44 protein-coding genes and 3 pseudogenes are annotated in these 48,660 nt (G+C 74.5%); 23 read left to right on the top strand and 24 right to left on the bottom strand.

The window, feature by feature from the left end:
• The coding region (locus ABD946_RS07905) for a MarR family winged helix-turn-helix transcriptional regulator (protein WP_345281410.1) at positions 1 to 422 on the bottom strand (422 nt) is incomplete at its 3' end.
• Between the two features lie 109 nt (positions 423 to 531).
• On the opposite strand from ABD946_RS07905, the pseudogene ABD946_RS07910 reads away from it, so the two are divergent.
• Positions 532 to 1,475: pseudogene (locus tag ABD946_RS07910) on the top strand (quinone oxidoreductase family protein).
• A gap of 31 nt (positions 1,476 to 1,506) precedes the next feature.
• On the opposite strand, the gene ABD946_RS07915 reads toward ABD946_RS07910, so the two are convergent.
• Entirely contained in the window at positions 1,507 to 1,920 is a 414-nt protein-coding gene (locus ABD946_RS07915) for a VOC family protein (protein WP_345281412.1), read from the bottom strand.
• 165 nt (positions 1,921 to 2,085) lie between these two features.
• Between ABD946_RS07915 and ABD946_RS07920 the strand changes: the two genes are divergently transcribed.
• On the top strand, positions 2,086 to 5,001 hold the full coding sequence (locus ABD946_RS07920) for an FAD-binding and (Fe-S)-binding domain-containing protein (RefSeq protein ID WP_345281414.1): 2,916 nt from the start codon (positions 2,086 to 2,088) through the stop codon (positions 4,999 to 5,001).
• Here ABD946_RS07920 and ABD946_RS07925 read toward each other — a convergent pair.
• Both ABD946_RS07925 and ABD946_RS07930 read right to left on the bottom strand, forming a co-directional pair.
• Entirely contained in the window at positions 4,956 to 5,879 is a 924-nt protein-coding gene (locus ABD946_RS07925; protein ID WP_345281416.1) for a hypothetical protein, read from the bottom strand. The genes ABD946_RS07920 and ABD946_RS07925 overlap by 46 nt on opposite strands.
• Positions 5,876 to 6,691 (bottom strand): ATP-binding cassette domain-containing protein, encoded by an 816-nt coding sequence (locus ABD946_RS07930; RefSeq protein WP_345281418.1) that lies wholly within the window; start codon positions 6,689 to 6,691, stop codon positions 5,876 to 5,878. Before ABD946_RS07930 ends, ABD946_RS07925 begins: the two co-directional genes overlap by 4 nt.
• A 452-nt stretch (positions 6,692 to 7,143) precedes the next feature.
• On the opposite strand from ABD946_RS07930, the gene ABD946_RS07935 reads away from it, so the two are divergent.
• From ABD946_RS07935 to ABD946_RS07950, 4 genes are all read left to right on the top strand, one after another.
• Entirely contained in the window at positions 7,144 to 7,773 is a 630-nt protein-coding gene (locus ABD946_RS07935; RefSeq protein WP_345281420.1) for a transglutaminase domain-containing protein, read from the top strand.
• A gap of 5 nt (positions 7,774 to 7,778) precedes the next feature.
• Complete coding sequence (locus tag ABD946_RS07940) at positions 7,779 to 8,237, top strand: GNAT family N-acetyltransferase (protein ID WP_345281422.1); 459 nt, start codon at positions 7,779 to 7,781, stop codon at positions 8,235 to 8,237.
• Between the two features lie 62 nt (positions 8,238 to 8,299).
• Positions 8,300 to 8,965, top strand: a complete 666-nt coding sequence (locus ABD946_RS07945; protein ID WP_345281424.1) for a class I SAM-dependent DNA methyltransferase — start codon at positions 8,300 to 8,302, stop codon at positions 8,963 to 8,965.
• Positions 8,966 to 9,021: 56 nt separating this feature from the next.
• Entirely contained in the window at positions 9,022 to 9,570 is a 549-nt protein-coding gene (locus ABD946_RS07950; protein WP_345281426.1) for a GNAT family N-acetyltransferase, read from the top strand.
• A gap of 7 nt (positions 9,571 to 9,577) precedes the next feature.
• Here the strand turns inward: ABD946_RS07950 and ABD946_RS07955 are convergent, their stop codons facing one another.
• From ABD946_RS07955 to ABD946_RS07975, 5 genes are all read right to left on the bottom strand, one after another.
• Positions 9,578 to 10,090 (bottom strand): DinB family protein, encoded by a 513-nt coding sequence (locus tag ABD946_RS07955; protein WP_345281427.1) that lies wholly within the window; start codon positions 10,088 to 10,090, stop codon positions 9,578 to 9,580.
• An 87-nt stretch (positions 10,091 to 10,177) separates the two neighbouring features.
• On the bottom strand, positions 10,178 to 10,564 hold the full coding sequence (locus ABD946_RS07960; protein WP_345281429.1) for a VOC family protein: 387 nt from the start codon (positions 10,562 to 10,564) through the stop codon (positions 10,178 to 10,180).
• 26 nt (positions 10,565 to 10,590) lie between these two features.
• Positions 10,591 to 11,328 carry a hypothetical protein gene (locus ABD946_RS07965; protein WP_345281431.1) on the bottom strand — a complete coding sequence of 246 codons (738 nt, stop codon included), beginning with the start codon at positions 11,326 to 11,328 and terminating at the stop codon, positions 10,591 to 10,593.
• Positions 11,329 to 11,582: 254 nt separating this feature from the next.
• Complete coding sequence (locus ABD946_RS07970) at positions 11,583 to 12,263, bottom strand: hypothetical protein (protein WP_345281433.1); 681 nt, start codon at positions 12,261 to 12,263, stop codon at positions 11,583 to 11,585.
• A 113-nt stretch (positions 12,264 to 12,376) separates the two neighbouring features.
• Positions 12,377 to 12,706 (bottom strand): hypothetical protein, encoded by a 330-nt coding sequence (locus ABD946_RS07975; protein WP_345281435.1) that lies wholly within the window; start codon positions 12,704 to 12,706, stop codon positions 12,377 to 12,379.
• A 244-nt stretch (positions 12,707 to 12,950) separates the two neighbouring features.
• On the opposite strand from ABD946_RS07975, the gene ABD946_RS07980 reads away from it, so the two are divergent.
• Positions 12,951 to 16,505, top strand: a complete 3,555-nt coding sequence (locus ABD946_RS07980; RefSeq protein WP_345281437.1) for a S8 family serine peptidase — start codon at positions 12,951 to 12,953, stop codon at positions 16,503 to 16,505.
• A gap of 81 nt (positions 16,506 to 16,586) precedes the next feature.
• Here ABD946_RS07980 and ABD946_RS07985 read toward each other — a convergent pair whose 3' ends face one another.
• Positions 16,587 to 16,916, bottom strand: a complete 330-nt coding sequence (locus ABD946_RS07985; protein WP_345281439.1) for a hypothetical protein — start codon at positions 16,914 to 16,916, stop codon at positions 16,587 to 16,589.
• A gap of 144 nt (positions 16,917 to 17,060) precedes the next feature.
• Between ABD946_RS07985 and ABD946_RS07990 the strand changes: the two genes are divergently transcribed.
• Entirely contained in the window at positions 17,061 to 19,517 is a 2,457-nt protein-coding gene (locus ABD946_RS07990) for a M60 family metallopeptidase (RefSeq protein WP_345281441.1), read from the top strand.
• A 45-nt stretch (positions 19,518 to 19,562) separates the two neighbouring features.
• On the opposite strand, the gene ABD946_RS07995 is transcribed toward ABD946_RS07990, so the two are convergent.
• Positions 19,563 to 21,452 (bottom strand): discoidin domain-containing protein, encoded by a 1,890-nt coding sequence (locus tag ABD946_RS07995; protein WP_345281443.1) that lies wholly within the window; start codon positions 21,450 to 21,452, stop codon positions 19,563 to 19,565.
• Between the two features lie 202 nt (positions 21,453 to 21,654).
• Between ABD946_RS07995 and ABD946_RS08000 the strand changes: the two genes are divergently transcribed.
• Positions 21,655 to 22,698, top strand: a complete 1,044-nt coding sequence (locus tag ABD946_RS08000; protein ID WP_345281445.1) for a S66 family peptidase — start codon at positions 21,655 to 21,657, stop codon at positions 22,696 to 22,698.
• Between the two features lie 74 nt (positions 22,699 to 22,772).
• Here ABD946_RS08000 and ABD946_RS08005 read toward each other — a convergent pair whose 3' ends face one another.
• The gene (locus ABD946_RS08005) at positions 22,773 to 23,615 is read right to left on the bottom strand and encodes a GntR family transcriptional regulator (protein ID WP_345281447.1); all 843 of its coding nucleotides are present in this window, start codon (positions 23,613 to 23,615) and stop codon (positions 22,773 to 22,775) included.
• Positions 23,616 to 23,945: 330 nt separating this feature from the next.
• Here ABD946_RS08005 and ABD946_RS08010 point away from each other — a divergent pair, with 330 nt between their 5' ends.
• On the top strand, positions 23,946 to 24,353 hold the full coding sequence (locus ABD946_RS08010; protein WP_345281449.1) for a hypothetical protein: 408 nt from the start codon (positions 23,946 to 23,948) through the stop codon (positions 24,351 to 24,353).
• A 37-nt stretch (positions 24,354 to 24,390) separates the two neighbouring features.
• On the opposite strand, the gene ABD946_RS08015 is transcribed toward ABD946_RS08010, so the two are convergent.
• The 3 genes from ABD946_RS08015 to ABD946_RS08025 are packed head-to-tail and all read right to left on the bottom strand — an operon-like array spanning position 24,391 to position 26,599.
• The gene (locus ABD946_RS08015; protein WP_345281451.1) at positions 24,391 to 25,035 is read right to left on the bottom strand and encodes an NAD(P)-dependent oxidoreductase; all 645 of its coding nucleotides are present in this window, start codon (positions 25,033 to 25,035) and stop codon (positions 24,391 to 24,393) included.
• Complete coding sequence (locus ABD946_RS08020; protein ID WP_345281452.1) at positions 25,032 to 25,856, bottom strand: SGNH/GDSL hydrolase family protein; 825 nt, start codon at positions 25,854 to 25,856, stop codon at positions 25,032 to 25,034. Before ABD946_RS08020 ends, ABD946_RS08015 begins: the two co-directional genes overlap by 4 nt.
• Before the next feature lie 5 nt (positions 25,857 to 25,861).
• On the bottom strand, positions 25,862 to 26,599 hold the full coding sequence (locus tag ABD946_RS08025) for a hypothetical protein (RefSeq protein WP_345281453.1): 738 nt from the start codon (positions 26,597 to 26,599) through the stop codon (positions 25,862 to 25,864).
• A gap of 61 nt (positions 26,600 to 26,660) precedes the next feature.
• On the opposite strand from ABD946_RS08025, the gene ABD946_RS08030 reads away from it, so the two are divergent.
• The 4 genes from ABD946_RS08030 (at position 26,661) to ABD946_RS08045 (ending at position 30,940) form a co-directional block, all read left to right on the top strand.
• Positions 26,661 to 27,164 carry a MarR family winged helix-turn-helix transcriptional regulator gene (locus ABD946_RS08030; protein WP_345281454.1) on the top strand — a complete coding sequence of 168 codons (504 nt, stop codon included), beginning with the start codon at positions 26,661 to 26,663 and terminating at the stop codon, positions 27,162 to 27,164.
• Positions 27,165 to 27,347: 183 nt separating this feature from the next.
• On the top strand, positions 27,348 to 28,283 hold the full coding sequence (locus tag ABD946_RS08035) for an AurF N-oxygenase family protein (RefSeq protein WP_345281455.1): 936 nt from the start codon (positions 27,348 to 27,350) through the stop codon (positions 28,281 to 28,283).
• 68 nt (positions 28,284 to 28,351) lie between these two features.
• Complete coding sequence (locus ABD946_RS08040) at positions 28,352 to 29,860, top strand: 4Fe-4S binding protein (RefSeq protein ID WP_345281456.1); 1,509 nt, start codon at positions 28,352 to 28,354, stop codon at positions 29,858 to 29,860.
• Between the two features lie 165 nt (positions 29,861 to 30,025).
• Positions 30,026 to 30,940: a DNA/RNA non-specific endonuclease gene (locus ABD946_RS08045; protein WP_345281458.1), complete on the top strand. Its 915-nt coding sequence runs from the start codon at positions 30,026 to 30,028 to the stop codon at positions 30,938 to 30,940.
• Between the two features lie 59 nt (positions 30,941 to 30,999).
• Here ABD946_RS08045 and trxA read toward each other — a convergent pair whose 3' ends face one another.
• A complete protein-coding gene (gene trxA, locus ABD946_RS08050) occupies positions 31,000 to 31,326 on the bottom strand; it encodes a thioredoxin (RefSeq protein WP_345281460.1) in 327 nt (108 codons plus the stop codon).
• 34 nt (positions 31,327 to 31,360) lie between these two features.
• Positions 31,361 to 31,783: a MerR family transcriptional regulator gene (locus ABD946_RS08055; RefSeq protein ID WP_345281462.1), complete on the bottom strand. Its 423-nt coding sequence runs from the start codon at positions 31,781 to 31,783 to the stop codon at positions 31,361 to 31,363.
• A 114-nt stretch (positions 31,784 to 31,897) separates the two neighbouring features.
• Between ABD946_RS08055 and ABD946_RS08060 the strand changes: the two genes are divergently transcribed.
• The 3 genes from ABD946_RS08060 (at position 31,898) to ABD946_RS08070 (ending at position 33,911) form a co-directional block, all read left to right on the top strand.
• Positions 31,898 to 32,272, top strand: a complete 375-nt coding sequence (locus ABD946_RS08060; protein WP_345281464.1) for an RNA-binding S4 domain-containing protein — start codon at positions 31,898 to 31,900, stop codon at positions 32,270 to 32,272.
• A gap of 55 nt (positions 32,273 to 32,327) precedes the next feature.
• Entirely contained in the window at positions 32,328 to 32,774 is a 447-nt protein-coding gene (locus ABD946_RS08065; RefSeq protein WP_345281466.1) for a YchJ family protein, read from the top strand.
• 231 nt (positions 32,775 to 33,005) lie between these two features.
• Positions 33,006 to 33,911, top strand: a complete 906-nt coding sequence (locus ABD946_RS08070) for an ABC transporter substrate-binding protein (RefSeq protein ID WP_345281468.1) — start codon at positions 33,006 to 33,008, stop codon at positions 33,909 to 33,911.
• A gap of 9 nt (positions 33,912 to 33,920) precedes the next feature.
• On the opposite strand, the gene ABD946_RS08075 is transcribed toward ABD946_RS08070, so the two are convergent.
• On the bottom strand, positions 33,921 to 35,051 hold the full coding sequence (locus tag ABD946_RS08075) for a CapA family protein (protein ID WP_345281470.1): 1,131 nt from the start codon (positions 35,049 to 35,051) through the stop codon (positions 33,921 to 33,923).
• Between the two features lie 438 nt (positions 35,052 to 35,489).
• On the opposite strand from ABD946_RS08075, the pseudogene ABD946_RS08080 reads away from it, so the two are divergent.
• The 3 genes and pseudogenes from ABD946_RS08080 to ABD946_RS08090 all read left to right on the top strand — a co-directional run.
• Positions 35,490 to 36,569, top strand: a pseudogene (locus ABD946_RS08080) (RNA polymerase sigma factor); the annotation flags it as partial.
• Positions 36,570 to 36,736: 167 nt separating this feature from the next.
• Positions 36,737 to 37,891, top strand: a complete 1,155-nt coding sequence (locus ABD946_RS08085; protein ID WP_345281472.1) for an alpha/beta hydrolase — start codon at positions 36,737 to 36,739, stop codon at positions 37,889 to 37,891.
• A gap of 275 nt (positions 37,892 to 38,166) precedes the next feature.
• A complete protein-coding gene (locus ABD946_RS08090) occupies positions 38,167 to 39,825 on the top strand; it encodes a translation initiation factor 2 (RefSeq protein ID WP_345281474.1) in 1,659 nt (552 codons plus the stop codon).
• Here the strand turns inward: ABD946_RS08090 and ABD946_RS08095 are convergent.
• Both ABD946_RS08095 and ABD946_RS08100 read right to left on the bottom strand, forming a co-directional pair.
• Positions 39,808 to 40,734 carry a hypothetical protein gene (locus ABD946_RS08095; protein WP_345281494.1) on the bottom strand — a complete coding sequence of 309 codons (927 nt, stop codon included), beginning with the start codon at positions 40,732 to 40,734 and terminating at the stop codon, positions 39,808 to 39,810. The two genes, ABD946_RS08090 and ABD946_RS08095, sit on opposite strands and share 18 nt — an antisense overlap.
• Positions 40,721 to 41,671 (bottom strand): helix-turn-helix transcriptional regulator, encoded by a 951-nt coding sequence (locus ABD946_RS08100; protein ID WP_345281477.1) that lies wholly within the window; start codon positions 41,669 to 41,671, stop codon positions 40,721 to 40,723. The genes ABD946_RS08095 and ABD946_RS08100 overlap by 14 nt, the downstream gene beginning before the upstream one ends.
• A gap of 146 nt (positions 41,672 to 41,817) precedes the next feature.
• Here ABD946_RS08100 and ABD946_RS08105 point away from each other — a divergent pair, with 146 nt between their 5' ends.
• Complete coding sequence (locus ABD946_RS08105) at positions 41,818 to 42,660, top strand: NAD(P)H-binding protein (protein WP_345281479.1); 843 nt, start codon at positions 41,818 to 41,820, stop codon at positions 42,658 to 42,660.
• A 35-nt stretch (positions 42,661 to 42,695) separates the two neighbouring features.
• Here the strand turns inward: ABD946_RS08105 and ABD946_RS08110 are convergent, their stop codons facing one another.
• Entirely contained in the window at positions 42,696 to 44,882 is a 2,187-nt protein-coding gene (locus ABD946_RS08110; RefSeq protein WP_345281481.1) for a tetratricopeptide repeat protein, read from the bottom strand.
• 82 nt (positions 44,883 to 44,964) lie between these two features.
• A complete protein-coding gene (locus ABD946_RS08115; protein ID WP_345281483.1) occupies positions 44,965 to 45,417 on the bottom strand; it encodes a VOC family protein in 453 nt (150 codons plus the stop codon).
• Positions 45,418 to 45,438: 21 nt separating this feature from the next.
• Between ABD946_RS08115 and ABD946_RS08120 the strand changes: the two genes are divergently transcribed.
• The gene (locus ABD946_RS08120; RefSeq protein WP_345281485.1) at positions 45,439 to 46,041 is read left to right on the top strand and encodes a CGNR zinc finger domain-containing protein; all 603 of its coding nucleotides are present in this window, start codon (positions 45,439 to 45,441) and stop codon (positions 46,039 to 46,041) included.
• Positions 46,042 to 46,046: 5 nt separating this feature from the next.
• Positions 46,047 to 46,445, top strand: a complete 399-nt coding sequence (locus ABD946_RS08125; RefSeq protein WP_345281487.1) for an SRPBCC domain-containing protein — start codon at positions 46,047 to 46,049, stop codon at positions 46,443 to 46,445.
• Positions 46,446 to 46,452: 7 nt separating this feature from the next.
• Here the strand turns inward: ABD946_RS08125 and ABD946_RS42550 are convergent.
• Together ABD946_RS42550 and ABD946_RS08140 are read right to left on the bottom strand one after the other, a co-directional pair.
• Positions 46,453 to 47,656 (bottom strand): annotated as a pseudogene (locus ABD946_RS42550) (MFS transporter).
• Between the two features lie 74 nt (positions 47,657 to 47,730).
• On the bottom strand, positions 47,731 to 48,660 hold a 930-nt coding region (locus tag ABD946_RS08140; protein WP_345281492.1), incomplete at its 5' end, for an FUSC family protein.

Here is a 48,660-nt window from a genome sequence, read left to right on the forward strand (position 1 = left end):
CGGGCCAGCAGCTCCGCCAGCTGCTCCCGCTCGGACGAGCTGAGGGCGACGGTGAGTTCGTCGTTGGCCTCGCGGCAGAGCTGGTCGCCGCGGCGCAGCCGCCGGACCCCGGCCGGGGCGAGGGTGATGACGTTCTTGCGCCGGTCCCGGGTGTCGGGTGCCCGCTCGACCAGTCCGTCCTCCTGGAGCTCGCCGACCAGGGCGACCATGTCCTTCGGGTCGATCCCGGTGCTGCGGCTGAGCTCGGCCTGGGAGACGGGCGCCAGTTCGGCGACGGCGGCCAGCACCGCGTACTGCGGCATCCGCAGGCCCGCCAGGGCCAGCGCTTCGCCGACCAGCCGGTGGCCCCGGGCCGACGCCCGGCCGAGCAGCCAGCTCGGGAGGGTCCGGATCGCGTCGGGGGCCTGCGGTGGTTGGTTCACGTGACAAGCCTAGCCCGATGATCGTTGGACCTCCCCATGATCTGGGTATACCGTGGGGTCGCCGACGAATCCGTTGGGTACACCAACGAACAGCACCCGGGAGGTCCTGATGCGACGGGTCCGCTTCCACGCGTACGGGGCCCCGGAGGTGCTCAGGGTCGAGCGCGGCGAGGTGCCCGAGCCCGGCCCCGGCGAGCTGCTGGTGCGCACCGAGGTGATCGGCGTCAGCCTCCCCGGCGTCCGCAAGGTGCGCGGCGCCGGCGCGGCGGACCGCTGCCGGAGGGCGCCGGGGTGATCGGCGGCGAGGTGGCCGGCCGGGTGGTCGCGGGCGGCCCCGGGGTCGAGGGCTTCGCGATCGGCGAGCGGGTGGTCTCGCTCGCCTTCGGCGAGGCGTACGCCGAACTGGCCGTCGTCCCGGTCGCCATGACGGAGCGGATCCCGCCGAAGCTGGAGACCGAGCAGGCGCTGGCGCTGCGCCGCAACGGCCAGGTGGCGCTGGCCGTGCTGGCCACCGCCGCACCGCTGCCCGAGGAGTCGGTCCTGGTGACCGCCGCGGCCGGCGGCGTCGGGCACCTGCTGGTGCAGCTGGCCAAGCTGCGCGGGGTGCGCCGGGTGGTGGCCGCGGTGAGCTCGGAGGCCAAGGCCGACTTCGTCCGCGGCCTGGGCGCCGACGAGGTGGTGTCGTACGCCGACGAGAAGTGGGGCGATCCGGCCGACGTGGTGCTGGACGGGGTCGGCGGCGAGCTGCTCCCCCGGGCGCTGGACGCGGTGGTGCCCGGCGGCCGGATGGTCTACTTCTCCTCCGGCGGCGGCTCCCTGCCCGCCTACGACCTGCTGGCCGGCGGCAAGACCGTCACCGGCCTCTCGATGTCCCGCTTCGTGCGCACCCGGCCGGAGCTGTACCGCGAGCACGGCGAGCAGCTCTGGGAGCTGGCGCTGGCCGGCCGGCTGCGGGCCGCCGTGCACGCGCGCCTGCCGCTGGCCCAGGCGGCCCGGGCGCACGCGCTGATCGAGGCCCGGGCCAACCTGGGCAAGGTCGTGCTCGCCCCCTGACGGTCCGTCGGGTCAGCCCTCGTCCGTCGGGTCAGCCTTCGTGCGGGGGCTCCGCGTTCTCGTCCATCCAGACGTACTCCCACTGGTGGCCGTCCAGGTCATGGAAGCTGCGGCTGTACATGAAGCCGAGGTCCATCGGGTCGTTGGCCGGACCGGCCCCGGCCGCGATGGCCTTGGTCACCACCTCGTCCACCTGCTCCCGGCTCTCCGCGCTGAGGGCGAGGATCACCTCGGTGGTGGTGTTCGTGTCCGCCAGTTGCTTCTTCGTGAACTCCTTGAACTTCGTCTCGGTCAGCAGCATCACGAAGATGCTGTCGCTGATGACCAGACAGGCGGCCGTCTCGTCGGTGAACTGCGGGTTGTGCGAGTACCCCATCGCCTTGAAGAAGGCGAGCGAGCGGTCGAGGTCACGCACGGGGAGATTGACGAAGATCATCGTAGGCATGGTGCTGCCCGTTTCTGTCGCGGCTCGGTGGGACAGAACCGAGCTTGGCACCACCGTGCGCGCGCCACACCTCGAACGGGGCGGTCGGCCGGGCGCGTTGGTGCCCGGCCCGCCCTCGTGTAGAGATGGACGGAGCCGTTCGGGACGAGGAGAGGGTGTCGCGTCATGCCGCTGCTGGAGCCGGACCCGCGGGCGCTGAGGCCCGCCGCACCGACCACCCCGGCGGGTGACCGGGTGGCCGACGCGCGGGCGGAGGGCACCCCGGCCGGACTCCGGGAGGACCTGGTCGCGCTGCTCGGGCCCGGCAAGGTGCTGAGCAAGGTCTCCGACCTGGTCCGGTACGCCTCGGACGCCAGCCCGTACCGCTTCGTGCCGCAGGTGGTGGTGATCGCCGAGACGGTCGCGGACGTCTCGGCCGTCTTCGCCTACGCCCACCGGAAGGGCCGTCAGGTGGTGCTCCGGGCGGGCGGCACCAGCCTCAACGGGCAGGCACAGGGCGAGGACGTGCTGGTGGACGTGCGCCGGCACTGGGCCGGGATCACCGTCGAGGGCGAACGGGCCCGGATCCGTCCCGGCACCACGGTGGCCCGCGCCAACGCCGCGCTGGCCCGGCACGGCCGGGTGCTCGGCCCCGACCCGGCCAGTGCCATCGCCGCCACCATCGGCGGCGTGGTGGCCAACAACGCCTCCGGCATGACCGCCGGCACCACCCGCAACTCCTACCGCACCCTGGCGTCGCTCACCGTCGTGCTGCCGTCCGGCACCGTGGTCGACACCGCCGACCCGGAGGCCGACAGGCGGCTGGCGGAGCGCGAACCGGCGCTCTGCGCGGGCCTGTTGGCCCTCAAGGCGGAGATCGAGGCCGACCCGGCGCTGGTGGCGCGGATCCGCGCCAAGTACGAGATCAAGAACACCAACGGCTACCGGCTGGACGCCTTCCTCGACGGCGACACCCCGGTGCGGATCCTGCGCGGCCTGATGGTCGGCTCCGAGGGCACCTTCGGCTTCGTCGCCGAGACGGTCTTCGACACCCTGCCGCTGCACCGCCTCGCCTCCGCCGCGCTGCTCTTCTTCCCCTCGCTGCGGGACGCCGCGGCGGCCGTCCCGCTGTTCGCCGAGGCCGGCGCGCTGGCGGTCGAGCTGATGGACGGCAACACGCTGCGCGCCTCCACTGCCGTGCCAGGGGTCCCCGCCGACTGGGCAGGCCTGCCGAAGGAGACCGCCGCCCTGCTGGTGGAGTTCCGCGCCCCCGACGAGGCCTCGCTGGCCACCGCCGAGGCCCGGGCCGCCGAGCTGCTCGGCAAGCTCCAACTGGCCACCCCCGCCGCCTCGGTGACCAACACGTTCACCCGGGACGCCGCCACCGTGGCCGGGTACTGGAAGGCACGCAAGGCCTTCGTCACCGCGATCGGCTCGGCCCGGCCGCCCGGCACCACCCTGCTCACCGAGGACTTCGCGGTGCCGCCGTCCCGGCTGGCCGAGGCCTGCGAGGCCCTGCTGGAGCTCCAGGCCGAGCACGGCTTCGACGCCGCCGTGGCCGGCCACGCGGCCCACGGCAACCTGCACTTCCTGCTCTCCTTCGACCCGGCCGACCAGGGCGACCTGGACCGCTACGCCGCCTTCATGGCCGCGTTCTGCGAGCTCACCGTGGAGCGCTTCGACGGCTCACTGAAGGCCGAGCACGCCACCGGGCGCAACATCGCGCCGTTCCTGGAGCTCGAATGGGGGCCGCAGGCCACCGAGTTGATGTGGCGCACCAAGCAACTCCTCGACCCGCAGGGCATCCTGGCGCCCAGGGTGGTGCTGGACCGCGACCCGCTGGGCCACCTGCGCGGCCTCAAGACCATCCCCCGGATCGAGCCGGTGGCCGACCCCTGCATCGAGTGCGGCTTCTGCGAGCCCACCTGCCCGAGCGCCGACCTCACCACCACACCCCGCCAACGGATCGTTCTGCGCAGGGAGTTGATGCGCCAACCGGACTCCTCCCCGGTCGCCGTGGAGCTGCTCGACGCCTACGGCTACGACGCCGTGGACACCTGCGCCGGCGACTCCACCTGCAAGCTGGCCTGCCCCGTCGGCATCGACACCGGCGCCATGATGAAGGACTTCCGGCACCGGCGCCACACCCCGCGCGAGGAGCGCACCGCCGCCCTGCTGGCCGCCCGCTACAAGCAGGTCGAGGCCTCCGCCCGGCTCGCGGTCGGCGCCGCGGAACGGATCTCCGACCGGCTGCTGGCCACCGTCACCGAGGCCGCCCGCAAGGCCGTCCGGCCCGATCTGGTGCCCGAGTGGCTGCCCGAGATCCCCGGCGCCGCCACCCGCCGGATGCCGCCGACCTCCCGGGTCGGCGCCGCAGCCGTCTACTACCCTGCCTGCGTCAACCGCATCTTCGGCGAGCCGGCCGGCCACAAGGGCCCCACCCTGCCCGAGGCCATGGTCGCCGTCTCCGAGCGGGCCGGGCGTCCGGTCTGGATCCCGGACGACGTGGCCGGCACCTGCTGCGCCACCATCTGGCACTCCAAGGGCTACGAGGAGGGCAACGTCCTGATGGCCAACCGGATCGTCGAGGCCGCCTGGGGCTGGACCGGCGGCGGCAAGCGGCCGCTGATCGTGGACGCCTCCTCCTGCACCCTCGGCATCGCCCACGAGGTGGTCCCCTACCTCACCGACCTCAACCGCGAACTCCACGCCGAACTCACGGTGGTGGACTCGATCGTGTGGGCCGCCGAGCTGCTCCCCTCGCTGACCGTGCTGCGCACCGTGGACTCCGCCGTGCTCCACCCCACCTGCTCGATGCGGCACCTCGGCGACGAGGCCGAGCTCCGGGCGGTGGCCGAGGCCTGCGCGGACGAGGTGGTCGTCCCCGACGACGCCGGCTGCTGCGCCTTCGCGGGCGACCGGGGCATGCTGCACCGCGAACTGACCGAGTCCGCCACCGCCCGCGAGGCCGCCGAGGTGACGGCCCGCCAGTTCTCCACCCACGTCTCGGCCAACCGGATGTGCGAGGTCGGCATGGAGCACGCCACCGGCCGGCCCTACCACTCCGTCCTGCTCGACCTGGAGCGCGCCACCCGGCCATGAGACCGGCCGGCGACCGGGGAGTGCGCCGCAGGGGCGCGAGGCTCTGCTGATCTGCGGCTCCGCCGTGTGGGCGCGAGTACGGAAGGCGGACCAGCGCTGGATCGGGGCATCCGAGCCGGTTGCCCGTGTTGCCGTTCCCTCGCGCGCCCCGCGGCGGAGCCGCAGATCAGCAGAGCCCCGCGCCCCCGGGCGCACCACCGCGCGCCCCATTGCCGATCGGTTCGAGTCAGTGGGCGGCGAGCGGCAAGCCGGCTGGTGGCGGCGGTGAGTACGGCCAGCAGGGCGGCGGCCCAGGCGGTCAGGGCCAGCAGGGTTGCGGTGGCCGGGGCGGGCGGGGCGGCGCTCAGGAGACGGACGGTGCTGTTCACCGGGCTCGCGGTACGGCTGACCAGGGCGGTGAGGCTGAGCACCGCTGCGGTCGCGAAGGCGTGGCCGGGGCGGCGGATCACCGGGCGGGCGCAGAGGCCGCCGAGGGCGGTGCCGGTCAGGACGGCGGTGGTGTGGGCGAGCAGACCGTCCGTCAGCTCCGTCGCGGTGTGCAGCGTCCCGCTCGCCGCCATCGGCCAGACCAGTGCGACGGCGGCCAGGGCCAGGCCACCGAGCACGGCGGCGGCGGTACGGCCGAGCAGGGCGCGGGTGCGGCCGCCCGCGTTGACGGCGGTGACGGCGGCCTGGAGCGGATCCTCGGTGTTGTGCAGCGCCAGCGCCAGCCAGACCGTGACGGGCAGCAGCGCACCGGCCGAGGCCCCGTACCCCTGGAGGACCGGCCCGGGCACGGCGTGCAGCACCGCCAGCAGGCCGAGGTAGAGCACCAGTTGGGGCAGGTAGCGCTGCGAGCGGAGGAAGTCGGCGAGCGCGTAGCGGGCGACGGCGGTCATGCGGGCCGCCCTCCGCTCCGGCTGACCTCGTGGATCGAGTGCCCGCGCCGCAGCAGCTCGGCGAGCACCGCGTCCGCGTGCTCGGGGTCGACCTCCAGGCGGTCGCCGTCGTGGGCCCGCACACCGGCCAGTGAGCCCAGCCGCTCCTCGGCCGGCCGCGCGAGCCGCACCGCCACCACGGCCGGCGTCTCCTCCCCCGCCAGCCGCCCGCCCCGCAGGTGGTGCACGGCGTCGGCGGTGGCGGCCACCGTCCCCTGCTGGTGCTCCGTCAGCAGCACCACCGCCCCGGCCTCCCGCCGCTCGGCCAGGCACTCCCCCAGTGCCCGGTGCGCCTCGCTGTCCAGCCCCGACCACGGCTCGTCCAGCACCAGCAACTCCGGCTCCGCCAGCAGCGCCTGGGCCAGCGCCACCTTCTGCGCGTTCCCCTTCGACAGGGTGGCCACCGGCGCCTCCGGGTCCCCGGCGAGCGCGAACCGCTCCAGCAGCTCGTCGCCGCGCCGGGCCGCGGCGGCGGTCCCGAGCCCCTGGATCCGCCCCATGTGCCGCAGGTACGAACGCGCCGACAGCCGCAGCCCGGCCGGCAGCCGCTCCGGCACGTACCCCACCCTTCCGGGCCGCCCGCGCACCACCCCGCCGTCCGCCCGCACCAACCCCGCCGCCACCCTCAGCAGCGTCGACTTCCCCGACCCGTTCCCACCGACCACCGCCGTCACCACCCCGCCCGGCAGCTCCAGCGTCACCCCGTCCAGCACGAACCCGCCCCGGCGCCCGTACCGCACCCGCACCGACTCCAGCCGCACCCGTTCCTCCACCCACGATCACCCGACCGCCCCTCAACGCCCGGCCCGCCCCGGTGGTTCCGGCCCCCGCGTCGTCGGCACGGCCGGCCGCGCGGCACGCGGCCCACGTGACGACGGCGAACTGGAGCGGATCCAAGCCCTCCTCCTGCGTGAACGCCCCGTCCACTACGCCCTGTTGGAGCACCCGGAACCACGCGTGCGGAGCGGAGCGGCCGAGCTGGTCTCCGTGATCGACTCGGGAGCGCAGCGGCGTACCGACGCCTTGGAGCGGATGTGGCGCTCCGAGACCGACGCGCACGTCCGTGGCGTGGTGGCGCGCGAGCTGAACGTGTCCCTCATCCACCCCGACCGCGGGTTCCGCGCGGACGTGCCGTTGTGCGGCCCGGCGACACCCGCGTCCCGGGGTCTGTCCGCAGACTGGAATCCTGCGTGCGGCGGACGCCGACGACGACAGAGTGGGCGGCATGATGCTGCAAGCGGAGACCGAGGACCTGGCCGCCTACCTGGTGGCGGACGACGTGATCGACCATCAGCGCCCGGAGCTGGCCGCGCTGGCCGCCGGGTTGGACGGGCCCGAGGCGGCGTTCCGCTTCGTCCGTGACGAGGTGTCGCACTCCGCCGACGCGGGGGTGTGGAGCGGGGCGTTCCGGGCGTCGGAGGTGCTGGCGGCGGGGAACGCGGTCTGCCACGGCAAGGCCCACCTGCTGGCCGCGCTGCTGCGGGCCCAGGGCGTGCCGACGGGCCTGTGCTACCAGCGGCTGGAGGACGACGAGGGCGGGTTCGTGCTGCACGCGCTCAACGCCGTGCACCTCAACGGCCGTTGGTCGCGGCTGGACGCGCGGGGCAATCGGGAGGGGGTGGACGCGCAGTACGACCTCGAGCGGGAGCGCCTGGCGTGGCCGGTCCGGCCGGAGCTGGGTGAGCGGGACTACGCGATGATCTTCGCCGCGCCGCCGGCCCCACTGGTCGAGGACCTCGCCCGCGCCGTGCCGGGCCGCGCCGGCTTCGGATACCTGCCGGGCGAACTTCCCGCCACCGTCGACTCCGCCCCGTCGGGAACGCCACCGGTGCCACCGCCGTTGGTCGCTGTGTGACGGCGATGCGGATCAGGGCGGCGCGGGCCGACGAAGCGGGGCTCCTCAGCGGGTTGGCCCTTCGCTCGAAGGCGTACTGGGGCTACGACGCCGCATTCATGGCGGCCTGCCGGGACGAACTCACCCTCGCTCCGGCCGAGATCGCCCCCCGACGGGCGACCGTGGCCGTCGACGACCGCGACCGGGTGCTGGGCTTCGCGACGCTCGAAGGGGAACCGCTCACCGGCGACCTGGGCATGCTGTTCGTCGCCCCGGAGGCGATCGGCCAGGGCATCGGCCGGCTGCTCCTCGACCATCTGGTGACCACTGCCCGGGAGTTGGGCTTCACCGGCCTCACCATCGACGCGGACCCGAACGCCGAGCCCTTCTACCGCGCGATGGGCGCCGTCCGCACCGGCACCGTCCCGTCCGAGTCGATCCCCGGCCGGGTGCTCCCGCAGCTGCTCCTCTCCGTCGGCCCCTGAGCGCCTGCCCGACGGGACTGTGCGAAGACCCGCCGCGCCCCGCCGACCGCTAGGTTCGCCGTATGACCGACGACGACTTCCTCGCGCCCACCCGCACCTTCTACGACGCGATCGCCGAGGACTACGCCGAGCACTTCCGGGACGTGCTCGGCGGGCAACCACTGGACCGGGCCCTGCTCGCGGCGTTCGCCGAGGGCGTCGGCGGCGGGGAGGTGGCTGATCTGGGGTGTGGGCCCGGGGAGGTGACGGGGTATCTGGCGGGCCTCGGGGTGGACGTCTTCGGGGTCGACCTGTCGCCGCGGATGGTCGCGCTGGCGCGGCGGACGCAGCCGGGGGTGCGCTTCGAGGAGGGCACCCTGACGGCCGTCGACCGGGCGGACGGGAGTCTCGCCGGAGTGCTGGCGTGGTACTCCCTGATCCACCTGTCGGACGAGCGGCTGCCGGACGCACTGGCCGAGTTCAGGAGGCTGCTGACACCTGGCGGCCTGCTGCTGCTCGGCTTCCAGACCGGCGACGAGCCGCTGCACGTGGCCGAGCCGTTCGGGCATCCGGTCGCGCTGGACTTCCGCCGCCGGCGGCCGGAGCAGTTCACCGGGCTGCTGCAGGCGGCCGGGTTCACCGTGCGGGCGGAGGTACGACGCGCGCAGGACGTGGAGCGCGGGGAGACGGCCCCGCAGGCGTTCCTGCTGGCGCGGCGCTCCGGGGAGGAAAACCCTTCGCTCGCGTGATCACCGGCGGGTACGGTGTGCGGTCGACCCTCACCCACCCCGAAGGGGACACCCGCATGATCGAAGGCCGTCTCGTCGCCCTCCGCGCCCTGCGCGAGGAGGACGCGGAGCACCACCTGCGCTGGCGCAACGACCCGGAGGTGGTGCACTGGGCCTGCGCCGGGGACCCGACCTTCGGGCCGGCCACCCGGGAGGCGGTCGGGCTCGGCTTCGAGAGGATGCTGCGGCTGATCCCGAACGAGTCCGCGGTCCTCACCGTCGAGACGCTGACGGACCGCCAGGTGATCGGCATGGTCGACTACCGCGACCTCGACCCCTGGGCCGGCTCCGTGACCGTCGGCATCACCATCGGCGAGCGCGATTTCTGGGGAACGGGCCACGGCTCCGACGCGCTCGGCCTCCTGGTGGACCACCTGTTCGGCCAGTTCCCGCTGGTCCGCGTCCAGTTGGACACCTGGAGCGGGAACGAGCGGGCGGTGCGGGCCTTCTCCAAGCTGGGCTTCCAGGAGGAGGGCCGCCGCCGCTCCGCCGTGATGGTCGGCGGGGTCCGCCACGACGAGGTGCTGTTCGGCATGCTCCGCGAGGAGTGGCGGCCCCGGGGCTGACCCGCGGTCAGGCCCCGACCCTGCCGTCGACGGACTCGCGGAGGAAGTCGGCGTGCCCGTTGTGCCGCGCGTACTCCACCAGGACGTGCACCATCACCATCCGCAGCGACACGTCCTCCTCCCACCGGGGCTGACGCCCCACCAGGTCGAGCGAGGCGGCCTCCCGTTCGATCCGGCGGGAGGTCTCCACCTCGGCCTCCCAGGCCGCGAAGGCCTCGGCCCGGGTGGAGCGGGAGGCGTCGTAGGCGGCCTGGAAGTCGATCTCCTCCGACCAGACCAGTGGCACCTCGTTGTCCTCGAAAACCCGCCGGAACCAAGCCCGTTCGACCTCAGCCATGTGCCGCACCAGGGCGAGCAGCGACAGGGTCGAGGGCGGCGAGGACTTGCTCCGGAGCTCCTCGTCCGTGAGCCCCGCGCACTTCATGGCCAGGGTCGCCCGCTGGTACTCCAGGAATCCCCGCAGCGTCCCGCGCTCGTCGCCCAGCAGCGGCGGTCCGACCCGCTCGTCGGCTTCACCCATCACGCACGCACCTCTCCGCCCCTGAACCACACCTGAACCACCCCTGACGGACGGTCAACGCGGCCACGCTACCGCCCGCCGGGCCGGTCAGTGGTGCTGGATCAGCTGGATCAGGTTGCCGCAGGTGTCGTCGAGGACGGCGGTGGAGACCGGGCCCATCGGGGTCGGGGGCTGGGTGAAGCGGACTCCGAGGTCGAGCAGGCGCCGGTGCTCGGCCGCCAGGTCGGCCACCAGGAAGGAGGCGGCGGGGATGCCGTCCTCGACCAGGGCCTGCTTGTAGGGCTTGACGGCGCGGTGGCCGGAGGGTTCGAGGAGGAGTTCGGGGCCGTCGGGGTCCTCGGCGGAGACGACGGTGAGCCAGCGGTCCTCGCCGAGGGGGACGTCGGCCTTGGTGCGGAAGCCGAGGACCTCCGTGTAGAAGGTCTGGGCGGCGGCCTGGTCGTCCACGAAGACGCTGGTCAGATGGATCCTCATGGGCCCGATCCTGCCATCCGGGGGTGTCAGCCCGGGTGGAACGCCACGCGGACCCTGTCGTCGACCGGGACGACCAGCACGTTGCCGTCGCGCCAGGTCCAGTCCTGCGAGACGAGGAACAGCCGGTGGTCGGAGTCGGTCAGCAACCGCAGGCCCCGGTAGCGGTACTTGAAGCGCTGCTCGGCACCGGCGCCGGGCAGTTGGCGCTCCTCCACGCCCGGCCACTGGAGGTAGAGCCGCTCGGTGGTGTCGAGGACCACCGCCGGGCGCAGCGCGAGGTTGCCCGCCATCCGCTGCGCCTCCCGGCGTCCCTTCTCCTGGGCGAAGGCACCCACGGCCCAGAAGGAGCAGAGGGCGATCAGCGCCGCGAGGACGGCCAGGGCCGCCTTCTCCCGGGCGACCGGGTAGGGCGCACCGGTGCTGCGCACCGACAGCACCCGAGCGTAGAGGACCAGTACCAGGCCGCCCCCGATCAGCAGCGGGGTGCCCAGCGCGCCCGCGTCGATCCCCCCGAACCCGGCGGACAGCCCGAGCAGCAGGCAGAGGACGGCCACCACCGTCAGGCCGCGGCACCCGCGGCGGACGCGCCGGGCCCAGACCGAGGCGCCCGCACCGGGGTCGGCATCGGCGGCGGCGGCGACCAGGTAGTGGACGAGCACGCCCGCGAGGGCGGCGCAGAGCAGCACCCCGGCCGGGAGGTAGAGCGCGGCGGAGCTGCGCAGCAGGAAGTCCTGGACGGAGAAGCCCAGGGTCGCGGCGTCCACCCCGAAGTGGGCGTAGAGCGCATCGGTGTAGGCGTACCCGAAGTAGAGCAGCAGGGCGGTGACGAAGGTGGTCGGCGCGATCCAGCCGGCGAGCCGGCTGATCCAGCTGCTCCACAGCCGCGGGCCGTCGTCCGCCGCTCCGGCCGCCTCCCCGGCAGAGGTCCGCTCCCCGGCACCGGCCCGTTCGCCGTCCCCCGCACCGGGCCGTTCGCCGTCCCCGGCACCGGGCCGTTCCTCCTCCGCCGCGGGTCCGTTCAGGAGGTGCTCGCAGAAGGCGTGAGCCTGCCGGAGGAGGTGACCGCCCCGCCGGACTCGGCGCTCTTCGGCCCGGGCTGCGAGGGGGCCCGCTGTTCGAAGGACGGGCTGGTCACCGCCCCCTTGACCGGGACCGGTGAGCCCTCCACGGTGACGGTGCCGCAGGTGGTGAGGGGGAAGCCGCCGGGGCTCGGGCCCTGGAACGCGAAGGCGACGGCGATGTCGCCCCGGGCCGCGATCGTCCGGGGCTCCGCGGCGTCGTCGACCGGGACCGCCGCCCTGCCGTGGCAGTCGCCCACCTGGCTGACGACCACGGTGAGGGCCTGGTCCGTCCTGTTCTCCACCGACACCCGGGCGTTGGGCCAGATCCCGTCGATCCGGGACGACACCATGCCGGCCCGGTCGAACCCGCCCTGCTTGCCTCCGGGGGAGGTGCGCTCCTGCGGCGAGCTCCTCCCGGAGCCCTCGACTGCGGGGGCGGAGTCCGGCTCACCGGGCAGGGCCTCCGAAGTCCCTTGCGGTAGGCCCGAGTTCGCCTGCACCCCGGGCGGTGCGGTCGTGGTCGCCGTTGCGCCCGAGCCACCGCCCGAACCGCCGCCTGAACCACCGCCGGAGCATCCGGTGACCATCGCCAGCCCGCAGAGCAGCAGCCCGACGCCCTTCCAGCCCGTTGCCGTCACGCGGCATCACGATACCCGTGCGTACACGGCCGGGCCGCCGACCCGCCGACGTCGCGCACGGAGTCACCTCGGCGAACCTCCACCCGACGGGTGGACCCTCACCCGACGGCGGGTCAGCCGGGCAGCCCCGGCCAGTCCGCCGGGGAGACCTCCGGGTCGTTGCCGCGCACCCAGACGGCGGAGACTCCGAAGATCCGCCGGATCACCGCGAAGCCGCCCTCCCAGCCGCCGGGGAGGCGCAGGCGGCCGGTGCGCACCGCCTCGCCGACCCCTTCCGCCCCGGCCATCCGCAGTTCGCCGGTCCAGCTGGGCAGGCCGAGCTGCGGGAGGTTGCCGGTGAGTTCGGCCCGGACCGGGATCTCCCGGCCCTCGGCCAGCACGACGGCGGGGCCCCGGTACTCGGGCGACGGACGCTCGGCCTGGGGATGCGCGGGGGCGGTCATGATCCGACTCTGTGCACGTCGCCGGCGCCGTGCAACTCCGGATCGCCCACCCGTGTGGCCGACGGCCCGCTGACCGAACGTCAGATTCAGGACACAGTCCGTCACTTGTCTGCCATGTCATGTCACGGCCATGTGAAATCCGTTTCCCCGCCACCGGCCGCCGGGCAGGGATGCCGACCGCACCACCGATCTCACCCGTCCGTGCGGCGTCCCCTGTACGCCGCCACCGCGTGAAGGAGAATCCGTGGCACATCCGACCGGGCGATGGAGGTCAGCGCTGACCGCGCTGATAGCCGCCGTCGCCATCCCGGCCGCCGCACTGGCCGCTCCCGCCCAGGCCGCCCCGACCGGCAGCGCACCCGACGCCGTCGCGGCCAAGGTCGAGCCCAAGGTGCTGGAGCAACTCGCCGACGAGGACAAGGCGGTGTACTGGGTCGAGCTCAACTCCCAGGCCAGCACGGTGGAGGCGCAGCGCGCCACCACCAAGGCCGCCAAGACCCAGGCGCTCTACCGCTCCAAGACCGAGCACGCCGACACCAGCCAGAAGCACCTGCGCGGCCTGCTGGACAACGCCCAGGCCGAGTACCGCTCGTACTGGATCGTCAACACCATCCGGGTCACCGGCGACCGCAAGCTGCTGGAGCTGATCGCCGGTCAGCCGGAGGTGGCCAAGGTCCGGGCGGCCGTGACCGTGAAGCTGGACGAGGCGCTGCCCGGCACGGCCGAACCCAAGGCCGCCGACGCGGTCGAGTGGAACGTGGACCGGATCGGGGCACCTCGGGTCTGGGACGAGCTGGGCGACCGGGGCGAGGGCGTCGTGGTGGCCAACATCGACTCGGGGGTGGACTACACCCACCCGGCGGTGAACGGCGCCTACCGCGGACGGACCGCGAGCGGCGGCTACGACCACAACTACAACTGGTACGACCCGGCGGGGATCTGCTCCACCGCCGCGCCCTGCGACAACAACGACCACGGCACCCACACCATGGGCACCATGGTCGGCTCCAACGGCGCGGACCGGGTCGGCGTCGCGCCCGGCGCCAGGTGGGTGGCGGCCAAGGGCTGCGAGTCCAACTCCTGCTCGGACGCCTCGCTGCTGGCGGCCGGCCAGTGGGTGATCGCCCCGACCGACCTGGCCGGGCAGAACCCCCGCCCGGACCTGGCACCCGACGTGGTGAACAACTCCTGGGGCGGCACCCTCTACGACACCTGGTACCGGCAGACCGTGCAGGCCTGGATCGACGCGGGCATCTTCCCCGCCTTCTCCAACGGCAACAGCGGGCCGGGCTGCAACTCCAACGGCTACCCGGGCGGTTACACCACCGGCTACTCCTCCGGCTCCTTCAACAGCGCCGGCGCCATCTCCAGCTTCTCCTCCCGCGGCCCGGGCGAGAACGGCCAGCTGAAGCCGGACCTGGCGGCCCCCGGTGAGAACGTCCGCTCCAGCGTGCCCGGCGGCGGCTACGCCTCCTTCAGCGGCACCTCGATGGCCTCGCCGCACACCGCCGCCACGGTGGCCCTGATCTGGTCCCGCTCCCCCGCCCTGCGCGGCAACGTGGCCGAGACCGAGGCGCTGCTCAACCGCACCGCCGTCGACACCGACGCCACCGCCTGCGGCGGCACCGCGGCCCGCAACAACGTCTTCGGCGAGGGGAAGCTGGACGCCTTCGCGGCCGTCTCGGCCGCCCCGCACGGGCCGGTCGGCGCGGTCAACGGCCTTGTCACGTCCGGTGGTTCGGCCCTGGCCGGGGCCACCGTGCTGGTGCACGGCGCGAGCGGCGACCGCACCGCCACCACGGGTGCCGACGGCGGGTACGCGCTGGCGAACCTCGCCGAGGGTGCCTACACCCTGACCGTCTCCAAGTACGGCTACCTGGCCGCCACCGCCGAGGTGACGGTGGTCGCCGACCAGACCGTGAGCCGGGACTTCGCCGTGCTGCAGGCACCGAGCGCCACCGTCTCCGGCACCGTCCGCAGCGGCGGCGCCCCGGCGGCCGGTTCGGTGGTCACCGCCGCCGGCACCCCGGTCAGCGCCACCACGGACGCCGCCGGCCGCTACCAACTCGCCCTCCCGTTGGGCGAGTACGACCTCACCGCGAGCTCCCCGTACCGTTGCGCCGACCAGGCCAGGCGGCACGTGGCGCTGGCCGCCGACACCGCGCTGGACATCGAACTCCCGGTGCGCAGCGACACCTTCGGCTACACCTGCTCGGCCGCCACCGGCGGCTGGACGCCCGGCACCGCCAAGCTGGCGCTGACCGGCGACACTGCCGCCGAGCAGGTCCAACTCCCGTTCCCCGTCGCCCTGTACGGCTCGGTGTACACCTCGGCGTACCTCTCCACCGACGGCCACGTCTCCTTCCCGGCCTCCTCCACGGTGTACGCCAACACCGCGCTTCCCTCGGCCTCGCTGCCCAACGCGGCGCTCTACCCGTTCTGGGACGACCTCTGGCTGGACGCCCAGTCGGGGGTCTACACCGCGACCACCGGCACCGCGCCGAACCGCACCTTCGTGGTGGAGTGGCGCAACGCCGCCTTCTACGCGGCCAAGACCACCCGGCTCTCCTTCTCGGTGGCGATCGGGGAGGACGGCAGCTTCACCTACCGGTACAAGGACGTCGGCGCCGCGCCCACCAACGGCAACGGCGCCACCGTCGGCCTGGAGAACGCCACCGGCACCGACGGCTTCCAGTACTCCTTCAACACCGCATCGGTGACGGACGGTCTGGCGCTCACCTTCCGCCCGGTCCGGACCGGACTGCTGCGCGGCACGGTGACCGACGCCAACGACGGCAAGCCGCTGGCCGGAGCCACCGTCAAGCTGCTCACCGCCGCCGGGGCCACGGCCGGCACCGCCGTCAGCGGCACCGACGGCGGCTACCTGGTCCAGCCCGCCGCCGGGGACTACTCCCTGGAGGTGGCGGCGCCCGACTACGTGACCTCCGGTACGCCGTTCACCGTCACCGCGGGCACCGTGCAGCAGCCCGCCACCGCACTGGCCACCGGCCGGGTCACCGCGTCCGTGCCGCGCCTGACCGCCGTCGTCCCGGCCGGGCAGAACCGCAGCCGGACACTCCAGCTCGCCAACTCCGGTGCGGCGACGGCGTTCACCGTCACCGAGGCGGTGGACGCGGCCTGGCTCAAGGTCACCCCGGCCGCCGGTCAACTGCCCACCGGGGGGCAGCAGACCGTCACCCTGGCGCTGGACGCGGCCGGCGTCACGCCCGGCACGGTCCTCACCGCCCAGCTGCTGGTCCGCTCGGCGAGCGGCCGGGCCCCGCAGCTGACGGTGCCCGTCACCCTGGTCGTCCCGGCCTACCAGGTGGCCCTGGACGCCGGGGCCTCGGGCACCCTCACCGACTCGCTCGGCGACACCTGGACCAAGGACCGCGAGTACGCCGCCGGCTCCTACGGCTACCAGGGCCGCTCCAGCGTCAAGGACACCCGGGAGGCCATCGCCGGCACCGCCGACCCCAAGCGCTTCCAGACCGCCCGCGAGGGCATGTACGGCTACGCCTTCGACAAGGTGCCGAACGGCGTCTACACCGTCGAGCTGGACTTCGCCGAGCTGGACCGCAAGTCGCCCAACTCCCGGGTCTTCGACGTGCTGATCGAGGACAAGGAGGTCATCCCCAACCTGGACATCGCCCTCAGGTCCGGCACCAGGACGGCCCTCACCCAGACCTTCACGGCCACCGTCACCGACGGCCGTCTGGACGTGCGCTTCGTCGCCGCCAACGGCAAGACCCTGCTCAACGCGGTCCGGGTCACCCAGCGCCCGGACCTCACGGGCTGACCGGCTCTCCACCGCGCGGGCCGTTCCCCCTCTCCGGGGGGAGCGGCCCGCGCCGCCGTTCCCGGACTCCCCGGGGGCGCCTCAGACCTCGGTGCGGGTCAGGCAGTGCGGGCAGTGCAGGACGGTGACGGTCTCCCCCCGGGCCCGGCGCACCGCCACCGCGCAGCCCGCCGCGGCCGTGGCGGCGAGGGCGAGCAGGACCGTGGCGGCCGTCGGGCTCCCGAGCAGCAGCAGCTCGACGGCCGTGACCGTCAGCACCGCCGCACCGAGGAAGCGCAGCACGCCCCTGGTCCCGGTGACCGAGGTGCGCCGTTCCGTGAACGGGCTCAGCCCGTCGGCCTGCTCGCACCGCCCGCAGCTCGTGTTCCACGCCGTCACCGGCCCGTCCGCGCGGAGCTCATCAGTCGCCATGGCGGACACAGTAGACGACTTCCGGCCCCTCCGACGGGGTGATTCCACAGGTCAGGGGGCTGTGGTGACGGTGCCTCAGCCACGGGTGCGGTGATCCTGGTCGCAACCATGTCCCCTTTTGTCCCTTTTTGTAAAGGTGGAACCGTGCACCTCCCCCGCCGTCTGAGACGTCCCGTCGCCTCCTGCCTGGCCCTCCTGCCGCTGCTCGCCGCCGCTCCGCCGACCGCACCGCCGCACCGGGCCGCCGGTGCCTGGTCCGAGCTGCGCGCCTACGGCCAGTGCCTGACCGTGGAGGACTCCCGGGAGGTACGGCTGCGCTCCTGCGCCTCGCAGTACGGGGAGCCCACCCCGGCCGGGCAGCAGTGGCGGCTGGACGGCCAGGGCCTGCTGCTCAGCGCCCTGCCCGGCGCCCTCGCGCTCGGCCTGCCCGCCGGGAGCTCCCCCGCCTCCGGCGCGCTGACGGCCGCCGTCCCGGCGACCGGCTCCGGCGGTGCCTCGACCGGGCCGTGGTCCTACGACGCCGCCACCGGCCGCCTCGGCTGGCAGGACGGCTCGCGGTACGTGCTGGACTTCAACACCGGCGCGGACCGGGCCTCGCTCTACGCCCCGCACGGCGGCGAGAACCAGCAGTGGTCCTTCTCCCCCTCCGTCACGGCCACCACCCCGCCCACCGGCACCGCCACCGAACTGCGGACCGAGAACCGCTGCCTGACGCTCGATCCGGTGCCGACCCCGGTCCGCACCCTGACCGTCGAGCCCTGCGCCTCCCTCAACGGGGCGCCCACCCCGGCGAACCAGCGCTGGACGGTCACCCCTGACGGCCAGGTGCAGTCCACCACCGCGCCGTACCCCGTGCTGGACGTCACCGCCGACCGGAGCGTGGTCGGACGCCCCGTCGGCAACGGCTCCGACCGGGCCCGCTGGCAGTACGACCCGGCCACCGGCGTGCTGCGCTGGGCCGCCGACCCGACGCTCGCGCTCGACCACTTCCGCTCCTCCGGCACCGCCGGGCTGTACGGGGCGAACGGCGGCGCCAACCAGTCCTGGGCCGCGGTCCCCGCCACCGACCTGCCGGGCCCGGCCAGGGTGCAGGCCGCTCCGGGCGCCCCCACCGCCAAGGCCGCCTCACCGACCTCGGCCACCCTCTCCTGGCCGGCCCCGAGCGGCCCCGCCCCGGCCGGCTACGCCGTCCGCCGCGACGGCGGCCGGATCGGCGTGACCACCGGGCGCAGCTTCCGGGACGACGGCCTGGGGCCGGGCGGCCTGCACCGCTACACCGTGACCGCGGTCTCCGCCGACGGCGCCGAGTCCGCCCCGAGCCCCGAGGCCGTGCTCACCGCCCCGGCCTGTCCGAGCCCGACCGGGCCGGACGGCCTGCCGCCCTTCGTCCCGCCGGTACCGGGCCGGCCCTACGCCGTCACCCTCACCGGCCTGCCCTCGGCCGAGCAGGAGCGGCAGCGCCAAGGGCTGGACCAACTGCCCTCCGACATCCGGCCGACCGGTCTCCACCTGCCGCCCGGCGGGACGCTCACCGTCTCCGTCACCGGGGCCCCGGCCACCGGGAGCCTGCGGGTGCTGGTCGGCCCGCCGGTCGGCTCCCGGCTGGTCTCCGCCCGCCGCTACCCGGTCGCCACCAGCGGCTCCACCCCGGTCCGCGACCACCGCGGCGGCATGGTGTACCTCGCCTTCGACGGTGCGGCCACCGACCGGGTCACCGTCACCCTGGACGGCGGCCAGGCCGCCCCGGTCTTCGTTCTGGGCCGCACCACGGCCGCCGAGTGGCGCACCCTGCTGGCCGAACGACCCACCCGCTACGCCGAGTTGGTGGCCGGTCGGACGGTGGTGACGCTCACCCGGGAGGGTGCAGCACGGTACGCGGCCGCCTCGCCGGAGCCGGTGCTGCGGCACCTGGAGTGCGCCCGGGCGATCGAGGACGCCTCCGCCGGGCTCACCCCGCCCGGGGCCGCCGACGCGAGCACCGCGCCGGGGCCGGACTCGCCCGGGGTGTTCCCCTTCCACTACGTGGAGGTGGAGCGGCGGGCCGGGGCCGCCTTCGCCACCAACGACTACACGGGCTTCCAGGACGAATCCGTCTCCTGGATCGCCGACGGCGCCTCGGCGGGCTGGGGCGTCTGGCACGAGCAGGGCCACCACCGGCAGCAACGGGCGGTCAAACCGGGCGAGTTGACGGAGGTCTCGGTCAACCTGCACTCCCTCGCGGTGGCCAAGGCGCTCGGCCGGCCCTCCCGGCTGGTCGCCGAGAAGGCCTACGACACCGCACTGCCGAAGCTCGGACGGTCCGGCGTCTCCTACGGGTCGGACTTCGGCGCCTTCGAACAGCTGGTGATGCTGCAGCAGTTGACGCTGGAGTACGGCGAGGGCTTCTGGCCGGCCGTCCAGCACGCGGTGCGGGTCGACCCGCCGACGGGCACCGACCGCTGGGCCGGGCTCGCACTGACCACCAGCCGGGTGGCCGGTCAGGACCTGACCGCCTTCTACCTGGCCTGGGGCGTCCCGCTCACCGCCGCCGCCCGGCAGGACCTGGCGGCGCTCGGACTCCCGGCCGCCCCCTCCGGTCTGACGGGTCGCCGGGAGCCCTGACCGCACGGTGGTGCCCGGCCGCAGGGGCCGGGCACCACCGTCGGTTCAGACCAGCTGCTCCACCCGCACCCAGTCCACCGCGAGCACCGCACCGCCCGCCGCCACCTGGTCCACACTGGACTGCGGCAGGCCCCAGAACGGGGTGGTCACCTTGTTCCAGCCCGCCGGATAGGCGCCGCCGAGCGCGAAGTTGAGGATCACGTACTGGGGGTGGTCGAAGACCCAGGCGCCCCGGGTGGCCTGGGTCTTCTGCCGGGTGACCTCCAGGTAGCGAACGCCGTCCACCGAGAAGCGCATCGCCGTCGGGGTCCACTCGACCGCGTAGACGTGCCAGCCGGTGACGTCCTGCCCGGCCGGGAAGCGGTACAGCGCACCGATGTTGCCGTCCGCCGAGTAGCCGGGGCCGTGCAGGGCGCCGCTGATCCAGGACGGGTAGCCGATGTTCTCCATGATGTCGGTCTCCCCGCAGCCGGGCCAGGAGACCGCCGGGTCGTCCACATCGGCACCCAGCAGCCAGAAGGCGGGCCAGAGTCCGTCCCCGGCCGGGAGCTTCATCCGGGCGCTGACCCGGCCGTAGGTGAACGTGAACGAGCTGCTGGTGTCGATCCGGCCCGAGGTGAAGCGGTAGCTGCCGCCACCGGGGGCGGTGTGGCCGTTCGGCACGTACCGCGGGGTGATGAGGAGTTGACTGCCGCTCACCCGCAGGACGCCCGGATCGTCCACGTAGGCCTGCGACTCGCCGTTGACCGAACCCATGGTCGAGCCGGTCACCACCACCCGCCAGCGGCCGCGGTCCAGCGCGGTGCCCTCGAAGTCGTCGAACAGCACGGTGCGGTAGGTGCCGGTCCGCTCACCGGGCTGGACCGGAGACTCGGCCGCGGCCGAGCCACCGGTGCCCCAGACCTGGAACTCGTAGAGCGAGTAGCCGAACTGGGCCGTGTACGGGGCCGGGCTGTAGAACCGGCGGCGCTTCACGCCGAGCATCCGCACGTACCGGCCGGTGACGGCAGCGGGCAGGGTGATCCGGTCGTGGATCCCGGCCGAGCTGCCGGGCGTTCCGATGTCGGCGTCCCGGGCGGCGACTTCGGCCGCCGTGGGCTGGTGCACGGTGCGCCAGGTGCGGTTGTCGTCGGAGACCTGGATCCGGTAGTCCACCGCGTAGGCGGCCTCCCAGTACAGGTCGAAGCCGGTCAGCCGGGCGGTGGCGCCGAGGTCGACGCCGACCCAGCGGCTGTCGCTCCAGTCGCTGGACCAGCGGGTGGTGTCGCCGGTCAGGCCGTCCGGCACCCCACCGTCGAAGGCGTGCAGCGGGCTGTGCCCCGCGTCCTGGTACCGGTCGCCGTAGGCGGGGTGACGCAGCGCCAGGTTGGCGGTGGTGGCGGAGGCCGGGGCGGGCGGGCCGCCGAAGACCTGGAAGGAGAACAGCGAGTAGCCGTACGGGGTGGCCCGCCGGATGCCGCGCATCCGGACGTACCGGCCGAGCGCGGGCTGCGGGTGGGTGTGGAGGGTGACGGTGCCGCCGGTGCCGGCGTTCTCGGTGTAGACCGACTGCCAGACCGTGCCGTCCTGGGAGACCTCGACGGCGTACTCCAGGCCGAAGGCGGCCTCCCAGACCAGCACCACCCGGGTGATCCGGATGATGCCGCCGAGGTCGACGGCCAGCCAGGCGCCGTCGGCGAACTCGCTCGAGAAGCGGGACGTCGGGTTGGCGTCGAAGGCCTGACCGGCGGCCAGGTGCGGGGCCTCGCTGCCGGAGCTGGTCGCGGCGGCGGGTCGGGCCGCGTAGGCGGCGGCCGCCCGGTCGGCGTCCCAACCGGGTTCGGCGCCGGGCTCGGCGGCGCCGGCGGGGACGGGCGTGAGGGCGGGCAGGGCCAGGGCGGCGGCTCCGGTGGTGGCGGCGAGCAGCACGGAGCGCCGGGTGAGCGGCTCGGACATGGGGGAGCTCCCAAGGGTGGGGGGTGGGAGGTGCGGCCACTTACTTCGCGACGAGATTTAACGCTTGAGAAAAGTGGCCGTCAAGAGTCCGCGTCAGCTCGGCCGGTTCGACGGGCCGTCAACTGGCCTTCTGCTCGGGCTCGTTCGCGGTCATCCGAAATGCGCTTGCCTCCCCCGGTACCCGATTTCCTAGGATCATCGGATGACGGACATCAGCCACCCCGCCAAGCCGCTCCCCGGAGACCGGGTCGCCATCCTCTCCCCCGCCGCCGGCCTGCCCGGGCTGCTCCCGCTCCCGTACGAGCTCGGACTGCGCCGTCTGCGCGAGGAGTTCGGCCTGGAGCCGGTCGAGTACCCGACCACCCGCGCGACCGACGCCACCGCCGAGGAGCGCGCCGCCGACCTCCACGCCGCCTTCGCCGACCCCTCGATCAAGGCCGTGATCGCCAGCATCGGCGGCGACGACCAGCTGACCGTGCTGCGCCACCTCGACCGCGACCTGCTGCGCGCCAACCCCAAGCCCTTCTTCGGCTACAGCGACAACACCAACCTGCTGCTCTTCCTGCGCAACGCGGGCATGGTGGCCTACCACGGCGCCTGCGTGATGGTCGAGCTCGGCCGCCCCGGCGCCCTGCACCCGCTCACAGCCGCCTCGCTGCGCGCCGCGCTGCTCGGCTCCGGCCCGTACGAGCTCACCGCCGCCGCGGAGTACGGCGACGTGGTGGGCCGCTGGGACGACCCGGCCACCTTCGACGGCGAGCCGCTGATGGAGCCCGCCGACGGCTGGTCCTGGCACAACGCCGACCGGGTGGTCGAGGGCCGCGCCTGGGGCGGCAACGTCGAGATCCTCTCCTGGCTGATGATGGCCGACAAGGAGATCGGGACCCTGGAGGAGCACGAGGGCGAGGTGCTCTTCCTGGAGACCTCCGAGGACATGCCGCGCGCGCAGGAGATCTACTACATCCTGCGGAGCATGGGCGAGCGCGGGCTGCTGCACCGCTTCCCCGCCCTGCTCTGGGGCCGGGCCCGCGCCTGGTCCTTCGAACAGCCGCTGGACGCCGCCGCCAAGGCCGTCTACCGGCGGGAGCAGCGCGAGGCCGTGCTGCGCGCGATGGCCGAGTACGCGCCCGACACCATGGTGGTGTTCGACGTCGACCTCGGACACACCGACCCGCAACTGGTCATCCCGGTCGGCGGCGCCGTCCGGGTGGACGGCCCGGCCCGCCGGATCACCGTCACCTACTGAGCGCCCCGGCCCGGCACGGCCCGGCCGCAAAGCCTTCCCGGCCGGCCGTACCGGGAGGGCTCCGTGACGGCGCCTCACATCAGCGGCTGCACGTCCCCCGTGGTGAGCGTCTGGCCCACGGGGGCGGTGGCCAGGTCACCCGGCGGGATGCCGGGGTGGTGCCCGGCGCCGGCGGTGGCCGCGGCGGCGTCCTCCTCGGCCAGGGCGATGTGGGAGAGGATCCGGTAGCGGTCACCCCGGTAGACGGAGTGGACGTACTCGACCGGGCGGCCCTCGCGGTCGGTGGTGAGGCGCTCGAACTGCAGGGCCGGGGAGAAGACCGGCACGCCGAGCAGGCCCGCCTCCTTCTCGTTCACCACGGTCGGCTCGATCGACTGCACCGCGTGGTGCACCCTCACCCCGTGGCGCCCGCGCAGCAGTTCGTAGAAGTCGCCGCTCTCCATGTCCGCCGGGGCCAGCCCGGGGACCAGCGCGGCCGGGACGTGCAGGTGCTCGATGGCCATCGGCTCGCCGTCCACCAGCCGGAGCCGGGCGATGTAGACGATCCCGGCCATCGGCGGCAGCTGGAGCTTGCGGCCGACCCGGGCACCTGCCTGGACCTCGGAGAACTCCAGCACCCGGCCGGCCCAACTGCCCGACGCCCGGGGCAGGGTGAACCCCTGCTCGGCCGGGGCGGCCAGCTCCTGGGTGATCTTCGCACGGGCCACGAACATGCCCCGGCCGTGCTCGCGGACGATCAGCCCGGTGCTCACCAACCCGTCCACCGCCGCCCGCAGGGTCGGCCGGGAGACTCCGAGCCGCTCGCAGAGCACGCGTTCGGACGGGATCGGATCGCCCGGCGCACCGGCCTCCACCAGATCCCGCAGGTAATCCCGGACCCGGGTGCGCTTGTACGCCGAACCCACCGCCTCCGCCATCGCGCCCCTCCTCTCGTGCCGCCGACCTGCACGGAACTTACCAGTTCGGCCCGTCCGGGCACAGACGTTCGAGAACGAAATCCCGCCGTCCGCATCCCTGCGCCGTGCGCCGCAAGGGCACTGAGAGCCTCAGTGGTCTACGCCACTTCCTGTTGACCACTTCTCCAACTGGTAAGATCATGGGTCGCCTCGGCAACCTCCCGGGACACCCCCGGCATGGACCGCTCGGCGCTGCCGGGGCGTCCCCCGGGTGGCCCAACTGCCGTGACCGGTGGGGGCGGGCGGCGTTGGGCACGGACCGTCGTCGTCCGATCGGCCAGGGAGAACCCCGTGCGCAGGACCGTCCTTCTCGTCACCGCGGTGCTCGTCGCCGCGCTGCCCGCCGCCGCCTCGGCGGCCGGTCCCCGGGGCCTGCTGCCGCAGCAGAGCGTCGCGCTGGACGCCCACGCCGGGGACGGCTCGGTCGGCGGGATCGCCCGGCTCACCGTGACCAAGGAGAGCGGCGGATTCCGGCTGCGCGGCTATGTCGAGGCCACCAAGGGGTGCGTGGAGCTGAAGGTGGTCAACATGCACCTCGGCACCTACCTCGGCGGCGACACCGTGAAGAAGGCCTGCAAGCAGGAGGTCCAGGAGCGGGTGGACTCCTGGACCAGGCACACCGACGTGGTGCTCTCCGCCGTCGTCGACCACGGGCCGGACTGGGACTCCCCGATCGTCACCCTCACCGGCCACTCCTGAACCTCCCCGGACTCCCCGCCCCGGACCTGCCGGAGCGTCAGTAGCCGATCTCGACCACCGCCCGGTGGGCCGCCCGGTCCGTCAGGGACGCCAGCAGGTAGTGGGCGAGGTCGGCCCGGGAGATCCGGCCCGGGCGGGCCAGGCGGGTGCCGACGGCCGTCCGGTAGCGGCCGGTCAGCGGGCCGTCGGTGAGCATCGGGGCGCGGACGACGGTCCAGTCCGGCGCGGCGCCGTCGGCCGCCAGCGCGCTCTCCATCGCGGCCATGTCGGCGTAGGCGTTGCGGTAACGCGGCCGCACCACGGCCCGGATGACGAGCCGTTGGAACCACGGGACGTCCGGCTCCGGGTCGAGCCCCGCCGAGGAGAGGCAGAGCAGACGGCCCACGCCGTGCTCCCGCGCGGCCGCGACCAGGTGGGCGGTGCCCCGCGAGTACACCCGGGTCGGGCCCCGGCCGTCGGTGGCGCCCAGACAGGAGACCACCGCGTCCTGCCCGGCCGCCGCCCCGCGCCAGCCCGCCGGGGCCAGCACGTCACCCGCCACCACCCGGGCCGCCCCGGTGACGTCGGGGGCCAGCCGGGAGGGGTCGCGGGCCAGCACCGTGACCTGGTGACCGGCCGTCAGGGCCTGGTCCAGCACCCGGGCACCCGTCCCGCCGGTGGCACCGACGATCAGCAGCCTCACCGCTCCGCCTCCGCACCGACGGCCCCCGCACCGGCCAGGGCCTCGACCACGGCGACCGCGACCGCCCGCTGTCCGTCCGGGGTGAGGTGGAGGCCGTCCTCCGCCTGCCGGCCCTCGGTCACGGACCGGACGTCGATCACCGGCTCGGGGCACCCGGCCAGCTGCGCGGCCAGGGCAGCCACGTCCTCGCTCCGCCACGCGATCCCGGCCGCGCGGAACGCAGGGTGGGCGGCGATCCGCTCCTCGTCCACCGCGCTCGGGGTGATCCACCACCAGGGCACCCGCGGAAGGGAGTTGCGCAGTTCGCGCAGGTTGCGCCCGGTCTCCTCCTCGCTCACCAGCCGGACCCCGTCGGGCCCGCCGCGCCGCAGGTCGTTGGCGCCCAGCATGCAGAGCACCGCGTCCGGTGCGCGGGCCGCCAGCCACGGCGCCCGGCCGAGCGCCTCCGTGCTGGTGCAGCCGGAGACCGCGATATTGGTCAACTCCACGCCCCCGGCCAGGAGATGACGGAGGATCTCGCACCAGGACAGCCGGTCGGCGGTGGTGCTCTCGCCGAGCACCAGCACCCGCTGCCCGGGCCGGAACGGCAGCGCCGCAACCCTTGCCGCGAAGGCCGGGTCGGACGCCAACTCCTCTGCGGTGTCCCTGGCCTGCCGCTCGAACCGGGCCAGCAGAGCCTCGTAGTCCGCGAGCTCCAGACCGAACAGCGCCGCCAACACGGAGGCGCCGGGACGGCCGAGGTACGGCAGCGCCCGCTCGGGCTGCTGGTACCGCACCAGCCGCTCGGCCGACACCGTGACGTCAACTCCCTTGGCGCTCATGGGCGTCACCGAACCCCTCCCGACCGGCCCCGCCGCACGGGCAGTAGGAAGCCCACCGCCACCAGCCAGGCCAGCGCCGTGAAGCGGGCCAGCGGCAGCACCGGGGCCAGGCCGTCGGCGAGCAGCACCAGCACCGAGATCTCGGCCAGGCCCGCGACCGCCAGCCCGGCCACCGCGAGCCATCGGGGCAGCAGCCCCGCCAGCAGGCCGGGAACGGCCAACCCGGCCACCAGCAGGCCGAGCGGCGCCACGTGGGCCGGGCCGCCGGCAGCGAAGGCCGTCTGGTGCAGCGCCCTGATCAGGGCGGGCGCCTCGCCGAGTTCGGGGCGGGCGAGCACCCAGAGCATCAGGCCGGAGAGGGTGAGGAAGGCCGAGGCGAGGACGCCGCCGGCCAGGGCGATGGTCGCACCGGGAGCGCGGACGCCGAGGCGGTGGAGGCGGGCGGAGACGGTGGCGGCGTAGACGGCCAGCGGAACGGCGGCGGCGACCTGGAGGGCGCCCATCACCTGGACCGCCCGGCCGTGCTCCCGGAAGTAGGCCACCGTCCCCTCCGCGTCCCCGAACGGGGAGGGGAAGGTTTCACCGCCCGCCAGCAGGGTGCCGAGCACCAGCCCGGCGACGAAGAGCGCGGTGACGACCACAGCCAGGATCCCGGGCGGCGGGCCGCCCTGCGCCTCCCGGGCCCTCCCGGCCGACCCGTCGACCGGCTCGGGGCCGGGGCGGGTCTCGGACTGAACGGACATCAGTTCCCCCAGGTGAATCGTTCACAGCAGAGAATCGTTTTCCTGGCAGTACGATAACCCCGTGAGCACCCACCGGCAACCGCCCCCGGCCCCGACCAATCCCGCCTTCCTGCTCGCCCAGGTCGGCGGCCACGCCGCCACCCGCTTCGCCGAACGGACGGCCGAGCTGGGCCTCAACCCGCCCGACGTGGGCCTGCTGCGGATGATCGCGACCCGCCCGGGCCTCAGCCAGCGAGCCCTCGCCGAGCAACTGGGCGTCGTCCCCAGCCGGGTGGTCGCACTGATCGACGGTCTCGAGAAGAAGGGTCTGGTCGAGCGCCGGCGCAGCACCGAGGACCGCCGCCACCACGAGCTGCACCTGTCGCCGGTGGGGCTGCAGTCGCTGCACGCCGTGCGCGAGGTGGCCACCGTCCACGAGGCCGACCTGCTCGCCGCCCTGACGCCCGACCAGCGGGCCCTGCTCTCCGACCTGCTCACCCTGGTCGCCGACCAGCAGGGCCTCACCCCCGGCGTCCACCCGGGCTACCGCACCCCGCCCAAGCCCCCCGCCGGCCCGCAGGCCTGATCCGGCACCGCGTCGAACGCACGTCCAACCACCCTCTGGGAAAGCCGAGTTGGCTCCACTCGGGCTTCGCCCCGACTTCGCCACGGCTTCGCACTGCCGGAGGGGTTCTCGTCGCGACCCGCTTATTGTACTCTCCGTCTAATAGCGGGCTCGGGGCCCGCGAGGCGTACGACGGAGGCAGCCATGGCCCGGACCGGTGCGGCAGGGACGACGGAGCAGGCGGAGCGGATCCACCCGGAGCCCGCCGACGGCGAGGAGGTGTACCGGCGACTGCTGGACTCCTCGGCCCGGCTGTCCTACGACCCGTCCGTCGAGATCGACTGGGACGCGCCCTTGCCGGAGGAGCACTACGGGCTGAACCCGGAGTGGAGCACCCTCTACGGCACCCGGCTCTGGGACGAGATGACCGAGCGTCAGCGGGTCGCCCTCACCCGGCACGAGGTCTGCTCGATCATGAGCACCGGCATCTGGTTCGAGATGATCCTCCAGCAGATGGTGCTGCGCGACCAGTACCTCAAGAACCCGGGCAACGCCGAGTTCCGCTTCGCCCTCACCGAGATCGCCGACGAGTGCCGGCACTCCATCATGTTCGCCCGCGCCTGCGAGAAGATGGGCGCCCCCCAGTACAAGCCCAAGCGCGTGCTGGCCGAAGCCGGGCGCCTGTTCAAGGCCACCGCCCGGGGCGAGATGGCCTACGGCGGCATCCTGGTCGCCGAGGAGGTGCTGGACGTGATGCAGCGCGACTGGATGCGCGGCGAGAACGTCCTCGACATCGTCCGCGGCACCTCCCGGATCCACGTGGTGGAGGAGTCCCGCCACATGAAGTTCGCCCGCCAGGAGATCCGCGAACGGCTGTACGGCGCAGGCCCGTTGCGCCGCCGGCTGGCAGCGGGCGGGATCGCCACCGCCGCCTTCGTGATCGTCTCCAGCATGGTCAACAAGGGCGTCTACGCCGCCGCCGGGCTGGACCCGGTCCGCGCCGTCGCGGAGGCGCGCGGGAACCAGCACCGCAAGGCCATGATGCGCACCAGCTCCGCCCACCTGATGGCCTTCCTCGCCGACAACGGCCTGCTCACCGACCGGGCCGTCGCCCTCTACCGCCGCGTCGACATGCTCTGAGCACCGGCGTCCGCCCGCCACCCAGCCGCAGCCCCCACCGCTCCCAGCACCGAGGACCCCACCCGGCCATGGCCTACGCGATCACCCGCTCCTGCTGCAACGACGCCACCTGCGTCTCGGTCTGCCCCGTCAACTGCATCCACCCCACCCCCGACGAGCCCGACTTCGGGCGCACCGACCTGCTCTACATCGACCCCAAGGCCTGCATCGACTGCGGCGCCTGCGCCGACGCCTGCCCGGTCGAGGCCATCAAGCCGACCGACGAACTCACCGGCCCCGGTACGGTGTTCGTCGAACTGAACCGCCGTTACTACGAGGAGAACCCCACCGACCACGCCTGGGGCGCCCCCTCCTTCCCGCGCAGCCTGCCGGCCCGGGCCGAGCCGCTGCGGATCGCCATCGTCGGCACCGGCCCGGCCGCCTCGTACACCGCCCAGGAGCTGCTGCGCTCCACCGACGCCCAGCTCACCGTGCTGGACCGACGCAGCGTCAGCGGCGGCCTGCTCCGGCTCGGCGTGGCGCCCGACCACACCACCACCCGCCGGATCGCGGGCCACTTCGCCCAGGTCTACCGCCACCCCCGGCTGCGCCTGCACCTCTCCACCGAGATCGGCCGGCACCTCTCGCACGCCGAACTCGCCGCCCACCACCACGCGGTGGTGTACGCGACCGGCGCCGACGGCGACCGCCGCCTCGGCCTGCCGGGCGAGGACCTGCCCGGCAGCCTGCCGGCCACCACCGTGGTCGGCTGGTACAACGGCGACCCGGACGTGCCGGCCGAGGCCGTCCCGCTCACCGCGGAGCGCGCCGTCGTCGTCGGCAACGGCAACGTCGCCCTCGACATCACCCGCGTCCTGCTCCAGGACCCGGACGGGCTGGCCGGCACCGAGATCGCCGCCCACGCGCTGACCGCCCTGCGCGGCAGCCGGCTGCGCGAGGTGGTCCTGCTGGCCCGCCGCGGCCCGCAGGACGCCGCCTGGACCGCTCCCGAGTTCCTGGCGCTGCGCCAACTCCCGGGCGTGGAAGTGGTGGTGGCCGAGGACCCGGACACCCTGGCCGCGATCGCCGCCGCCCTGCCCGGGGAGAAGGGCGCCCTGCTCGCCGGTCTGCCGACCGTCCCGGCCGACGCCCCCGCGCCACCCGCCGGCGCCCGCCGGATCACCCTGCGCTTCCACACCACCCCGACCGCGGTCACCGGCGGGCAGCGGGTGGAGGGGATCGAGGTCCGGACCACCGGCACCGACGGGCCGGGCGCGACCGTCCCCGCCGGCCTGGTGATCCGCTCCATCGGCCACCGCGGCACCCCTGTCCCGGGCCTGCCGCACGAGGACAGCACCGGCACCCTCCCCAACCGGCTGGGCCGCGTCACCGACCCGGCCACCGGCCGGGCCCTCCCGGGCACCTACGTGGTCGGCTGGGCCAAGCGCGGCCCCGTCGGCGGCATCGGCAGCAACCGCGGCTGCGCCCAGGAGACCGTCGCCGCCCTGCTGGACGACGCCGCCGCCCGCGCCCTCCCCTCGCCCTCGGGCACCGGCACGGACTTCGGCCGCCTCCTCCGCCGACGGGCGGACCGGTGACGGCCGCGCCCTCCGACCTTCGGACCGGCGACGGACGTACCCGCAACCAGCGCACGGGCAACGGGAACTGACGCCCGCTCATCGGACGGGCGAACGCGGGACGACCCCTCCGCCGAACGGGTGGCAGCAGGTGTGACCGGGCCCGGGCGGCGGTAGGGGGCCGCCATGACCTCCAGCTCCCCCGACCCGCTCCGCCACCGGAACCCCGAGCCGGCCCCCGCCCCCACCCCGGGCGAGCTGGCGGGCCGCCGGGGCTACCGCCCGCGCTTCCTGGGCCCCGAGGTGCCGCTGCCGCTGCCGGTCGACCCCGGCATCGGCACCGTGGTGCTGCGCTACACCCACTTCTCGGTGGTCTTCCGCCCGGACCGGCGGCTGGCGGCCGCGACCGCCGTGGCGATCGACGGCCACCGGCTGCGCGACCTGACGCGGGAGGACGACCGCTGGCGCTTCGACCCCCGGATCCCCTCCGACCAGCAGACCGGTGCCCCGGTGTACGAGCACAACACGCTCGACCGGGGCCACCTGGTCCGTCGGCTGGATCCGGTCTGGGGCGGGGAGGCCGAGGCCCTCCAGGCCAACGACGACACCTTCTACCTGACCAACGCCGCGCCGCAGTCGGAGGAGTTCAACCGGGGCAAGCTGCTCTGGCTCGGCCTGGAGAGCTACCTGCTGGACCACGCCGCCGACTCCGAGCGCAAGCTGGTGGTGCTGAGCGGCCCGGTGCTGCGGGCGGGCGATCCGCCCTACCGGGGCGTGCGCATCCCGCTGAGCTTCTGGAAGGTCACCGCCTTCCTCACCGAGGACGGCGAACTGGCCTCCACCGCCTACCTGTTGGACCAGAGCCCGGACCTCGCCACGGCCGGTCCGGCGTTGGCCGCCGCCGAGGCGGCGGGAGCGGTTCCGCCGCTGGGCGCCTTCCGGACCTTCCAGACCCCGGTCTCGGACATCGCCGCCCTCACCGGCCTGGACCTCGGACCCCTGCCCGCGGCCGACCGGCTCCGCCCGGGCCCGGTGCCCGAGGGCGCCCCGCCGCAGCACCGCTGGACGGAGCTCTCCGAGCTGGACCAGATCGTGTTCTGACGAGTGGTCGGCCCGGGCCGGGCCAGTCCGGGCCAGCCCGGGTCAGCCCGGGCCGGGTCTCAGAGCACGTCGTCCAGCTCGCGCAGCAGCCGCGCCTTGGCCCGGGCCCCGACCACCGACTTCACCGGCTCGCCGTTGCGGAAGACCATCATGGTGGGCATCGAGAGCACGCTGTAGGCGGCCTGGGTCTCGGGGTTGCTGTCCACGTCGAGCTGGACCACCCGCAGGGTGCCGGCCCGTTCGGCGGCGATCTCCGCCAGCACCGGGGCGACCATCCGGCAGGGCGGGCACCAGTCGGCGGTGAACTTGACCAGGACCGGCAGGTCGGCCGCGAGCACCTCGGCGGCGAAGGTCTCGTCGGTGACGGAGGTCAGCTGAGCACTCATCGGAAAGGCCCTCCTCGGGCGGGTCGGTGTTCTGTCAGGAATGACCGTGCGGAAGGAGCTCGCAGGAGGGCTCGGCGTCGGCCGCCTCCCCGGCAAGCCGCGCCATGTCCTCCTCCGCGCGCAGGAGTTGGGCTCCCACCTGGTCGCGGACCTGGCGCAGCCGGTCGATGCACTCGTCCAGCTCGGCCAGCTTGGCCCGGTAGACCTGGAGGGAGGCCGGGCAGGAGTCCCCGGCCGGATGCCCGGCCCGCAGGCACTCCACGAACGGGCGGGTGTCCTCCAGCTCGAAGCCGAAGTCCTGGAGCATCCGGATCTGCCGCAGCAGCCGCAGGTCCTCCTCGTCGTACGTGCGGTAGCCGTTGACGCTGCGCCGCGCGGGCAGCAGACCGCGCGACTCGTAGTACCGCAGGGTGCGCGTGGTGGTGTGGGCCCGTGCCGCGAGTTCTCCGATCCGCATGCCCCGACCGTAGACCTTGCCCCCGACGTCAACGCCAGCACTCTCCCCCGGGCCCGCGCGCACCGCCCGGAAAATCCGGCTCGACCCCACCCCGCCGGGGGTAGGGTCGGTGCCATGGCGGAGGAAGAGCAGAGCGTACGGGTCGACAGCTGGATCTGGTCGGTGCGGCTGACCAAGACCCGCTCCATGGCCGGTGCGGCCTGCCGAGCCGGGCACGTCAAGGTCAACGACGAGCGCGCCAAGCCCGCCCAGGTGGTCCGCGAGGGCGACGTCGTCCGGCTCTTCCACGACGGCCGGGAGCGGGTGGTGACGGTCCGCAAGCTGATCCGCAAGCGGGTCGGCGCCGAGATCGCCGTCGGCTGCTACCGGGACGACAGCCCGCCGCCCCCGCCCCGCGAGGAGGCCGCCGCGCTCGGCATCCGCGACCGCGGCACCGGCCGCCCGACCAAGCGCGACCGCCGAGACCTGGAGCGCCTGCGCGGTCTCTGACCCGCGTGGCCGCCGCCCCGCCTGGCGCCGCTGCGGCGTGGGCGACAATGGTGCGATGTCCCGACGCCGCAAGCCCGCACCCGCACCACGCCCCGCCGCCACCGCGCTGACCTCCACCGCGCTGCCCGACACCGCCCCCTGCCCGTGCGGGCGGGAGGCCGCGTACGGCGCCTGCTGCGGGCCGCTGCACCGTGGCGAGAAGGCCGCCGCCACCGCCGAGCAGCTGATGCGTTCGCGCTACAGCGCCTTCGCCGTGCACGACGAGCCCTACCTGCTGCGCAGCTGGGCCGCCGCCACCCGCCCGGGCTCGCTGGACTTCGACCCGGGCCTGGTCTGGGAGCGCCTGGAGGTGCTGGCCACCACCGAGGGCGGGGCCTTCCACACCGAGGGCACCGTCACCTTCCGCGCGCACTACCGCGACGGCGGCGAGGAGGGCTCGATGCGCGAGCACAGCCGCTTCGTCCGCGAAGAAGGCGCCTGGGTCTACCTCGACGCCCGGTAGGCCCGCCGGGCGGACGGCGGACCGAGGGGGTGGTGGCACTCCGCACGGCCCGGGGTGCGAGGATGGCGGTCCCGCCCCGTACGGCGGGCCCTTGCGCCGACCGGCCGGCCGCTCACACAGCGGCGGTATCAGGGGCACGGCGAGGCCCGCGCCCTGGCAGGCTGCACAACCCCGGCAGCCCGACGGCGGCGGCTCCCCTCACACTTCCCTCCCTCAGGAAGCACCCTCGCCATGCACGTCTCCACCGTGCCCGGCCGCGCCCTCGCGGTCCTGGGCTGCCTGACGCTGGCCGCGTGCGCCAGCGCCACCACCGACGAACCGGGGTCCACCACCAAGCTCCGCGCCCAACTCCCGCGCGCCATAAGGGATGCGGGTGTCCTGCGGATCGCCTCCGACCTCAACTACCCGCCCGTCGACTTCAAGGAGCAGGACGGCTCCCCGGCCGGCCTGGACGTGGACCTGGCCCGGGCCCTCGCCTCCCGGCTCGGGCTGCGGGCGGAGTTCACCGACCTGCCGTTCGAGCAGGTGCTGCCGGCCGTCCGCGAGCGCCGGGTGGACCTGGCCATGTCGGCGGTGCTGGACACCCGTCAGCGCCAGCTCGGACTGGACGACCAGGGCCGCACCGTCGACTCGGGCGTCGACTTCGTCGACTACTTCGTCACCGGCACCTCGATCCTGGTCCGGCAGGGCAATCCGGCCCGGATCGGCTCGCTGGACGACCTGTGCGGCCAGACCGTCGCCCTCCAGCGCGGCACCGTGCAGGACGAGATCGCCCAGCGGCAGACCGCCGCCTGCGCCAAGACCGGCAAGCCGCTGACCATCCGACGGATGGACAACGACCAGCAGGCCCTGGCGGAGGTGGCCGCCGGCCGGGCGGTCGCCGACCTCAACGACTACCCCGTGGCCGAGTACAACACCCGGGACGGCCAGGGCAAGGGCCGCTTCCAGGTGACCGGCGGTCAGTTCCTGACCAGCCCGTACGGGATCACCGTGGCCAAGGACTCCACCGCGCTGCGCGACGTCCTGGCCAAGGTGCTCGACCAGCTGATCCGCGACGGCGAGTACGACAAGATCCTCACCCGCTGGAACGTCCCGGCGGGCGGCGTCTCCAGCGCCGTGGTCAACGGCGGCCGCTGACGCCGCACCCTACTTGGGGACCGGGGCCAGGCCCGTGCAGCCGCGCAGCCCGTCGCGGCGCTTGAGCGACGCGGCCGCCTGCGCCCCGGTCTCCGGGACGGGCACCCCCTGCCCGCTGATCTGGGCCGGGGTGAACTCCTCGCCGGTGACCTTCCCCTCGGCCGTGAGGGTCAGGGTGGTCACGCCGGTCTCGTTGGAGTTGGCGTAGCTGGAGGTGCCGTACCAGAGGAAGTTGCCGAAGCCGTAGGCCACGTAGGTGGAGCCGAGCATGCCCGCGCCCAGCATGGTGTGGGCGTGCGTGCCGACCACGGCGGTGGCACCGGCGGCGGACAGCTTCTTCGCGATGGAGGTCTGCCCGGCCGTCGGGCAGGCCTTCCCCTCCTCGCCCCAGTGCAGGTACACCAGCACCACCGGGGCCTGCGCCTTGGCCTGCGTCACCGCCTTCAGCAACGCGGCCTCGTCCAGCGCGGAGGCGATGCCGGCCTTGCCGGCCCCGGCCCGCCACTTCCGGTTGGTCTCCTCGTCGACCTGGCTGGCCGCCACCACGGCGACCTTCACGCCCTTGACGTCCGCCACGTACGGGGTGAACGCCTCGGCGGCGTCCTTGCCGATGCCGACCACCGGGATCGGCGAGGAGGCCTTGGCCGCCAGCGTGTCGGTCAGCCCCGGCTGGCCGAAGTCCACGGCGTGGTTGTTGGCGAGCGAGACCACGTCCACGCCCGAGTCCTGGAGCACCTTGAGCGAGCGGGCCGGGGTGCGGAAGGTGTAGGTCTTCACTTCGGGAGCACCGCGTTCGGTGATCGCGGTCTCCAGGTTCAGCACCGAGAGGTCGGCGTCGGCCAGCTTCTTGGATATCGGCCCGAGCGCCTGCTCCGGCGCCTTCAGGTTCAGCCGCGCCTCGGTCCGCCCCTCGAAGTGCACGTCCCCCGCGAACGCCACCGTGAACGTCGTCCCCGGCGCGGCGGCCCCCGCCCCGGTGCCCGTCGGCGAGGCCGCACCGCCGGAGGCCTGGGCGGCGGCGGACGACTTCCCGGAGCCGGGCTCCACGTGGTCGCCACCGGCCGGGTGCGGCTCCTCCCCACAACCGGCGACCAAGGCCAGCGCGGCCACCAACGCGGCTGCGGACACGGCACGACGCATGACGAGAATCCCCCCGAGATCGATACGCGAGCACCTGAGATTACGACATGCCCCCACCGCGGCAACACACTTCCCCCACGAATCCGGACGATCACGTTCCGAAAGGGGGGTGCGACACTGCCCGGAGAGTTCACCGACCAGGACGGCCGGGTGCCCCCCCTCCACCGACACGGACGGCCGACCGTCCGCCACGATCCTGGACGAACCACCCCATATCCCCCCGGTCGGGCGTAGCGGCTTTCGGCCATTGGGCGCAATACCGTGGTCCACGTCACGTAATTAGATCCGTAACGGATCGACTCCTGCCGCGATGAAAGGGGAGGTGTTGTCGCGCGGGACGAGTCCGTACCCGCGCTGTCCCACTCCCCTTGTGAGAGGCTCCTCGTGTCGCTCAGCTCGCCCAGCAGGGTTTCCGTCGCCGAGAAGAAGCGTCCCGTCAAGCGGGCCACCGCCAAGGTGCCGGTGGCCGCACCGTCGTCCGACGACGGCGAGTGGGAGGAGAACGGGGCCCAGGCGGCCGAACCCGAGGAGGACCGGGAGGCCGAGGTCTTCGTGCTCTCCGACGGGGACGAGGACGACGCCCCTGCCCAGCAGGTCGCCACGGCCGGCGCCACGGCCGACCCGGTGAAGGACTACCTGAAGCAGATCGGCAAGGTCCCGCTGCTCAACGCCGAGCAGGAGGTCGAGCTCGCCAAGCGCATCGAGGCCGGCCTGTTCGCCGAGGAGCGGGTCGACACCGACGACTCGATGAGCCCGCAGCTGCGCCGCGAGATGGAGCTGCTGGCGGAGGACGGCCGCCGGGCCAAGAACCACCTGCTGGAGGCCAACCTCCGCCTGGTGGTCTCACTGGCCAAGCGCTACACCGGCCGCGGCATGCTCTTCCTGGACCTGATCCAGGAGGGGAACGTCGGTCTGATCCGCGCCGTGGAGAAGTTCGACTACACCAAGGGCTTCAAGTTCTCGACCTACGCGACCTGGTGGATCCGTCAGGCCATCACCCGCGCGATGGCCGACCAGGCCCGTACCATCCGCATCCCGGTGCACATGGTCGAGGTCATCAACAAGCTGGCCCGCGTCCAGCGCCAGATGCTCCAGGACCTGGGCCGCGAACCCACCCCGGAGGAGCTCGGCCGGGAACTGGACATGACCCCGGAGAAGGTGGTCGAGGTCCAGAAGTACGGCCGTGAGCCGATCTCCCTGCACACCCCCCTCGGCGACGAGGGCGACAGCGAGTTCGGTGACCTGATCGAGGACTCCGAGGCGGTCGTCCCCGCCGACGCGGTCTCCTTCACCCTCCTCCAGGAGCAGCTGCACTCGGTGCTCGACACCCTGGCGGAGCGCGAGGCGGGTGTGGTCTCGATGCGCTTCGGCCTCACCGACGGCCAGCCGAAGACCCTGGACGAGATCGGCAAGGTCTACGGCGTGACGCGCGAGCGCATCCGCCAGATCGAGTCCAAGACCATGTCCAAGCTGCGCCACCCGTCGCGCTCGCAGGTCCTGCGCGACTACCTGGACTGACCCCAGAGCCCCAGCCTCCGGAGGGCCCGGCGCGGTGCCACCACCGCCCGGGCCCTCGGCACGTGCGGCGGCGGTTCGCTACAGTGCGGGCATCGGCGCAGAGGTACAGACCAATTCCTCGTGCGCGCCGTGCCGTTCGCTGAACTCCCACCCCCACGGAGGCAGTCGTGATAGCCCGTCGCACCGTCCTGACCATCGCGGGAGGCGGCGCGGCCGCGCTGCTCGCCGCCCCCACCGCGCACGCGGCCGCCCCGAGCAGCGTGCGGCTGCCCGCACCGACCGGCCACCGGCAAGTCGCCACCCGCTCGGTCCATCTGATCGACCGTCAGCGTCAGGACCCGTTCGCGCCGGTGCCCGCGCCGCGCGAGCTGATGGTCCAACTCTGGTACCCGGCACGGTCGGTGGACGGCGGCCCGGCGGCCGCGTACACCTCACCCCGGGTGGCGGCGGCGGTCGAGGCCGGGCTCGGACTGCCCGCCGGTCTAGTCGGCCGACTGCGCGGCCACGCCGTCACCGGAGCGCCGGCCGGGGTGCCGGCCGGGGTGCCGGGCGGCGGCCCGCTGGTGCTCTTCAGCCCCGGGCGGACCGGCATCCGGGCCGGGGCCACCGCACTGGCCGAGGAACTGGCCTCGCGCGGCTTCGTCGTGGCCGCCGTGGACCACACCTACGACGCGGCGGCGGTGGAGTTCCCGGACGGCCGGCTGGTGGCGGGCAACCTGCCCGCCGAACCGGAGGACTGGGACGCCCAGGACCGCAAGGAGGTCGCGGCCCGGGCGGCCGACCTGCGCTTCGTCGCGGAGCGGCTGGCCCGGCTGCTGCCCGGGACGGCCGGGCGGCCGGTCGGCGTGCTCGGCCACTCCCTGGGCGGGGCGGCCGCCGCCGAGGCGATGCGGCAGGACCGCCGCTTCGCGGCCGGACTCGACCTGGACGGCGGACTCTTCGGCTCGACCGTCCCCCGGACCGGACTCGACCGGCCCTTCCTCCTCCTCAACTCCCTGGAGGACCACGACACCTGGCGCCTCTTCCGGGAACACCACCACGCCTGGGGCCGCCAACTGCGGATCACCGGAGCCGGGCACCTGACCGCCACCGACATCCCGCACCTGGCCGGGCCGGGGCGGCTGGACCAGGTCTGGGACCCCGCGACCCACGGCGCCTTCCTCGGCACCGTCGCGGCGCGGCGGGGCACCGAGGTGGTCCGCGCGTACGTCGCGGCCTTCTTCGAGCGCTTCCTGCTCCTGCGGCCGGGCGGCGGTCTGCTCGATGCGCCGTCGGGGCGCTATCCGGAGGTCGTCCACCAGTGGAGCCGGAACGGGAGCTGACCACGGGGTATCGTCTCGGGGTCACGCCCTGCCGACCGGCCCCGCCGGCCGGTCGGCGCCCACAACGCCCTTGACCTGCGGTTTTGACGATCGGAGCGGTATCATGCCGGGAGCCGGGAGCCGGGAGCCGGGAGCCGGGAGCCGGGAGCCGGGAGCCGGGAGCCGGGAGCCGGGAGCCGTCGCGTCTCGCGGTCGGCGGTCCGCGCACGGCCCTCGCGGGTGGCGGCGTGAACGGGGGCGCGGCACGGGGTGAAGCACGGGGTACGGGGGATGCGGTGGCGGAGTCGGCCGACGGGCCGAGCGTGCTCCTGGTCATCCGCACCGCGACGACCCTGAACCGCCTGCTCGACGTCGTCCCGCTCTTCGCCGACGACCACCGCGTCCGCCTCCACTGGACGATCGCACCCGGCTCCGCCTACGACGACGGCCTCCCCGAGCTGCTGGAGCGTCACCACATCCGGGTCACCCCCTGGCGGGACGCCGTCGACCGCCGCTACGGCCTGGCGATCGGCGCCAGCGCCAACGGCGAGCTGTACCGTCTCCGCTCCCCGCTCCTCCTCGTCCCGCACGGCGCCGGCTTCAACAAGCGCCTGGGCGGCGCCGACGCCGCCGCGCCCTCCGGCCTCTCCCCCGAACAGCTGCTCCACGACGGCGAGGTGGTCCCGGCCGCCATCGGCCTCGCCCACCCCGCCCAGCTGACCAGGCTGACCCGGGCCTGCCCACCCGCCGCCGAACGGGCCACCGTGGTCGGGGACCCCTGCCACGACCGTCTCCGGGCCAGTCTGGAGTGGCGGGAGGAGTACCGCCGCGCCTTCGGGCTGCGGGCGGGACAGCAGCTGGTCGTGGTCTCCTCCACCTGGGGCCGCGCCTCGCTGAGCCACCGTCACCCCGAGCTGCTCACCCGCCTGCTGGCCGAGCTGCCGGTGGACGAGTACCGGGTCGCCCTGGTGCTGCACCCGAACGAGTGGGCCGAGCACGGCGCCTTCGCCCTCCGCCTGCGGCAGACGAGCGCCCGCGCCGCCGGGCTGATCTGCGTGCCGCCGCAGGAGGGGTGGCGAGCGGCGCTGGCGGCCGCCGGGGTGCTGATCGGGGACCACGGTTCGGTGGCGCTCTACGCGGCGGCAGCCGGGCTGCCGGTCCTGTTCGCCACCGACGGCACGGAGGGCACGGGCGGCACGGACGGCACGGACGGCACCGGCCACGACGAGCTCGACCCGGACTCACCGATGGCCGAACTCATGGCCACCGCACCCCGGTTGGACCTCACCGCGCCACTCCTCCCGCAGCTCTCCGGCGACCTCGCCCCGGCCCTGCTGCCGCCGGGCGCGTTCGCCGCCGAGGGCTCCTCGCTCACACTGCTCGCCGAGCTGGTCCACCGCCACCTCGGCCTCACCCCGCCCGCCACCGCCCCGACCGCGGAGCCGGTCCCGCTCCCCCGGCTCGACACCGCGCCGGTCCGCCAACTCACCGTCCACACCGCCCTGGTGGAGCCCGCGACGGAGGGCAAGCCCGCCCTGGTCCGGTTGGAGCGCCGCCCCTCCCGGCTGTCGGACCTCCACCCCCACGACGAGGCGGCCCACCGCCACCGGCTGGCCGAGCTCTCGCCCGAGGCCGGGCGTCTGGCCCAGAGTGCGGCCGTCCTCTCCACCCACGAGCCCACCCTCGGCACCGACTGGCTCGACCGCACCCTCGCCCGCCACCCCGCCTGCCGGATCGCGGCCGTCGTCCTGGACCGGCACCGCTGCCTGCTGCGGCTACGCACCGGCGAGCTGCTCACCACCACCCTGACCGCCGACGCCGACCCGCTGCTCGCCGCCTCCGCCCTGCAGCACCTGCTGTCCCTGGGCGAGCCCGTGCCCGGCGCCGTCCGCATCGAGATCGGCGGCCACCGCCACACCGCCACCGTCGAACCGGCGTCACCCTCGGCCTGCTGACTCCCCGTCGGCCATCCGCCAGGTCCCCGTGCCCAGGTCGAGCACGGCCGTGCGGTCGGTCCGCTCCGGCCACTCCCCCAGCCGCCAGGGCCGCTCCAGCACGCCCAGCGCGATGCCCACCCCGGCCTCGGAGGCCTCCGCCACGACGCCGATCCAGTGCGGGCTCCGGGCGATCAGCCGCTCCACCAGCGCCCCGTCGGGCTCCGGAACCGCCAGGGTCTGTCCGTCGGCGCCGGGCGGCGTCCCCCGCACGCCGTGCAGGGCCGAGCCGGCCATCAGCGCCAGCAGCCGGGCGAACAGCCGGACCGGGAGCTCCGCGTCCCTGGTCTCCAGGTGCACATAGCAGTCGTCGTGCCCGGAGAAGTAGAACCGCGAGCCCGGTAGGCGCGTGAGCACCGGCTCACCGGCCCGGGCCGTGCCGATCGCCAGCGCGAGCTCGTCCAGCTGCTCCGCCGTCTGCCCCGGCTCCACGTCCACCAGGGTCAGCTCGTAGGGTGACCAACTGCCGTCCAGGAAGCGGGGCATGACGTCCCGTTCCAGCACCAGCAGCTCCTCGCTCAGGTCGATCGACCCACCGGCCCGGTCACCGATCGGGTGGACCCGGCAGGCTGCGCCCTGGTCCGCCGCGATCTCCCCGGGGCTCCAGAACCGGTAGTCCTCGTCCAGGAAACTGTTGGTCGCCAGGCCGGCCACCACCACCTCCTCCCGCGCGGACCGCAGCAGCAGGTCCAGCAGCTCGCTGCCCTGCGCGGCGGCGGCCGAGACCGTCCGGATCCCCTCGTCCTCCCGGACGCTGAAGGCCAGCGGGAACGCCGCCCCCGCCAGGCCCACGGAGTTCACGCCGAACGCCCCGCGCCGGTCCACCTCGACCACTGCACTCCCCCACCACTCGTCCTCATGCGCCCTCACCGTATCGGGCGGTCAGCTCCGCCCCGATCCGGGCCAGTTCGGCCCTGGCCTCCGGCGGTTCCAGGATCTCGATCCGCGCCCCGAGCCCGGCGAGCCGGGCCGCGATGACCTCGGGCGCCGGGCCGTCGACCTCCAGCTCCCGCCGCCCGTCCGGGAGTTCGCGCAGCGGCCGGACCCGGCCGGAGCTCAGGCGGTGCAGCAGGGCCTCGGTGCCGGGCTCGACCCGCACCAGCACGGTGGCGGCATGCAGGCGCTCCTCCATCCCCGCGGCCAACTCCCGCCAGACGGCGGCCAGATCGAAGCCCTCCGGACGGTCGACGGGCAGGCCGGTCGGAGTGGCCCCGGTGACGCGGCTGAGGCGGTAGGAGCGCAGGCCCGCCTCGGTGGCCGCGACGAGGTAGCCGACGCCCGCCTTGGTGGCCAGGCCGAGCGGGTGGACGGTGCGCTCCCGCTCGGGCCGCCCTGGGGTGGCGTAGCCGAGCCGGACCTGTTCGCCCTCCACCACGGCCCGTTGGAGCACCTCCAGGTGCGGTTCGGCGGCGGTGACGGGCGCCCGGGACCAGTCGGTCGGGTCGGCCACACCGCCGCGGGCGGCCGCCTCGGCCCCGGCCCGCTGGGGCGCGGGCAGGGCCTGGACCAGCTTGCGCAGCAGGGTGCGGGCCTCGGGCGAGGAGGCGGCGGGCCCGGCCGTGAGGAAGAGCGAGCGGATCTCGTCCGTGGTCAGGCCGTTGAGGGTGGTGCGGGCCCCGCCGACCAGGGTCCAACCGCCGCCCCGGCCACGCTGGGAGTACAGCGGCACGCCGGAGGCGGCCAGCGCCTCCAGGTCGCGCCGGGCGGTGCGCTCGGAGGTCTCCAGCTCGGCGGCCACCTCGGCCACGGTGACGCGGCCCCGCCGCTGGAGCAGCAGCAGGGTGGCGACCAGTCGATCGGCTCTCATGGACCGCCATTCTGCTGGCTCCGCGCGCCCCACTCCGACCGGTTTTCCGGCGGCTCGTCAAACTGGCCAGAAGGTGGCCACTTTGACCGGAAGGCTGAGCTCATCGCCCCCGGAAGCGCCGGGCAGTGACGAGAGTGGAGCAGAAGATGATCGTGGTGACCGGAGCCACCGGGAACGTCGGCCGACCGCTGGTGCAGGTCCTGGCCGAGGCCGGGGAGCGGGTGACGGCGGTGTCCCGGAACGCGGCGGAGGGGCTCCCGGTGGGGGTGCTGCACCGGGTGGCCGATCTGGCCGAACCGGCTTCCCTGGAGCCGGTGTTGGCGGGGGCGGAGGCGCTGTACCTGCTGATCGCGGGATCGGGCGCGGAGCTCGATCCGGAGGCGGTGCTCGGGGTGGCGAAGGCGGCGGGGGTGCGGCGGGTGGTGCTCCAGTCCTCGCAGGCGGCGGGTACCCGTCCCGGGCTGGCTTCGCACGACGGCCTGCGGGCCTTCGAGGCGGCGTTGCGCGGTTCGGGCCTGGAGTGGACCGTTCTGCGCCCCGGCGGATTCGCCTCCAACGCCTACCTCTGGCTGGAGTCGGTGAAGGCCCACCGGACGGTGGCGGCGCCCTTCGGCGAGGTGGGCCTGCCGCTGGTGGACCCGGCGGACATCGCCGCCGTGGCGGCCGCGGCGCTCCGCGACCGGGCGGGCGCCCACGCCGGACGGACCTACCAACTGACCGGCCCCGCGCGGGTTTCGCCCCGCGAGCAGGCCGAGGCGCTGGCCGCGGCGGTCGGCGAGCCGGTCCGGTTCGTGGAGCTGAGCCGGGACGAGGCCCGCGGGCACCTCACCCGCTTCCTCCCGGAGGTGGTGGCGGAGGGCACCCTCGACATCCTCGGCGAGCCGAACGTCGAGGAGGTGCGGTTGAGCCCCGACGTGGAGACGGTGCTCGGCCGCGCCCCGCACTCCTTCGCCGACTGGGCCGGGCGCCACGCCGCCGCCTTCCGCTGAACCCGTGGCTCGGCGCGCCTGGCGGGGTCAGGGGTTCAGCCCTCGGAGCACTCCGGCTCCGAGGAAGCCTCCAACTCCTCGACCTTGGCACCGAGTTCGGCGGCCCGGGGGCTGCCCGTGGCCTGGTGGATCCGCCAGGCGGCGTCCAGGTGCCGGTGGGCGGCCGCCCGGTCCCCGGCCGCCAGTGCGGTCTCGGCGAGCAGTTCCAGCACGGGCGCCCGGTCGACCGGGGTGTCCCGTTCGGTGAAGACGTGCAGGGCCTGCTCCAGCAGTTCGGTGGCCTGCTGGAGCCGCCCCAGCCGCAGCTGCACCCCGCCGAGGCTGGTGGCGATCCGGGCGGTGGTGCGGCGGTCGGTGCCGTCCCCGAGCCGGTACGCGCGCAGCAGCACCTCCGCAGCCGCGTCCCACTGCCCGCGCCGGTCCAACACCTGCCCGAGGTGGTGGAGTTGGAGCCGGGTGCCGCGGACCTGACGGAGGTTCTCGTTGATCTGGAGCGACTCCTCGAAGGCGGCCTGGGCCTCGTTCAGCCGCCCCTGGGCCAACCAGGCCTTGCCGGAGAACTCCAGCACCATCGCGGTGGCCCGCCGGTCCCCGGCCAGCCGGGTGGCGGCCAGGGCGGGGCGCAACTGGGCGTGGGCGGCGTCGAAGTCGCGCAGCTCCCAGTGGGCCCGGGCGAGTTGGGCCCGGTAGCGGGCCAGGAGCAGCAGCTCCTCCTCGCGTTCGGCGGAGGCGACGGCGAGGGTGTAGGCCTCGATCCAGTAGTCGTACGGCCGCTGGTCCTCGACCAGCTTCCAGAGCGGTTCGGCCAGCCGGCAGACCATCGGGTCGTCGCCCAGGGCCGCGGCCGTGTGGAGGCAGGCCAGCAGGTTGTGCCGCTGGGCGCGGAACCACCGGAGGGCGGCCGTGTCGTCGGCGAACTCCACGTCGGGCCCGGGGCCTTGGGGCAGCGGTGCGAGGTAGCGCAGCCGTTCGCCGATCGCCCGGTCGGCGCGTTCGGCCTGGCGGGCGTACCAGTGGACGGTGCGCTGCCAGATCGCCGAGCGGCCGATGCCGCTCGGGTCGGCGGCCCGGGCCCGGCGGGCGGCGTGCTCGCGCAGCAGGCGGTGGTAGCCGAACCGCCCGGTGGCGGCGTCCTCCTCGAGCAGCCCGGCGTCCACCAGCTCGGCGAGCCCGGCCTCGGCGGCCCAGGCGTCCAGGTCGGCGGCGGCCGCGGCCGCCCCGGAGGCGAACCCGCCGCCCGGGTGGTCGGCGAGCGAGCGGTAGAGCAGGGCGGCGTCCTCGGGCAGGGCCTGGTAGCTCGCGTCCCAGAGTGCCTCCACGCCCGTGCCTCCGATCACCCCGCCACCCGTACCCGCCCCACCGTCGGTCCGCGCCGCCGCCTCGGCCGCTCTCAGCCGGTCGACCAGGTCGGCCACCCGGGCCCGCCGCATCCGGCGCAGCTGCCCGCCGGCCGCCCGCAGCGCGATCGGCAACCCGCCGCACAGCTCGGCGAGTTCGGCCACCGCCGCCTCTTCGGCGGCCGCCCGCTCGGGGCCGATCAGCTCGGCCAGCATGCGGCGGGCGTCTCCCGGCGGGAGCATGCCGAGCGGGACGGCGAGGGCGCCGTTCTGCTCGGCCTCCGGCAGCCGGGCCTGACTGGTGACCACGGCCGCGCTCTGCTCCCCGGCCGGGAGCAGCAGGGCGAGTTCGGCCTCGTCCTGGACGTCGTCCAGCAGCACCAGCACCCGGCTGCCGGTGGTCCGGGAGCGGAACAGCGCCTGACGCTCCGCCAGGGTGGGCGGCAGCCAGCCGGCGTCCACGCCGAGCGACTCCAGCCAGCCGCCGAGCACAGCGGCGAAGTCCACCGCGCCGTCCTGGCGCAGCCGGCCGAGGTCGGCGTAGAGCTGGCCGTCGGGGAAGCGCTCGCGCATCCGGTGGCCCCAGTGGGCCCCGAGCTCGCTCTTTCCCACGCCGCCGACGCCGCTGAGCACCAGCACCGCCGGGCGCCCGGTGCGGGGGCGGCCGAGCTCCGCGGTGCAACCGGCCTGTTCGGCCTGACGGTCGAAGAACCTGCCCTTGGTGAGCGGGAGTTGGCCGGGCACCGGCCGCTGCGGGCCGCTGACCGTCAGGTGCTCGATCACCTGGGCCTGGATGAGGTGACCGTCCACCCGGCCGCCGTCCACCCGGTTCACCCCGGCCGCCGCCCGCTGTGCCACCTCGTCGGACTCCGGTCGCTCCGCCACGCCCACCCCTCAAGCCGCCCTGACCGCCAACACTGTAGACGTTCCGTCAGGCGAAAGGGTTGTGGGCGCACCGGTCCGCCGGTCAGGCCGCGCAGAACTCGTTGCCCTCGGGATCGCGCATCACCCACCAGTGCCCGGCCGGGCCCTTGTCCACCTCCTGGACCTTGACCGCGCCGAGCCCCTCCAACCGCGCGACCAGCCCGGCCAGGCCCTCCGGCCCGGCGTGCAGGTCGATGTGCAGGCGGTTCTTGACGGTCTTGGGCTCGGGGACCTGCTGGAAGAGCAGGCGGCGGCCCTTGCCGACCCCGCTCGCCGGGTCGTAGGGGTCCTCGGGGTGGCGGACGGCGCCGTAGCCGCGGAAGACCTTGCGGCCGCGGTGCTCGGTGACGGCCGCCTCGGGCAGGTGGTCTGCGGCGAGCAGCTGGTCGATCAGCGGGCTCGGGTCCTCCACCTCGTACTCCAGGGCGGCGGCCCAGAAGTCCGCCAGGGCCGAGGGGTCTGCGCAGTCGATGACGAGTTTCCAGTTCAAAGCCATGTAACCAGTTATATTGGTTACATGGATCCGTCCGCAACCAGAGGCCTGACGCTGCGCTCGCGCAGCGGCTCCACCTACCGTTTCGACCCCGGGGCGCTCTGCCTTGAGCTGATGACCACCGGAGGCCCCGGCCCCTACCGCGTCTTCGAGGTGCTGCACGCTCCGGCCGACGTGGCCGACTTCGCCGGGCGCTCACGCCTGGACCCCACACCCGAGTTGGAGGTCGCCGAGCGGGACGTGGCCGAGCTCCGGGCGCTGCGCGACGCGCTGTTCGGGCTGGTGCGCGCCCACCTCGACGGCGCACCGCTCCCGGCCGACGAGCTGGCCGTCCTCAACGCCGCCGCCGCCCGGCCCGCGCTGGCACCGGCCGTGACGGCCGACGGCGGCCGGGGGTGGGCACCCGGGGCCACCGGCGCCCAGCTGGTCGCCACCCTCGCCCGCGACGCGGTCGACCTGCTGACCGGCCCCTTCGCCCACCGGGTCCGCACCTGCTCGGCCGGCGACTGCCAGCTGGTGTACGTCGACACCTCCCGCCCCGGGAACCGCCGCTGGTGCTCCATGGAGCACTGCGGCAACCGCCACAAGGTCCGCGCCCTGCGGGCCCGCCACTCCGAGGAAGGATGACCGCCGTGCCCATCGGACTCACCAAGGACGCGGGTTGGCAGATCGGCGTCTCCCGGACCCTGCCGCACCCCGTCGCCCTGGTCTGGGAATTCGTCAGCAGCGCGGAGGGCCTGGCCCTCTGGCTCGGCCCCGGCACCGAGCTCACCCCCGAACGGGGTGCTCCCTACCGGACCGGCCAGGGCGTCACGGGCGAGGTCCGCGGCTACCGGCCGCGCGAACGCATCCGCGTCACCCACGGCTCCGGCACCGTCCAGGTCGCCATGGTCCCGACGGGCGACGGCTCCCGGACGGTGCTCCGCTTCCACCAGGACCGGATGGCCGACGCGGCGGAGCGCGAGCGGCAGCGGGCGCACTGGAAGGCGGTCATGGACCTGGTCGCCGCCGCGCTCGACCGGGCGCCCTGACGGAGGGTCAGCCGACCGGCTCCACGGCCGGGCTCGCTGCGGGCTCGACGGGGGCGGACCGCCGGGAGGGGCGGTCGAGCGCCCAGGCCGCGGTGGCCACCAGGCAGCCGGTGAGGGCCAGCCCGGAGCCGACCAGGGTGGGCGAGGTCCAGCCGAGCCCGGCCGACAGGGCCAGGCTGCCGAGGTAGGCGCCCTGCGCGTTGGCGAGGTTGAAGGCGCCCTGCACGGTGGCCGAGGCCAGGGTCGGCGCGGTCCGTGCCTTCTGCATCACCAGGGTCTGCACCGTCGGCACGGTGGCGAAGCCGAACAGGCCGATCAGCACCACGGTGAGCGCCGCCGCCCACGGGGTGCCCGCGGTCACCGCGAACAGGGCCAGCGCCAGCGCCATCAGCAGGAAGGCGGCGCTGATCGAGGGCCGCAGCGCGCGGTCCGCCGCGTAGCCGCCGATCAGGTTCCCGAGCGTCATCCCGACGCCGAACAGGGCGAGCACCACCGTGACGCCCTGTCCGGAGAAGCCGGCCACCTCGGTGAGCACCGGGGTGATGTAGGTGTAACAGGCGAACAGCCCGGCGCAGCCGGTCACCACCCGTGCCGAGGGCCAGCCAGAGCTGGCCGCTGCGGAAGGTGGCCAGCTCACTGCGCAGGCCGGCACCGGGGCGGCTGGGCAGTTCGGGGCAGCAGCCGGGCCAGGGCGAGCGTGCCGACCGCGCCGGCGCCGACCACCACGAGCATCGCCGAGCGCCACCCGAGGTGCTGGCCCAGCAGGGTGGCGGCCGGCACGCCGAGGATGGTGGCCACGGTCAGCCCGGAGAACATCACCGAGACCGCCCGGGCCCGCAGGTGCGGCGGCGCCAGCTCGGCGGCGGCCACCGCACCGGCCCCGAAGAAGGCGCCGTGCGGCAGCCCGGTGATCAGCCGGGCGGCGGCCAGTAGGGCAAAGTTCGGGGCCAGCGCGCAGAGCAGGTTCCCGACCGTGAACAGCGCGGACAGGCCGATCAGCACGGCCTTGCGGGGCAGCTTCGCGCAGAGCGCGGTGAGCAGCGGGGCCCCGATGACCACCCCGATCGCGTACATCGAGATCAGCCAGCCGGCCTGCGGCAACCGGGACTCCGAGGTCGTCGGCGACCTGCGGGAGCAGGCCCATCGCGGCGAACTCGGTGGTGCCGATCGCGAAGGCGGTGAGGGCGAGGGGCGACGAGCGCCAGCGGCATGACGGGACCAACTCCAGGGGTGGGGTGACATGGGGCGGTCGCCACTGACCACCTGCGCGAGGGTTCGGGGCAGTTTACCGAGCCGAGGTCAGCGTCCGGATCCGGCGGAGCTCGCCGTGGATCTCGGCCAGCGTGCGGCAGTCGGCGGGGACGGCGCCCTCCGCAGGGCCGGGCGTCACCTTCCCGGCGTCCAACTCCCTTGCCAGGAGCTCCAGTTCGGCGACGCTCCGCCGAGCGTCCGGCTCCGGCGGGTACGGGCGGCCGTGGTCGAGCCGGACGGCGCAGGCGGTGGTCGCGTCGACGATCCGCTCCGCCCCGGCACCGACCGGCAGCCAGTCGCGGTCCGCCCGCAGCTCGGCGGCGGCGGTCTCGGCGGCGGCCCGCGCCTCGGCCAGTGCCCGGTAGGCGGTGCGGCGCAGGGCATCCCGCTCCGCGCGGACGGACCGCTCGGGGGCGAGCACGTGGTCCAGGTAGCACTGGGGCGTGCCGCAGCGCGACGGCGTACCGGTGACGACCCGGGTCCGGGTGGAGCTGAGCCGGGGCAGGTGGCCGACCAGCAGGACGGCGAGGCAGGCCAGCACCGTGTCCGCCAGCCGGGTGCCGGCCGCGCTGGTGTCCCCGGCGAGCGAGACGAAGGCGAGCACGGTGACGGTCACCACCGCCGTCTGGGCGGCGAAGTGACGGGCCGCCAGCGGGACCAGCGCCCCGCCCAGGGTCGCGGCGGCCACCTCCGCGCCGTGCGGCAGCAGCACGGCGGCGAACAGCACCCCGACGGCCGTCCCGGCGCAGCGGCTGACCACCCGCGAGAACAGCGGCCCGATGTCCGGCTTCACCAGGAACGCGGCGGTGACGGGCAGCCAGTACCAGTAGGCGGCCCCGAGCAGCAGCGCGAGCGTGGTCGAGACAGCCACGCAGGCCGCCACCCGCAGCCCGTACTCCGCGCCCGGCCGGGCCGGTCGGCAGCGCTCGGGGCGCACCCGGGGCGGCGCGGCCACCGGCTCGTC

Source organism: Kitasatospora albolonga (assembly GCF_039535905.1).
GTDB lineage: Bacteria > Actinomycetota > Actinomycetes > Streptomycetales > Streptomycetaceae > Kitasatospora > Kitasatospora albolonga.

Coding starts and splice junctions, on each gene's coding strand:
- ABD946_RS08070 (WP_345281468.1), top strand. CDS start 33,006: ATGCACGTCTCCACCGTGCCCGGCCGCGCCCTCGCGGTCCTGGGCTGC.
- ABD946_RS07925 (WP_345281416.1), bottom strand. CDS start 5,879: ATGACCGCCGTCGCCCGCTACGCGCTCGCCGACTTCCTCCGCTCGCAG.
- ABD946_RS07995 (WP_345281443.1), bottom strand. CDS start 21,452: ATGTCCGAGCCGCTCACCCGGCGCTCCGTGCTGCTCGCCGCCACCACC.
- ABD946_RS07985 (WP_345281439.1), bottom strand. CDS start 16,916: ATGGCGACTGATGAGCTCCGCGCGGACGGGCCGGTGACGGCGTGGAAC.
- ABD946_RS08035 (WP_345281455.1), top strand. CDS start 27,348: ATGGCCCGGACCGGTGCGGCAGGGACGACGGAGCAGGCGGAGCGGATC.
- ABD946_RS08040 (WP_345281456.1), top strand. CDS start 28,352: ATGGCCTACGCGATCACCCGCTCCTGCTGCAACGACGCCACCTGCGTC.
- ABD946_RS08005 (WP_345281447.1), bottom strand. CDS start 23,615: ATGGCGGAGGCGGTGGGTTCGGCGTACAAGCGCACCCGGGTCCGGGAT.
- ABD946_RS07945 (WP_345281424.1), top strand. CDS start 8,300: ATGACCGACGACGACTTCCTCGCGCCCACCCGCACCTTCTACGACGCG.
- ABD946_RS08075 (WP_345281470.1), bottom strand. CDS start 35,051: ATGCGTCGTGCCGTGTCCGCAGCCGCGTTGGTGGCCGCGCTGGCCTTG.
- ABD946_RS08060 (WP_345281464.1), top strand. CDS start 31,898: ATGGCGGAGGAAGAGCAGAGCGTACGGGTCGACAGCTGGATCTGGTCG.
- ABD946_RS08065 (WP_345281466.1), top strand. CDS start 32,328: ATGTCCCGACGCCGCAAGCCCGCACCCGCACCACGCCCCGCCGCCACC.
- ABD946_RS07940 (WP_345281422.1), top strand. CDS start 7,779: ATGCGGATCAGGGCGGCGCGGGCCGACGAAGCGGGGCTCCTCAGCGGG.
- ABD946_RS08115 (WP_345281483.1), bottom strand. CDS start 45,417: ATGGCTTTGAACTGGAAACTCGTCATCGACTGCGCAGACCCCTCGGCC.
- ABD946_RS08120 (WP_345281485.1), top strand. CDS start 45,439: ATGGATCCGTCCGCAACCAGAGGCCTGACGCTGCGCTCGCGCAGCGGC.
- ABD946_RS08000 (WP_345281445.1), top strand. CDS start 21,655: ATGACGGACATCAGCCACCCCGCCAAGCCGCTCCCCGGAGACCGGGTC.
- ABD946_RS08020 (WP_345281452.1), bottom strand. CDS start 25,856: ATGAGCGCCAAGGGAGTTGACGTCACGGTGTCGGCCGAGCGGCTGGTG.
- ABD946_RS07975 (WP_345281435.1), bottom strand. CDS start 12,706: ATGACCGCCCCCGCGCATCCCCAGGCCGAGCGTCCGTCGCCCGAGTAC.
- ABD946_RS08045 (WP_345281458.1), top strand. CDS start 30,026: ATGACCTCCAGCTCCCCCGACCCGCTCCGCCACCGGAACCCCGAGCCG.
- ABD946_RS07935 (WP_345281420.1), top strand. CDS start 7,144: ATGATGCTGCAAGCGGAGACCGAGGACCTGGCCGCCTACCTGGTGGCG.
- ABD946_RS08025 (WP_345281453.1), bottom strand. CDS start 26,599: ATGTCCGTTCAGTCCGAGACCCGCCCCGGCCCCGAGCCGGTCGACGGG.
- ABD946_RS08055 (WP_345281462.1), bottom strand. CDS start 31,783: ATGCGGATCGGAGAACTCGCGGCACGGGCCCACACCACCACGCGCACC.
- ABD946_RS07955 (WP_345281427.1), bottom strand. CDS start 10,090: ATGGGTGAAGCCGACGAGCGGGTCGGACCGCCGCTGCTGGGCGACGAG.
- ABD946_RS07920 (WP_345281414.1), top strand. CDS start 2,086: ATGCCGCTGCTGGAGCCGGACCCGCGGGCGCTGAGGCCCGCCGCACCG.
- ABD946_RS07960 (WP_345281429.1), bottom strand. CDS start 10,564: ATGAGGATCCATCTGACCAGCGTCTTCGTGGACGACCAGGCCGCCGCC.
- ABD946_RS07915 (WP_345281412.1), bottom strand. CDS start 1,920: ATGCCTACGATGATCTTCGTCAATCTCCCCGTGCGTGACCTCGACCGC.
- trxA (WP_345281460.1), bottom strand. CDS start 31,326: ATGAGTGCTCAGCTGACCTCCGTCACCGACGAGACCTTCGCCGCCGAG.
- ABD946_RS08105 (WP_345281479.1), top strand. CDS start 41,818: ATGATCGTGGTGACCGGAGCCACCGGGAACGTCGGCCGACCGCTGGTG.
- ABD946_RS08100 (WP_345281477.1), bottom strand. CDS start 41,671: ATGAGAGCCGATCGACTGGTCGCCACCCTGCTGCTGCTCCAGCGGCGG.
- ABD946_RS07950 (WP_345281426.1), top strand. CDS start 9,022: ATGATCGAAGGCCGTCTCGTCGCCCTCCGCGCCCTGCGCGAGGAGGAC.